Below are 55590 nucleotides of genomic sequence, written 5' to 3'. Positions count from 1 at the left end.
CCCGGAAGCTGCGCGAGAAGTCCGGTGTGACCGTCTCGGTGATCGTCAAGAAGGCGAAGGACGAAGCTCCCGTAACACCTACCAAAACCGACATCGTCCTCAAGAAGCTGAAGTCGGCCAAGGGTGTCACCATCCAAGTCTTGAGGGATGCGACGGGATGGCAGGCGCACTCGGTGCGGGGCTTCCTTTCCGGTACCATCAAACGTGGGCTGCTTGAGCGGTCGGCAGCCTGGCATCTCCAAGCCAAGCGCTTGGGCGGTTTGCCTTCAACCGTCAAGAAAATACTCGGGACAGGCAACGCGCGTCGGATCAACGTGAATGCTATCCAACCGGGCAATACTGGGTCGGATTGGGACGGAGTTCCATCAGTCCGGCCAGGGTCATCGGACAAGGTAGAGGCGTCGCCGCCGCGATCTATTCCACCCAAAGCCGGCTCCCGCCTGATGCGGGAGTGGAATGGCCGGATGCATATCGTCGAAGTCGTTGACGACGGCTTTGTGCTTGACGGAAAGACGTACGGATCGCTTTCGGCTGTCGCCCGCCGGATTACCGGCGCCCATTGGTCCGGCCCAAGGTTCTTTAGCCTATGACGATGACCCGCCTCAACTGTGCCATCTACACTCGCAAGTCGACTGAAGAGGGATTGGAACAGGAGTTCAATTCGCTCGATGCTCAGCGCGAAGCTTGTGCGGCCTTCATTGCATCACAGGCCGGTCTAGGCTGGAAGCTCGTGCCAAACCACTATGACGACGGCGGTATCTCGGGCGGCACCATGGAGCGCCCTGCCCTGAAGCGTCTCCTGCAGGACATCCGGGACAAGAAAGTCGATGTGGTGGTCGTCTACAAGATCGATCGCCTCACCCGGTCGCTGATGGATTTTTCCAAGATCGTTGAAATCTTCGACGCCAGTTCCGTCTCCTTCGTGTCAGTCACGCAGCAGTTCAACACCACGACCTCAATGGGCAGGCTCACGCTCAACGTACTTTTGTCCTTCGCTCAGTTCGAGCGAGAGGTTACAGCCGAACGTATACGCGACAAGATTGCCGCGTCGAAGAAGAAAGGTATGTGGATGGGCGGCGTCGTGCCGCTTGGCTATCGCGTCGATAACCGCAAACTGGTGATTGACGAAACCGAGGCGCAAACAGTCAGACACCTATTCGCTCGCTATCTCATCCTGAAGTCGGTCCGGGATCTCGTTGATGAGGCTGCGAGCGAGGGACCCTCGACACGATCGCGACAGCGCAAAGACGGATCAGTTGCCGTCACCATGCCGTTTGGTCGCGGCAATCTCTATCACCTTCTTTCGAACCCGATCTACGTCGGCAAGATCAGGCACAAGGATCAGGTCTACGATGGAGAGCACGAGCCGATTGTCACGTCAGCCACGTTCGAGGAGGCCCAGGCACTTCTCGCCTCGCAGGCGCCGCGGCGGCGAAGCGATTCCAATGTCACGCAACCGCATCTACTCTCCGGTCTGCTCTTTGATGAAGCCGGCGAGAAACTGCGATCGGTTCATGCCAACAAGCAAGGTGTTCGCTACCGCTACTATGTCTCAAAGCAGTTCGTCGATGAACGCAGGAAAGGTTCCGAGGGCTGGCGTCTTCCGGCACCCGCACTTGAATCAGTTGTTGAGCATCGCCTGAATCGGTTTCTCAGCGATCAAGCCCAAATGTCTGATTGGATTCGGCAATGTGCAGACGCTGGCGAAATCCAGTCTGCGATGCGGCGAGCTGACAAGATGCGGTCGTGTTGGGCTTCAGGCACTACGGATGCGCAGCGATCTCTGCTCCAAAAGATCGTTCGCAGGATCACCCTCAAGCTTGGGTTATTGACCATCGAGCTGGATCGCCGCTCGCTATCAGAATTGCTTCTCGACCGGACGCTGCCACCAAACGAGGGCGCCCAGATAACTTCCATCGAATGCCCAATCGGAATGAGGCGTCGCGGCGTCGAAACACGTATCGTGCTTACCGACGGCCCTAACATCAGCCGGGCACCCGATGCCGCCTTAATCGATCTTCTGCGCCGCGCCCACCTGTATCTCGGCCAACTTACAGATGGAGCCGGCCGCAGCCTCACCGACGTTGCCATGCTCAACGGCACCGATACATCCGAGGTCAGCCGCCTCCTGCCCTTCGCTTTCCTCTCTCCGAAAATTGCGGCCAACATCGTTGCAGGTGATCAACCTGTTGAACTAACGGCGCACCGGCTGTCCCGATTGTCGGACCTCCCCCTTGCCTGGGCTGACCAGGCCTCACTCCTCGGCCTCTAACCATCCGGCATGCATCTGGCCGTTCAGCCAACCATCGCTTCGCGAAACACTTGGCTACGGAATTCACCCGACAGAGACGGATGGCCAAAAGTCAGGTGTTTTGGGCGCTCACTGCGTCGTCTCAGCCAAGTGTTGCCCGCTACCGGGCGCTAACCCAAGGAAATGTCGGAGCTATTCTGAGACGGATGGAAACCCCGGAAATGGGGTGGACTGGATGGTGGGCCCGGAGGGACTCGAACCCCCAACCAAGCGGTTATGAGCCGCCGGCTCTAACCATTGAGCTACAGGCCCCACGCGCGCTGGATTAGTGTTTTTCCTTGCGCGGCACAAGGCTTTCCGGACGGGCTGGCCGAGATCGCCCAAATCAGCCCATATTCGCGCCCTAGTCGACAGGCGCGACTGGATCGCACACCGAGGAGATTTTCATGACCAGACATATTTTGCCGCTCGCACTTGCCGCCGCGATCGCTTTTCCGGCGATGGCAAGCGCTGCCGATTCGCTGCCCCCGCCCCGCATCATCGTGTCGGGTGAAGGCCAGTCGACCGTGGCGCCTGACCTGGCGCTGCTGACGCTCAGCGTCATGCGCGAGGCCAAGACCGCACGCGCGGCACTCGACGCCAACAACGACGCCATGGCCGCCGTGATCGCGGCAATGAAGTCGGCAGGGATCAAGGACCGCGACCTGCAGACCGCCGGCATCCAGATCAACCCGCGTTACAACTACACCAACAAACCGGACGGCAGCCAGGAAGCCGAGCTTGTCGCCTACCAGGTGACCAACACACTCTCGGTGCGCATCCGCGACATCGACAAAACAGGTGAGATTCTCGACAAGGCTGTGTCGCTCGGCGTCAATCAGGGCGGAGGCATTTCGTTCTCCAACGAGGATCCGAAAGCTGCCGTCACCGAAGCCCGCAAGAAGGCGGTCGCCGATGCCATGGCCAAGGCCAAGACGCTGGCCGAAGCCGCCGGCGTCAGCATAGGCCGGGTGCTGGAAATCACCGACCAGAACGTTGCGCCGGCGCCGATGCCGATCAATGCAAAGGCCTTCGATGCGGCAGGCGCCGCGGTTCCCGTGCAGGCCGGCGAGAATGCCTACGCCGTGCAGGTAACAGTGACATTCGAGCTTAAGTAGCAGGCCGCCGGGCTGGGCGCGGTTCTGCTGAACCCGTCGGCCGGAACCGCAGATTTCCGACATGAAAAACCCCGGAGGACTGGCCTCCGGGGTTTTTTCGAGCCGCACCTTTCCGCGGAGGGAAAGGGGCTCCTGGCTGACCCTAGAAGGGTCATGCCGCTACTCCAGGTACTCCAGGCTGATCCTGGCAGAGGAACATGCCTCCGGATCGACCTTCGCAGAAGGTCGTATCCCAGACTGATCTTCGCAGAAGATCAGTCTGGTTCTCTTAGCGATAGATAACCGGGCAGCCGCGCTCATTGGCGAACACGACCACTACGCGATCGCCATACTGGCGGCCGGCGACCTTCACCACGCGGCGATTGACATCGACGATGCGGACGCGGTGCAGGCCCATGCGCTCGGCCTTGTCGAGGGCGCGGTCCGGCGAGCAGCGGCGCCAATTGCGGTCACGGCGAAAGCCGTCCTCATCGTCGCCGGTGTAGACGCCGACGCGGCGGTCATGGTTGTTGCCGAAGCCGAGATAGATCGAGTCCGCCTGGGCGGGCACTGCGGCAAGGGTGCCGAGAGCTACGAGACCCGAAAGGGCTGCCGTCTTGAATGAGTTGAACATTGTCTTCTCTCCTTGTTGAGGGCTTGCGCCCGTCTTGGTCGAACCGATGGGGGGAGAATGCTCCTTGCAATCTGAACTCTTCGCGAACCGGCCGTTCATTTTCGGTTAATCTGCCCGACAGGTCAAAAGCAACCGCCCCTTCCACCGCTGCAAACGATCCTGACCGTCAAAAACGTCCAATGGCGCGGAACGCCCTATGGCAACGTCCGTTCCAGAATGCTCAGGGCTCGTCGTCGAGCATATAGTCGAAATAATCGTCCGGCTCGGCCAGATCGGTCTCACTGGCGCGGACGCGGCCGCGCATGGAGATGCCGGCATCATGAACGGTCTCGGCACTTCCCGACACCAGCCTGTGCCACCAATAGAGGTCGTGCCCCTCGGCAACCAGCCGGTAGGCACAGGTTTTCGGCAGCCACGTGATGGTGCGCACATTCTGCGGCGTCAGCCCGACACAGTCCGGCACGCGCGCCAGCCGGTTGGCATAGTCCGAACAGCGGCAGCTTTGCCCATCGAACAGCCGGCAGCCGACTGATGTCCAGTAGATCTCGCCGGTATCCTCGTCCTCGAGTTTAGACAGGCAGCATTTTCCGCAGCCGTCGCACAGCGATTCCCACTCGGTGGGCGTCATCGCTTCCAGCGTCTTGGTCTTCCAGAACGGCGTTTCCATTATGGGTCGAGATGTGGCCTCCGCATGCGGCAAGGTCAAGCTGTTGTGTGACTTCAAGTTCCGGCCGCACCATAGGAAAAACATGAAGTTGCCTTCAAAACGCCGGTCAATCGTCCTTGGGTGCGGGTAATGCCTGCAAACCGGAACCAATCCGGTCAAGGACAGTTTGGGCAGGGATGGGACCCCACAAGGAGAATTTAAGATGAAACGCCAACCACGGGTACTGGCAGGTACGGCACTTGGCCTGCTTATGGCATCCGCGCCGTTGGGCGCATCCCCGTTGCAGGGCAACGCCGTTTTCGGCCCCTTGCAGCACACGGCCGCGCCACTGATCCTGGTCCAGGACGACCCTGCTGCAGATGGTCAGCAGACCGACCAGGAACTGCCGCGCAAAAAGAAACGCCAGCAGGCCGAACAGGCAGCGCCGGCCGCCGAGCAGCCTGCACCGGCTGCAGAGCAACCCGCCCCTGCCGCCGAGGAACAACAGCCGCGCAGGAAGAAGCGGGATCAGCAGCAGACCGAGCAGGCCCCGGCCGAACAGGCCGCACCTGCCGCCGAGGAACAGCAGCCGCGCAAAAAGAAGCGCAATCAACAGCAGCAGATCGAGGCGGCGCCTGCGGATGAGGGCGGCGCCCAGGCAGCGCCGGCGACCGATGAGCAGCCGCTCAAGCCACGCAAGAAGAAGCGTGACCAGCAGCAGATCGAGGCAGCACCGGCTGAACAACCGGCCGAACAGGTAGCTCCGGCAAATGAAGAACAGCCGCTAAAGCCACGCAAGAAGAAGCGCGACCAACAGCAGATCGAAGCGGCGCCCGCTGAACAGCCGGCCCAGCAGCCTGCCGAGCAGGCAGCGCCCACCGAACAGGTGGCGCCGGCAAACGACAACAAGTCGGGCAAGAAAAAGCGCAAGCAGGATCAGCAGATCGAGGCCGCGCCTGCCGACAAAGCGCCAGACGTCAAAGTTGCGCCTGCCGAAGAGCCCGCGCCGCAGGCCGAGCCGATTCAGCCCCCGGCCGATCAGCAAGCGGCTCCCGCCGAAGGTGAACAGCCGAAGGATCAGGCGAAAAAGCACGGCAAAAAAACTGTCGGCGAACAGCCGGTGACGGGCGAACAGCAGCCTGCGACCGGTGAACCACAGCCTGCGGAGCAACCGGCCAATGCCGAGCAGCCCGCGCAACGTGAGACGCCGGCGCAAGGCGAAGCCACGGCCAACCCCGACGAAGCACCCATCCTGGACAGCCAGAAGGATGCCAGGCGCAAGCACCGCAAGGACCAGGGCGGCAACAGCCAGAATGGCGACGGCCAAAATGGGAACGGCCAGAATGCTGGCGGCCAGACGGGCGAGCAGCCCGCGCAGGGCGGCACCGAGGCGCAAGCCCCGAAGCCGGCTCCGGTCGACCAGGGACCGCCGCCCACCGACGACAAGTCAGCTCAGCAGGCAATTCAGCCAGAAAAGATCGCCCCGGTGACGGAGGAAAAAGGCAAACGCGTCGAGCGTGCACCCGATGAGAACGTCCGCGACCGCCGGCGTCCGAAAGGCGTCGACGTCGTCAAGGAACTCGGCGACCGCGTCATCCTGCAGTTCAACAACCAGACGGTCGTGGAAAGCAATGACGCTCCGCGCATGCACCGCGGCGCCAGGAATGTTTACTATGAGGAACTGTCGGGCGATCGCTCTCGGGAAATCGTCGAGCGCGACAATGGCATCCAGATCGTCACCATCCGCAACCGCAATGGCGACGTCATCAGGCGATCGCGCATCACGCCGGATGGGCACGAATATGTGCTGAGCTATGTCGACGAGCGCAGCTATGACGACGACAATGACTGGCGCGATCCCGGTGACGACCTGCCGCCGATGCGGCTCACCATCCCGCGCCGCGAGTACATCCTCGATTCGGAAGATGTCGAAAGCCCGGACGATTATTACGAGTTCCTCGAACAACCGCCGGTGGAGAAGGTCCAGCGCCTCTATTCCATCGACGAAGTGAAGCGTTCGGCGCGCGTGCGCGACATTGCCCGTCGCGTCGACCTCGATACATTGAACTTCGAGTTCGGCTCGGCCTCGATATCCGACACCGAAGTGCAGAAACTGGAAGGCGTCGCCACGGCCATGGAGAAACTGTTGAAGAAGAACCCGGCCGAAACCTTCCTGATCGAAGGCCACACCGATGCGGTTGGCACGCCGGAAGCAAACCTTGCTCTGTCCGACCGGCGCGCTGAGTCTGTCGCCGAAGCGCTGACCAATGCCTTCGGGATCCCGCCGGAAAACCTGACCACTCAGGGCTATGGCGAGGAATACCTGAAGGTCAACACCACGGCGCCCAACCGCGAGAACCGCCGTGTCGGCATCCGTCGCATCACCTCGCTGGTGGCACCGGTGGCGAGTAACAATTGATCTGCTTTCCAATGGCTTGAGCAGCTTTCTGGAATCAGATCGACAACAAGGACCCATCCCGGCAGATCGGGATGGGTCGAGCTGCGGACAGCAATCCCGGTTCAGCAAGAATTGTACTGGTATTAGAACCGGCTCATTGAATAGAGCGGCCGCCCTCCCCAGATTCAAGCCTGGGCGTTCCCTGCCCCGTCCCGACTCCAGCGGGATGCATTGAACCCCGCCGGCCCTCCCGGCGGGGTTTTTTTGCGTCGCAATTTGCCTTGCAAACTGCGGCAAGCTGATCGAAATACCCCAGTCGACCTCAGAAAGCTGACCGGAACCGCTGCATGAAACGTCTCGAACTCGCCATCGAATCGATCATCCTCGCCTCACGCTGGCTGCTGGTGGTTTTCTACATCGGGCTGGCCCTAGCGCTCGCCGTCTATGCGCTGTCCTTCGGCAAAAAACTCTACGAGTTCGTCATGGTCGCCTTCACACTCGACGACACCGACACCATCCTGAAGATGCTCGGCCTCATCGACGCCGCACTTGTCGCCTCGCTGGTGGTGATGGTGATCATCTCCGGCTACGAGAATTTCGTCAGCCGCTTCGACGACCAGGATGGCGGTGTGCACTGGCTGGGTACGATCGATGTCGGTTCGCTGAAGGTCAAGGTCGCCTCGACCATCGTCGCTATTTCCTCGATCCACCTGTTGCAGGTGTTCCTGAATTCGTCTTCCTATACGATCGACCAGCTGATGTGGCTGACCATCATCCACCTCGCTTTCGTCGTCTCGGCGCTGATGCTGGCCTATATCGACCGGCTGATGGGACTGAGCAAAGGCAAGAAGGGCGAGGAGTGATGAGCCCCTTTCTCCCCGTTCATGGGGAGGTGAGGCTGGTCCGCACAGCGGGCGAAAAGCCAATTGCTTGGTTTTTCGAAAAACGCCGGCAGGTGGATGAGGAAGCAGCGCCGTCGGCCCGTGATTTCCGTCAGTAGATGCTTTTGACGTTCGTCGGCGAATTGGCAAATACCGCGTCCGGCACGAAAAAGTCGCCGGCCAGCGGCCCGGTCGCGCCCGGCGCATAGACCGCGAAATCGGTCACGCCCTCGGCCCGCAGCACCTCTTCATCGATGTAGAAATTGCCTGATGTCTCGCGCGATGGCCGCAGGAAGATGGCGTGTGCGGCATCGGCCATGATGTCGGGTAAGCGGCTCATCGCCGCCACCGTCGCGCCGCCGAGCAGATTGCGCACCGCAGCCGTGTCGATGGTCGAGATCGGCCACAGCGAATTGACCGCGATGCCGTCCTTGGCAAACTCGGCGCTCATCCCCAGCGTGCACATCGACATGCCGAACTTGGCCATGGTGTAGGCGACATGGTTCTTGAACCATTTGGCCTTCATGTCGAGCGGCGGCGCCAGATTCAAGATGTGAGGATTGCTTGCCAACTTCAGGTGCGGAATGCACATTTTCGACACCAGGAAGGTGCCGCGCGTGTTGATCTGGTGCATCAGATCGTAGCGCTTCATGTCCGTCTCCAGCGTGCCGGTGAGCTGGATGGCGCTGGCATTGTTGACGCAGATATCGATGCCGCCGAACTTTTCGACGGTCTTGGCAACCGCCTCAGCCACCTGCGCCTCCTCGCGGATGTCGCACAAAACAGGCAGCGCCTTGCCGCCGGCCTGCTCGATCTCCTCAGCTGCCGAGTAGATCGTGCCCGGCAGCTTCGGATGCGGCTCGGCGGTCTTGGCCGCGACCGTCACATTGGCGCCGTCGCGCGCAGCTCGCAGCGCGATCGAAAGACCGATGCCGCGCGACCCGCCGGAGATGAACAGCGTCTTTCCCTTGAGCGACATGTCTTGGCACCTCCCTTGCTACATCACTGACGCGAACCATTGCGCGGCGGCAATGCACTGCGCAAGGCCTCGGCAGCCTGCAACGGGTTACGCAACGTAGGCTCAAACGGAAAAGGGGGTTAGACCAGCACCAGGCCCTGCCGCATCGCGATCGCGATGGCATCCGTGCGGTTCGCAGCACCCAGCTTGATCAGGATCGCGGCGACGTGGAACTTTGCCGTGTGCACGGAGATGTTCAGCCGCCGCGCGATCACCTTGTTGGGTGCGCCTTCGGCCAGCAGCGCCAGCACTTCGGCCTCGCGCGGCGACAGCGCCGGACGGGCGGTAGCGCCATCGTCCAACGGCTCCTCGCCGAACAGCCCGCTATGGCTTCCGCCGTTGGCGGCGGCATCGAAATCGTCGTGGCGAGCGGGCGTCGAACGCCCATCCCTGGACACCCGGTAGCCGGCCGCCGCCAGTCTGACGGCAGCCGCGATCAGATTCGCATCCGACGCCAAAGGCAGCACGGCAAGCACCCGGTTTTCCGGCCGGCCAGCGCTCGCGGATAGCAGCACCCGTGGGATTGCGCTGTTGCCACCATCGGCCCGATCGAGCCAGGCCGCACTGTTCGCAACAGCGTCATCGACGACAGCGACGTCGGCAATCCCGCTGCCGGCTACGACCGGAAGCAGATCGTCCGCCATGGCAAGCGAAGCTGACAGGCGCTCGGCACGCGCGGCATCGTGCAGCGCGATCAGCACCACGAGCTGGCGTCCGCCGCCCGCCACCTCCGGCCCACCCACCTCCGGCCCACCCGCCTCCGGCCTTGTCAGCGTGTCGCTTTCCATCGGCCCTCTCAGCTCAGCGGTTTTTCACCGACGGTCAGCGCGACGTCGCGCTGCTCGCCGCCGCGCACCACGCCGAGCGTCACCGCAGCGCCCGCGCTATCCGGCCCAAGCTTTCGGATCAGTTCGCGCGGGCCGTGCACGGCCTCGCCATTCCACGCCACGATGATGTCGCCCAGCGCAAGGCCGGCGGCTTTGGCCGGACCATTGTCGTCGAGGCTCATGACCATGGCGCCGCGCGCCGCGCCGTCACGGATCGGGTGCAGGCCGGCGCCGAGATAGCCGCGCGCGACATGGCCCTTTTCACGCAGCGTCGCCACGGCCCGCTCGATCGTCTCATAAGGCATGACCAGCGCACGACCACGTGGCCCAAACAGCAGCATGCCGATCAGCGCGCCCTTGGCGTCAAGCACCGGCCCGCCCTCGAAACGGCCGCCGGCATTGACGGCGAGATTGATGCGCCGATCGATGCTGCCGCCGCGCATCGAGCGCCAGGCGGGGCCGACCTCGCCGACCGAGCCCGAGACAGCCAGCGCCGAGCCCTGACTGCTGCCGACAGCGATGGCGACGTTGCCCGGCCGCACCCCATCCGCCTTGGCGAGCGCAGGCGCCGCGGCCGCGCCGGCCGGCTTCAGAAGCGCTACGCCGGTCGACGGATCGCGACCGACCAGTTCGGCCTTCACCGCTTCGCCCGAAGCCAATGTCAATTCGATCTCCTCACCGGCCTCGACAGCTTCCTCGGCGGTGACGAAACAGCCGTCACGCCAGTGGAAGGCGCTGGCGGTGCGATGGTGATGGGTGGTGAAACTTGCCGTTGCCGGCGCAGCCTTGGCGGCGAGATCGGCGATGGCCTCGGAAAATGCATTAAGGTTGAAGTCACTCATGATGATCTCCTGGGTTTTCTCATGCCCCAGATATCGCTCGGCAGTGCGCCCGGAGGTACTCGTCTGACGGCTAGTTACTGGTTTGACTGGCCATCTGGTCAGGTCGCGGCAGTTCGAGCCGCTCCGCACATATAGTCATCATCGCGCCTGAAAACACGGAGCCCCGCCAATGGCCCTCGCCGCCCACAAGTTCGAAACCGACGACACACTGCTCGACGCCTATTCGACGACAGTCGCCGACGCCGTCGACCGCATCGGCCCAGCCGTCTGCCGCATCGAGCGCGTCGGTGGCCAAGGTGGCCATGGCTCCGGCTTCGTCATCACCCCGGACGGGCTGGTCGTCACCAATTTCCATGTCGTTGGCGATGCCAAAACGGTGCGCGTCTCTATGCCCGACGGCGCCTCCAGCGAAGGCCGTGTGCTAGGCCGCGACCCCGACACCGACATCGCGCTGGTGCGCGCCGATGGCAGCTTCACCGAAGTCGCGCCGCTCGGCGATTCCAAGCGGCTGCGGCGCGGCCAGATCGCCATTGCCATCGGCAATCCGCTCGGCTTCGAATGGACCGTAACGTCAGGCGTGGTCTCCGCACTTGGCCGTTCGATGCGCGCCTCGACCGGGCGGCTGATCGACGATGTCATCCAGACCGATGCCGCGCTCAATCCCGGCAATTCCGGCGGACCGCTGGTGTCGTCGGCAGGCGAGGTCATCGGCGTCAACACCGCCATGATCCACGGCGCGCAAGGCATCGCCTTCGCGGTCGCTTCCAACACCGCCAATTTCGTCATTTCGGAGATCATCCGCTTCGGCCGCGTGCGCCGTGCCTTCATCGGCATCTCGGCCGACACCACCAGTTTGCCGCGCCGCGCCGCCCTTCTGTCGCAGGTGACCACCAGTACGGCGGTACGGCTGCGCAGCGTCGAGAAAGACGGACCCGCGGCGAAGGCCGGCCTCAGGGAAGGCGACATCATCGCGTCAATAGACGGTCGCCCGGTCACCGGCGTCGACGACCTCGTGCGCATGCTCGACGCCGAACGCATCGGCCGCGAGACGCTGTGCACCGTGGTGCGCCGCACCGGCGTCAGCCAGGTGACGGTGACGCCGGTAGCAAGGGCGAGTTGAGCCCTTATCGAGGGTTGAGCACCCGCCCGAGCAGCGACACCAGCAGTCGCGCAAGGTCACCGGTCGGGTCGAGGTCGGGATCGTAGATCGTCATGTCCAAGCCGGTGCAGCGCTGGTCCGCTGTCAGCGCCGACAGAATGGCAACGAGTTCATCGGGGTCGATGCCGGGGCTGCCGGGCGAATCCACCGCCGGCATCACCGTCTGGTCGAGCACATCGACATCGAGATGCAGCCAGTAGGGACAGCCGGCGCGCGCCAGCGTCGCTCTTGTCTTTTGCAACACTCCAGCCGCGCCGAGTTCCTGCGCGGCAAAGACGTCGATGCGCGTCACGGCGGTCGCATTGATGTCGGGCCAGGCAAAATCGGCATCGCGGCTCTCGCGTTCGCCGATCTGAACCACCGCCTCGTCGGCGACGAGCGGACCGACAACACCTGGCCATTGCGCCAGCAAAGCCTCGCCGCGTCCGGTGGCAAGTGCCAGATCCATGCCGGCAACCGAGCCGAGTGAGGCATTGACATCGTAGTTGCCGGGATGGCGGAAATCGCTGTGGCCATCGACATGGACCAGGGCGACCGCGCCCGAGCGCCGCGCGGCGACCAGTGCGCCAAGCAGGATCGAGCAGTCGCCGCCGATGATCAGCGGGAACTCGCCTTGCCCAAGCGCACCGGTGACGATCTCGGCAAGATCGAGGTTGAAGCAGCGGATCGCCGGACCATTACGCAGCCTAGTGCCCGGTTGCGGTTCGGTACTGTAGGCGGGTCTGTCGAGATCGACCACCCGCCCCGGCGCCAGCGACTCGATCAAACCAGCTTCGCTCAGCGCCTGCGGCGCACGCCAGGTGCCGGGCACATGGCCCGGCTCCAAGGGCCGAAGGCCGAGATTGGATGGCGCACGAACAAGGCAGATGTCACGCATGCGGCAGGCCCAGCTTCAACATCACCAACATAGACCGCATGGTGCGGGTCCGGCCACAGCGGCCGGAGCCGCTGCCGACATTTGCTGCCATTGTTCAGGCGCCCGCCGCGCCCGCCGCGAATTGCGCCTGAAATTCCGGGCTGAGCGGGATCGGCTTGATGACGTCGATCAGCACGCCATTGGGATCCCTGGTGATGAAATGGCGCTGGCCGAAGAGTTCGTCGCGCAGCGGGCACAGGATCGGTAGGCCGGCCGCAACGATCCGTTCATAGACAGCATCAGGATCCCTCACCTCGAAATTGATCAGCAGCCCCGATGTGCGGCCGCGCCCCCCCTCGGGGATCGTCTCGTGGTCGCCCTGGACGATACCGAGATTGACCCGGCGATCCTCGGCAGACTGCAGATGCACATACCAGTCGCTCGCAAACAGCGGCTTGAAGCGGAAGTGATTGATATAGAAGGCTTTTGTGCCGGCTACGTCGCCCGTCATCAGCACCGGATAATAGCTCGTCGTCTTCATCTTTCTTTCTCCCGTCAGCCAACATACAGTTTGCATGTAATTCAAAATAACATACAGGCTGCATGTATGCAACGAGAAACCCCGCGCCGCTCCAACCGCGACCGCACCGAAGCGACGCGCGCCGACCTGATCGCTGCGGCGCGCAAACTGTTCATCGAAAAGTCCTATGCCGAGACCGGCACGCCGGAGATCGTTGCGGCCGCCGGCGTCACCCGCGGCGCGCTCTATCACCACTTTGCCGACAAGCAGGCGCTGTTTGCCGCTGTGGTCGAGCAGGAGGCGGCGGCGGTGGCGCAAGAGATCGAGCGCGCCTCGCCGCCTTCTTTGTTTGCCCGCAATGCGCTGATTGCCGGCTCGGACGCCTATCTCGCCGCCATGCGCGCGCCCGGCCGCACGCGGCTTTTGCTGCTCGACGGGCCGGCCGTGCTTGGCCGCGCCGCCATGGATGCGATCGACAATCGCCACGGCAACCGGTCGCTGCGCGAAGGCCTGGTTGCGGCAATGCGCGAACAGTCGATGACCAGACTGCCGGCCGATGCGCTGACCGCTTTGCTCGCCGCTGCCTTCGACCGCGCAGCACTTGCCGTCGAGGCCGGCGCCTCGGCCGAAGACTATCGCGCCGTGCTCATGGCTCTGATCGATGGGCTGTCTCCGGCTCATCCTCAGGCAGGTCGTCCGGGTCGAACTCGTTGAAGCAGCCGAGCTGGCGTTTGAACTGGTCGATCAGCCAGGCCGCCGCCGGTTTCGGGCTGCGGTCGGCGCGGTGCATGGCATAGAGCGATGAGCGCACCTCGCTAAAGGGTTCAAGGTCGAGTTCGACCAGCCTGCCGCTGGCCAAATCGTCCGCGATCAGCCAGCGCGGCAACCCGCCCCAGCCCAGCCCCTCGCGCATCAACGTATGCTTGATACGCACATCTGTCAGCCGCCATGTACGATAGGCAAAGACGCCGAAGTCGCGTCCCTTGGTGCGTTCCGACTGGTCGCTGACAACCAGCTGGGTGTGCTCTCGCGCATCCTCGAGCGCCACCGGTTTCGGCAGCAGTGCCAGAGGGTGGGTGGGGGCGGCAGCCAGCACGATCGACATGAAGCCGATGCGCACGAGATGCACGTCGACCTCGCCCAGCAAGCCACCGATGCCAAGATCCGACTGTCCGCTGACGACATGGTCGGGGATCAGACCGAGCGTGCCGATATGCAGTCGCATCATCACGGTCGGGAACTGCGCCTCGAACGCCTTCAGCACCCGCACCAGCACCGGCGAGGGCAGCGCCGCGTCAACCGATAGCGCAACTTCAGCCTCCAGCCCCTGATGGTGACCGTCGGCACGCGAACGGATGCGCTGCAGCACGCCGACCATGCGCCGGGCGTCCTCCAGCATCGCCCGGCCGATTTCGGTCAGCTGCGGCTCGCGCGTGCCCTCGCGCTCGAACAGTTTCAGGCCAAGCTGCGCTTCAAGATTGGCGATGCCGTAGCTGATGACGGACTGCGCGCGGTTAAGCTTGCGGCCGGCGGCTGAGAAGCTGCCGGTGTCGGCGACCGCAACCAGGATCTGCAATTGGTCGAGCGTCGGATTGGGTTGCACGGCATACCTACTTTATGGATGGATCGTATAGAAAATATACCAGTTTTTTGAATGGGTCGGTAGGCCCATATCAGGCGGGAGAAATCAATTCCCACTGGAGAGAACCGCTATGTCTATCCTGCTTGTAACCTCGAGCCCGCGCGGCGCTGCCTCGCACTCGACCCGTATCGCTACCGAATTCGCTGAAAAGCTCGTCGCCGCCGACCCGTCGAATACGCTCGTCGTACGCGACCTCGTGGCCAACCCGCTGCCGCACATCGACACCGATTATGCGACCGGCATCTACACCCCCGTTGAAGCCCGCACGCCGCGCCAGGCCGAAGTCGTCGGCGTCTCCGACATCGTGCTTGACGAACTGTTCGCAGCCGACACCGTGATCCTGGCCACCGGCTTCATCAACTTCAACATCTCCTCAACCCTGAAGTCCTGGGTCGATCACATCTCCCGCTCCGGCAAGAGCTTCTCTTATGGCGAGGGTGGTCCCAAGGGCCTCGTCACCGGCAAGAAGGTCTATATCGTACTCGCCTCGGGCGGCATCTATTCCGAAGGTGCGGCCGTGCAGTTCGATCACGCCATCCCCTATCTGCGCGGCGTGCTCGGCTTTCTCGGCATGACCGATGTCGACGTCATCCGCATCGAAGGCGTCGGCATGGGCCCTGATGCCGTCACCGCCGCACTTGCCAAGGCGACCGCCAAGGTCGATGCCGTGGTGGCCAAGACCGCGAGCGCGCAAATCGCCGCGTAAGCACACCCCGTCATTCGCATTGAAAAGGCGGGCGCTTCGGCGCCTGCCTTCTTGCTGTCCGGGGCCGAGAGCAGGGTCCACCGGCAGATGGCGTGGTGTTCGTGGCGGGGTTTTCGATGGCTGCCAACTATTCTTGCCCGTTCATCAGCTGGCCCTCATAGGCTTGGAGCCCCCGGCATCGCCATCGGATTTGCCGTTGGTCCACGGCCAATCTGTTTTTGCACCGACGGATCGGGCTAAACTCGTGCAACCCTGTCAAAACAGAGAGGCAACTTATGGCCGAATGTCCGAGTGGAGGAGAGAACAACGGAATTGTCGCAAGCGCTGTTGCCGACGATGATCCGCGTCTCGCGTTCATCTATCAGGAGGCGGTGAGAGGTCTCACTCAACAGCAGACGCTTGTGGAGAACATGAGCACCCGCGCCGGCAGCCTTGTCTTTGCCATCGCATTTGCCAACTCGCTACTCGGCGGTGCGGCGCTTTCCAACGGGCTTGGGCTTTGGGATTGGACCGCAGTGGCCCTGTTGTTCGGCATCGGCGGGCTGATCGTCTTCATGCTTTGGCCCTATCACCAATATACATTCCGCTTCGATCCGGAAGATCTGCTTGATCAATATGTCGACGGCGACAGGCCGACGACAATGTCGGCCATGCGCCGCGCGCTTGCCCTTCGGATCAAGGCGGACATGGCCGGCAACTGGCGAATTATCCAGCGGCTCCGGCTGGCGTTGCAGATTGCGCTGGTTTTTCTGCTGCTCGACATCCTGGCTTGGCTTTTGGCAATTGCGGGCATCTGATCACGTCTCAAGGTGCACCGGCCTCGGTCGCGCATCATACCTGCGTCCTAGGAAATGGACAGGATCTCAAGTTCGCGCGGCCCTAGCTGGACAAAGTCGCCAACGGTTTTTCCGGTCAGCGCGATGGCAACCGGCGAACCATGCGATATGGAAGCTTCAGACGGGTTGGCCTCATCCTCTCCGACGATGCGGAAGGTCTGAGTGCGGCCATCATCACGTTTGAAGGTAACGGTGTGCCCGAAGGCGATCACCTCATTAGAGGTGGGCACCGGCATAAGCTGTGCCGTACGGACGCGCTCGGCATAGTAACGCATATCTCGAACCGGAACCGCTGACTGGCGTCGCCGCTCATTGACATCTTCCAGCACGCTAGCGGCCTCGAGAGCTTGCTGGGCGCGAGTCAATTCAACCTGCAGCGTCTTGAGGCCCGCTTCCGTGACAAGGTTGACCCGATCGGAGACAGGGCGAGCCGGCAGGATGGTTTCCGATGCTGCCTCGGCGCTTTCCTCCTTGGCAAACGCTACGCTCAATTGTCGATACTTTCTGCTTGCCGCCCACTGCCGTTATTCGAGATTCTGGCGACGGATGACCGGCGCAAAACCTATGTTCGGCGCCTCGACCAGTTCGGCCCTTACCCGAACATCCTCTCGCCTTGCTCGTCGACCAACTGCATGCCCTTCTTGATCGAGATGTCGACGGCGTCGTCCAGTCCGGCAAAGCGATCGGCGCGGATGAATTTGTGTTCCTTCATCACGCCGTCGACTTCCTTCGAAACCACGCCGCAGGTCTGGTATTGGCCCCCCTCCGCCTTGTAGGGCGTGGCGCTGATCAAAAATCCCTTGTGCTCAACCTGCTTTGCCGGTGCTGCGCTCTTGGGCTCGCCCCCCTCACCGCCACCACCGAAAAGACGCTTCAGAAAAGACATGGGGCTTCCTCCAACGGCAATCATCCTGCACCACGTCTCGCGGTGCAGGATGATTTTCAGTACCGTTCCTCAGTCGAACGGGCAAGCGTTCTCGCCAGGGGTCAACCGCGCGATAGCGCTTCCAGGGCTTCAGCGGCGGCTTCCAGGACTGCAATCGCCTCGGCCTGCTTTTCAGCCGGCGCGTCGACGAGATCGCCGAGCGCGGCACGCAGCCGGTGGCGCACGGCGCGGAACTCCTCGCGGGCATCCGAGCGACCCCGTCCACCACGCCGTCCGCCTTCCTCGCCGTCGTCGTTCCAGCCGAACCAGTCCCGCGCTTTCGCCATCTTGCGGCCGAAGCGCTCGAGATGCTCCAGCACGCCGTCGATCATCTCGCGGTTCTCGGCGAGATGCGCCTGGCCCGCCTCGGTGATCGAAAACACCTTCTTGTTGCCGTCGGCGGCTGAAGCCGCATAGCCGGCCTCTTCCAGGAAGGTCAGCGTCGGATAGACGACGCCCGGGCTCGGGCTGTAGATGCCGCTGGTGCGCTCTTCCAGCGCCTTGATGATGTCGTAGCCGTGGCGCGGCGCCTCGGCCAGCAGCGACAGCGTGATCAGCTTGAGATCGCCGTCGGCCAGCATGCGCCCGGCGCGAAACATGTCGCCCGGGCCGCCGCGTCCACCGCCACGTCCGCCCTGGCCGAACGGACCAAAGCCGCTGCCCCCTCTGCCACCAAATTTGCCTGCCATGTGCAGGAATGCGCGCTCGGCGCGCTCGCCAAAGGGATGATGTCTGTGCATGAATTGCTCCTTGAGTTATATCTTACGATACATCTTAATTAGGCTTGCCCCGCCGACGAGTCAAGATATATCTTACGATGTATCTAAAGGCGACGCCAGAAGGTTGATTTCGCCGCCGCCGGCAGCTAGAAAGCGCGTGAGGGCCAAAACCTCTCCGTAAGCGTCTGACGTCAAGCAACGCATCCACCCCGGTCTTTCCGGGCAGTTCCGCCGGAAACCCGGCGCAATGGATGCCAAATGCGACGGACCGGATGTTTCAGGAAAATCCAAAAATGACCACGAACCGTAAGCGCGGCAAGCTGCCGGCGCGCTATGCCGCGATCGTCAGCCCGCTGGTGCTGTCGCTGCTGATGACCTTCATCGTCTCGTTCATATCGACGCTGAAAAGCCTTGGACTGCAACCTGATTTGCCGGCTGTCTGGCTCGCTGCCTGGGGCCTGTCCTGGCTGGTAGCGTTCCCAACGTTGCTCATGGTGCTGCCGGCGGTGCGCCGCATTGTCGGCTGGCTTTGCGAGCCGGCGTCCCGGTAACGCCCATGACGGTAAGGCCCGCAGATATCTTCGGGCCTTGCCTCGCTACCAGCGGCCCTTGCGCCGGTTCCAGGCATAGAGAAGATCGGCGAAGCGATTGTACGCGAACCGCGTCAGCGGCAGCGCGACCGGATTGCCGAAGAGCGTCGCCAGCCAGCCCTCGCCCGGCGTCGCCCGCCAGACGGCAACCGCGACATCGGCGCCGACCAGCAGCCTGCCTTCGGCATCGGTGGCATGCAGCCGGCGGCGTATGTCCTCCAGCGAGGCGCTGTAGCCAGAGAGCGCCGCCGGTTCGAGGTTGATGTCGCGGAATTCGATCCGCCCGGCCTTGATCGCCTCGATCAGCCGCCGTTTCTGCCGGGTGATCCCGCCATCGCAAACCGGGCAGCGTGTGTTGTACCAGACGGTCAGCGCAGGCTTGGACATGGCGCGACTATCGCCTTGACGGCACGGCCCCGCAATATGACGCCGAGCCGCACGGACCCGCGCCCAGCGCTATCCAAGCGAAGTGACGATCTCGCGATAGGCAAATTCCGGGAAAGCCTTGAGCGTTCGCGTCTTGACGCTGCCACCCGTTGCCAGCATCAGGGCGAAACGAGCAAGCACAGCATCGTCGGGCGCCTCGATAATCGCCACCATGTCATATTCGCCCATAGTCAGGTAAAACGCCTTGAACGAGCCGCCCATGTCGGCCAGTTGCTTCTTGGCGGCATCGAGCCGCTTCGGCGACTCTCGGATATTTCTGGCGCCCTGTTCCGTCCAGTTCATCAGCAGGATGTAGGTTGTCATCACACACCTCCCTCCGGCGCCACGGAGCACGGCTGAGGACATCAGCCGGGGCGGACATCCGGTTTTTCGCCCAGAACATGCATCCGACCAGGCAAGTATCCTCCCGACGGAGATGGGCGACAAGAGCCTTCACCCGGCAACAAAAAGGGCGCCATCGGCGCCCTTTTCGAATGCTGGTCTGTTGCCGGTATCAGCTGTCGAGGAAGCTCCTCAGCTTGCGGCTCCGGCTCGGGTGCTTGAGCTTGCGCAGCGCCTTGGCTTCGATCTGGCGGATACGCTCGCGCGTCACCGAGAACTGCTGGCCGACTTCTTCCAGCGTGTGGTCGGTGTTCATGCCGATGCCGAAGCGCATGCGCAGCACCCGCTCCTCGCGCGGCGTCAGCGAGGCGAGCACCCGCGTGGTGGTCTCGCGCAGATTGGCTTGGATCGCCGCATCGATCGGCAGGATCGCCATCTTGTCCTCGATGAAATCGCCCAGATGCGAATCCTCTTCGTCACCCACAGGGGTTTCGAGCGAGATCGGCTCCTTGGCGATCTTCAACACCTTGCGCACTTTTTCGAGCGGCATTGCGAGCTTTTCTGCCAGTTCCTCCGGCGTCGGCTCGCGGCCGATTTCATGCAGCATCTGGCGCGACGTGCGCACGATCTTGTTGATCGTTTCGATCATGTGCACCGGGATGCGGATGGTGCGCGCCTGGTCGGCAATCGAACGCGTGATCGCCTGCCGGATCCACCATGTCGCATAGGTCGAGAACTTGTAGCCGCGGCGGTATTCGAATTTGTCGACCGCCTTCATCAAGCCGATATTGCCTTCCTGGATCAGGTCGAGGAACTGCAGGCCGCGATTGGTGTATTTCTTGGCGATGGAAATGACGAGGCGCAGGTTGGCCTCGACCATTTCCTTCTTGGCGATAGCGGCTTCGCGCTCGCCCTTCTGCACCTGGTTGACGATCTTGCGGAATTCCAGGATCGAGATCGCCGTCTCGGTGGCGAGGTTCTGGATTTCCGAACGCAGATCCTTGATCGCGTCCTTCTCGTTCTTGGTGAATTCCTTCCAGCCGCGCGAGGTCAGGTTGCCGATCGAGCGCGTCCAGTTCGGGTCGAGCTCGGAGCCCTGATATTCCTTGAGGAATTCCTCGCGGCGCACGCCATAGCTTTCGGCTAGGCGCAGCAGCTTGCCTTCGTTCTGCACTAGCCGCTTGTTGATGTCGTAGAGCTGCTCGACCAGCGCCTCGATGCGCGCCGTGTTGAGCGACAGCGACTTCACCGCCTTGATCAGCTGGTCCTTCAGCTCCTTCAGGCGGCGGTCCTGGCTTGGCGACAGCGTGCCGGTCGCGGCCAGACGGTTCTCGACCTGCTGGTCCTGCAGCTTGCGCAGCTTCTTGTAGGTGTCGGCGATGACGTCGAGCGTCTCCATCACCTGCGGGCGCAGTTCCGCTTCCATCGCCGCCAGCGACAGGCTCGCCTCGTCCTCGTCTTCCTCGTCGTCATCGACCAGGCCGCGCGTGTCGGCGCCGACATTGGTGATGTCGTCTTCCTCGTCGCGTCCACGCCTCGGCTTGTCCTCGGCCTTGGGCGCCTCCTCGATGCGCTCGACCACCGGCGCCTGCTTGGCTTCGGGGCCGGCATAGGTGGCTTCGAGGTCGATGATCTCGCGCAGCAGGATCTTGGATTCGTTGAGCTCGTCACGCCAGATGATGATGGCCTGGAAGGTCAGCGGGCTTTCGCAGAGGCCCGCAATCATCGTCTCGCGGCCGGCCTCGATGCGCTTGGCGATCGCGATTTCGCCCTCGCGCGACAGGAGCTCGACCGAGCCCATCTCGCGCAGATACATGCGCACCGGGTCATCGGTGCGGTCGGTCGGCTCTTTCTTGGTGGTCGTGGCGGCGACGGCGGTGCCGGTCTGCTCGGCCAGTTCGTTGGCGTCTTCCTCGGCGTCGGCATTGCTGTCGGCGGCCTCGGGCTCCTCGCTCTGATCGTCGTCCTCGACCACGTTGATGCCCATGTCGGACAGCATCGCATTGATGTCTTCGATGCGATCCGGATCGGTCTCTTCCGACGGCAGCACCGCGTTCAGTTCGTCGAGAGTCACATAGCCGCGCTTCTTGGCGGCCTTGATCATCTTCTTGACAGCATCATCGGAAAGGTCGAGCAGAGGCCCATCGGTGGCGCCTTCACGTTCGGTCTCGACCTCTTCCTTTTCCTTTGTCGCCATAGTCTTTATCTTCTCCTAGCGGCCGAGCATCGAAGCCGCGTAGCTGCCGCACCGGTCAAACTACATGCGCTGGTGGCGCTTAACCGGGCCGGTAACCGAATCAACTCTTTTGTTTGTTCATATCGTGCCCCCAAAACCGGTTTTCACTTTTGGGCGATATGCATTAAGTCCAGATTAACCCTGATATCTGTGGCAGGCTGACAGCCTGTCCAGTGATCAGCACCTCGCGTCAGTGCATTTCCATCGACGCCGGCGCGGGTTAAGGTTTCGAATCGTCCTGATTCCGTCATTCTGCCAGAAGGTCAAGCGCCTCTCGCATGATTCGCATCAAAAAAGCGAATCAATTACCCGACTTAGAGGCGTCGATTCGACGCGCAGCACGTACAACATTCATTCTTGCGCAGGTTTCGACCTAGACGCGCCCACCCCTGCCCGAGGATACCCCGAACCCTTCGATCAGCGCTTCCGTTGCTTGTACATCACGGAATTGCGCCTGAATCTCGATGAGGTGCCGGTAGTTTTCGTCAGTGGGATCGCTGGCGAGCGCTGCTTCCGCCTGTTTCAGCTCCTTATGTAAGGTGCGCGCGCTGCGCTGCAAGTGCAGCGCCTGGTTGAAGGCGTCGCGGGCATCGTCAAGCGCTGCGGTTTCCAGCGCGGGCCATTGCCTGGCCCGTTGGATGAGCGCCACGGCGCGCGCCCAGATATCGCTGCAGCCGGCACGTTCGATGGTGGCGATCACCGCGCTACGGTCATTGGCCATGTCGTGCGCCATCGCATCGAGGATGGCGGCGTGCAGCCGCTGCAGATCGGTGTTGGCGAGATCGAGGAACTCGACATGGGCGAAGTTCTCGTCGATCAGCGCCGGATGGTTGACGAGGGCTACGATGATCGTCGCCTCGCGCACCGACATCATCTCGCCACCGCGTTTGACCATGGCGGAGCGGCCGAGGCTTTCGGTGATCGCGGCGCGCGCGCCTGCCCCGCTGCCTTTGGCGAACTGTCCGCCGGATGCGGGCGTTTTGCCCTGCCCCGGTTTCCAGTCCTGGCGACCTTGCCGCACTTCGCGCTGGGCGCTGAAGAAGGTCAGCTCCCGCTCGCGCATCCACTGCTGGTAGTGGTAGCGCTGGCTCTCGTCGCGGATGCGGCTGGTCAGTTCGCGCAGCGTCTTTGTCAGCCCCGCCCGCCGCTCCGGCGTGTCGAAGACGCCACCGGATGTCTCACGCATCCACAACAAATCAGCGAGAGGCCGCGCTTCCGCCAGCACGGCACGAAACGCGTCCGGCCCTTCTGCCTTGACCAGATCGTCGGGATCCTTGCCCTCCGGCAACAGCGCAAAGCGCACCGACCGCCCGGCCTGCACCGACGGCAGCGCGAGATCCGCGGCGCGCCACGCCGCCTTCAGCCCGGCCTGGTCGCCGTCGAAGCACAGCATCGGCTCAGGCGCCATGCGCCACAGAAGTTCGAGCTGGTTTTCGGTGAGCGCGGTGCCGAGCGGCGCCACGGCATTCTCGAAGCCGGCCTGCGCCAGCGCAATCACGTCCATATAGCCTTCGACGGCAATCACCGTGCCGCCTTTCGCCAGCGCTTTGCGGGCGCGGGCGAAATTGTAGAGCACGTTGCCCTTGTGGAAGAGCTCCGTGTCGGGCGAATTCATGTATTTGGCCAGCGCATCGGGCGCCAGTGCGCGGCCGCCAAAGGCGATGATCTTGCCGCGCGAATCGGGGATCGGGAACATGATGCGATCGCGGAACCAGTCATAGGAGACCGGGATGTCGTCGCCATGACGCACAAGCCCGCAGGCTTCGATATCGGCCTTGGGCACGCCCTTGGCGGCAAGATGCTCCTTCAGCGCATTGCGGCTGTCGGGCGCAAAGCCCAGCCGGAACGATTGCTGCGTCGCCGGCGTCAGCCCGCGATCCCTGAGATAGGCGCGGGCTTTTGCACCCTCCGGTCCTTGCAGCCGCTCCTGGAAGAAGGCAGTCGCCATCTCCATGACATCGGTCAGACTGGCGCGTTCCTTCTCACGCTGTTCTTCCCGCTCGTCGCGCACCGGCATCGGCACGCCGGCCATGTCGGCGATCTTCTCGACCGCTTCGGGAAAGCTTAATCCGTCGAGCTCGGTCAGGAACTTGAAATGATCGCCCGACACCGAACAGCCGAAACAGTGATAGCGGCCCTTCTTGTCCTCGCAGTGGAAGGAGGGGCTCTTTTCGCCATGGAACGGACAACAGGCCCAATAGTCGCCGCGCGAGGCGTTGGTCTTCTTCCTGTCCCATGCGACGCGCTGGCCGATGACCGATGAAATCGGCACACGGTCGCGTATCTCATTGAGAAAGGCGGGCGGAAAGCGCATTGGGGAACTCGTTTGTCCCTCATATAATCATGCGCGCGGAATCCGACGACCCTTATTACGGACCATACCCGGTTTCCACAGCCAAAAAGCCCGGTTTCTACAGCCAAAAGAAAGGCGGCCGTTTCGGGCCGCCTCCTTTCAAGTCTCGGCATTGCGCCGGCGAGGCCGGGCTTAATGCGCGGCAATGGCGCCGAAGATGATGCCGGACAGGACACTGACCAGCACATAGTCGTTGCCGACGCGGATCCATTCCTGGCCGCGGCCGGGGCGACGCAGGCCATAGCGGCCATAATCGCGGATCGGCTGGTGCCGCTTCCAGCTGGAATATTTCTGGCCATTGCGCCAATAGCTGCGCTTGACGACCACCGTCTTCTTCACGACGCGCTTCCTGACATCGACATGCTTGCCGGGCCTCTGCCAGTCGACCTGCGTGTAATTCGACTGCGGTGCGACCGGTGCGTTCACCGGTGCGGCCTGGCTGGTAAGCGAAGTGGCGGCCAGCATCGAGAAAGCGAGGGCGGAAAGAACAATATGTTTCATAGCGGGGCTCCTTGGTTGTCGATGCCTAGGGAATAGCCCCCGAAGGATGAACCGAAACTGAACACTAGCATTACATTTACGTAATGAAATCCGGCGCTTATCCTGGATATTTGAACATCATCGCAAAGGCGATTGCCGGGAGTCCGGCAAACCGGGACGATCCGCTGCCATCACCAGGGATCCGCCATGCAACCATTTGCGCATCCGTCCATTTTCCGACACGCCCTGTCGCGCCGCGACGGCTCTTGAAATCGACAAGATTTTATTACCCGGCTAAAATATTCCGGATATTGTTCAAGACTGTCATGACCATGATTCGCAGCCCCGTTTTCCTCCCTGCACTGCGCGCCCTCCGCGTCGCGGTAGCTGTCTGCGTGCGGGTTTCGAAATGAGCGGCTCCGTCGTCCTGCTGCATCTGGCGGGCTCGGTGGCGCTGATGCTGTTTGCCACCCGCATGGTCAAGACAGGCGTCGAGCGCGCCTATGGCGACGTGCTGCGTCACCGGCTGCGCTCCACCATGCGCAATCCGATCATGGCGGTGCTGGCTGGCTGCGGCCTGTCGATCGCACTGCAGAGCTCGACCGCCGTCACGCTTCTCGTCGGCTCCTTCGCCGGCGCCGGCATCGTCTCGGGCATGTCGGGCCAATTGGCGGTGCGCGGCGCCGAGATCGGCTCGGCGCTGGTGGTCAAGCTCTTGACCTTCGATCTGACGCTGCTGGTGCCGATCTGCCTCGTCGCCGGCACGGTCATGTTCATGGCCACCGAGCGGCGCGACTGGCGCCAGTTCGGCCGCATCCTGGTCGGCATCGGCCTTCTGGTACTGTCGCTGGAGATGATCGGCCAAGCCTCGGAGCCGCTGCGCCAGAGCACGCTGATGCCGCTCATCATCGAATATTTCTCCAGCGACTACGTCACCGCCTATCTGCTCGCCGCGCTCGTCACCTGGCTGTTCCACTCCTCGATCGCCGCCGTGCTTTTGATGGTCACGCTGGCCGGCCGCGGCTTCATCCCGCCCGAACTCGGCATCGTGCTGGTGCTCGGCGTCAATCTCGGCTCGTCGATCATCGCGCCGCTGCTCACCCGAAGTGCCGAACCTGGCGTGCGCGTCGTGCCGATCGGCAATCTGTTGATGCGCGGCATGGGCTCGCTGGTGATGCTGATCCTGTTCATGACGCTGAAGCCGCCGGTCGCCTTCCTCGGCGCCACCGTGCCCGACCAGATCGTCAACGCCCACATCCTGTTCAATGTGCTGATCCTGCTGGCCGGCCTGCCGCTTGCCAGCTTGATCTATCGTGCCTCTGAGAAGATCGTCGCAATGGGCACCAAGCCAGCGCCGGCTACAGAGCTCGATGTGGTCGAACTCTCCGCCCTCAACGACGGCGCGCTCGACGTTCCGAGCCAGGCGCTGGCCAACGCCACCCGCGAGGTGGTGCGCGTCTGCGAGACGGTCGAGATCATGCTCAAGCGCATCATCGAGCTGTATGAAAGCGCCGACGGCGACAAGATCAAGGCGCTGGCCGCCCTTGACGACCGCGTCGACAGGAAGCACGCGGCGATCAAGCTCTATCTGGCCAAATTGACCAGGAACTCGCTCACAGAGGACGAGGCGCTGCGCTGCCAGGAGCTGATAGGCGCCTGCGTCAAGCTCGAGCAGGTCGGCGACATCATCGTGCGCAACATGCTGGTGCATGTGAAGAAGAAGTTCGGGCGCGGGCTGGAGTTCACGACCGAGGGCTGGAGCGAGCTGCTCGCCTTCCACACCTCGGTGCTGGCCAATGCCAGGCTTGCCTTCAACGTGCTGGTGTCGCGCGACCCTGAGACTGCCCGCCAGTTGGTGCTGGAAAAGGACCGGCTGCGCGACCGCGAAAAGGAAACCAGCGCCAGCCATTTCGTGCGCCTGCGCGACGGCACCGCCAAGAGCGTCGAGACCAGCTCCATTCATCTCGATACCATCCGCGACCTGAAGCAGATCAACTCGCTGCTCGCGTCGATGGCTTACCCGGTGCTGGAAGAGCGCGGGTTGCTCGGCGGCTCCAGGTTGAAGGCGAGCTGATCAAGAAAACCTAAACCGGCCGCAAAAATTTCTGCATTGCCGGCAAGCGCCATCCATGATTTGAGGCCAACTCGTTCAAGGATCGCTTCCGCGCCATGCTTCCGCTCATTGCCCTGTTCATCGCCGCCTTCGCTTTCGGCACCACCGAATTCGTCATTGCCGGCGTGCTGCCGCAAGTGGCCGACGGCCTTGGCGTTTCGATCCCGACCTCCGGCTACCTCGTCTCCGGCTATGCCGGCGGCATCGCGGTTGGCGGCCCATTGCTGGCGCTCGCCACCAAGGGCATTTCCCGCAAGACGCTGCTGCTTTGCCTGACCGTCGCCTTCACCATCGGCCAGGCCGCTTGCGCGCTGGCGCCCGATTTTACCTCGATGCTGCTCTTGCGCATTGCGGTCGCCGTCGCACACGGCGCCTATTTCGGCGTCGCCATGGTGGTGGCGGTCGGCCTCGTGCCCGAGGACAAGCGCGGCATGGCCGTGGCTGTGATCCTCTCCGGCCTCACAGTATCCAATGTCATCGGCGTGCCGGCCGGCACCGCAATCGGCAATCTCTGGGGCTGGCGCGCCACCTTCTGGGTGATGTGCGCGCTGGGCGTGGTGGCGTTTGCCGCCATGGCCGCCCTCCTGCCGCGCAAAACGGGCGCATCGAGCCCATCCACCAGCCTTGGCAGCGAGGTTCGCGTGCTGGCGCGCCAGCAAGTCTGGACCTCGCTGATCCTGATGCTGACGTTGATGATCGGCCAGTTCGGCCTGTTCACCTACATCACCCCGACACTGCTTGAGGTGACCCATCTCGACGAGAGCCTGATCCCCTGGGTGCTGCTGCTCAACGGCGTCGGCGCCACCGTCGGCGTCTTTCTCGGCGGCAAGCTTTCCGACTGGAAGCTGATGCCGTCGCTGATCACCATGCTTGCGCTGCACGCGGTGATGTTGGGCGTGATCTATGCCGTCAGCCCCTACCCCGTGCCGATGGTCATCGCCATCGTCGTCTGGGGTGGCCTCAACTTCGCCATCGGCACGCCGATCCAGACCCGCATCCTGGCCTGGACGGCGGACGCCTCCAACCTCGCCTCCTCGCTCATCCCCTCCGGCTTCAATGTCGGCATCGCGCTCGCCGCGTCGCTGGGCGCTGCCATGCTCAATGCCGGCTACGGCTATCGCAGCCTGCCGGTTGTGGGCGCTGCCGCCATGCTGGTGGCGGTGGTGGTGGCACTTGCCTCCTACATCTGGGAGGGGCGCAGCCGGGCAGCGCCGCCGCTGCCGGCACCGGCCGAATAGCGTCGGACTACAAATCGATCCGGAACAACAAACTCTCGGCGCCGCCATACGCGGCGTCCTTGATGAACGGACCGACCACACGGCCACCATTGGCCAGCACCACCTTCTGCGAGGCCGGATTGTCGAGGTCAGTGGTGAGCTCGACATATGGCAAACCAACAGCCCTCGCCTCGTCCAGCATCAGCCGCAGCGCCTCGGTCGCATAGCCTCGTCCGCGCTTCCACGGCGCCACGGCATAGCCGATATGGCCGAGCACATGCGACGGCAGTGCGGCCGTACCGGGCTGCCAGCGAAAGCCGATCGAGCCGGCGGCCTCGCCGTCCCAGATCCAGCGCCGGAAGCCCGGCAGCCGCGGCACGGTCGTGCCGTCCGGCAAGGTAATCGGGCCTCCTTTGGCCTCGGGATCGTCGAGGCTGGCAAGGAACGCCGCGGGATCCTCGTCGATCGCCGCAAGTTGCTCGCGCGTCGCTTCCATCAGCCGGACATTGTCCGGCGACCAGCCACGCTCGAGCGCCGCCTTGTAGGAGGGCAGATGTTCGAGCGTGGGTTTGACGATTTCGATCATGGTGGGTCTCTCCGGCAGGTCAAGGCTTGGCTCCCTTAAGCCGGTGCGGACCGTTTCTTGCGCAGAGGTAATGCCCCCCTGCTCTCCTTCGCCATTGAAGCGGTGTCGGCTCCTACTGCAGCAGGCCTTTGACGATGCCGCTGGCCTTGCCGAAATCCATCTGGCCGGCATATTTCTGCTTCAGCGCGGCAATCACCTTGCCCATGTCCTTCTGGCTCGCCGCACCAGTCGCTGCGATCGCTTCGCGCGCGGCCGCGGTGACGGCGGCGTCGTCCAGCTGCGTCGGCAGGAAGCCGCGGATGATCTCCATCTCGCCACGCTCCTGCGCCGCCAATTCCGGCCGCTTGCCGTCCTCGAACGCCTTGGCCGATTCCTCGCGCTGCTTCACCATCTTGGCCAGGATCTGCAGGATCTCCTCGTCGCTGGCGGGGTCCCTGGTCGAGCCGCGATTGGCGATGTCGCGGTCGTGGATGGCGGCCTGGATCAGCCTGAGCGTCGGCAGCCGGTGCTTGTCCTGCGCCTTCATCGCGCTTTTCAGGGATTCGGCGATTTTTGCGCGCATGATGCTTTCTCCTTCGAACGGCGCGGACAATAACCGCGGCCCATCCGCAAAGCAAACGCGCCAAAGCCCTGATATCGTTCGGCGAAACAAATGCTCGCCGTTTTTGGCACGGGCATCATTGACCGCTCTGGCGCCTTCCCCTATGTACTCGGCCTTGCACAAGACAAAGAATTGATGCGCGCAGGCTCGAGAGATCGGCCGCGCCGTTTGCTGCGCAGATGGCCCGCCATCGAAGCGCGCAGCGTGACAGGAGCGTCGCCATGGCCGAGATGACCCCCGAACTGACCCCGCCTTGGGCAACCGAAAAGCCGACCGCCGTCCTGGTGCTGGCCGACGGCACCGTCATCGAGGGTCGCGGCCTCGGCGCCACCGGTTCCGCCGTTGCCGAAGTCTGCTTCAACACCGCGCTCACCGGCTACCAGGAAATTCTCACCGACCCATCCTATGCCGGCCAGATCGTCACCTTCACCTTCCCGCATATCGGCAACATCGGCACCAATGACGAGGACATCGAGGACTTGAACCCGGTCGCCCGTGCCGGCGCCGTTGGCGCGGTGTTCAAGGCCGATGTCACCAACCCGTCCAACTACCGCGCCGGCACCGGGCTGGACCAGTGGCTGAAGAAGCGCGGCATCGTCGCGCTGTCGGGCATCGACACCCGGGCGCTGACCGCGCTGATCCGCGAAAAGGGCATGCCCAATGCCGTCATTGCGCACGCGCCCGACGGCATCTTCGACCTCGACGATTTGAAGCGGCGGGCCGCCGCCTGGTCGGGCCTGATCGGGCTTGACCTCGCCAAGGAAGTCACCTCCGGCCAGTCCTCGGTCTGGCGTGGAACGCCCTGGGTGTGGAACGAAGGCTTTGGCGAACAGGCCGAGCCGTCGATGCACGTCGTCGCCATCGACTACGGCGTCAAGCGTAACATCCTTCGCCTGCTTTCCGGCCTCGGCGCCAAGGTCACCGTGGTTCCGGCCGGTACCGGTTCGGAAGAAATCCTGGCCATGCAGCCCGACGGCATCTTCCTCTCCAACGGCCCCGGCGACCCGGAAGCCACCGGCGAATACGCGGTGCCGGTCATCCAGGACCTGCTCAAGACCGATATTCCGGTGTTCGGCATCTGCCTCGGCCACCAGATGCTGGCCCTGGCGCTGGGCGGCAAGACCGCCAAGATGCACCAGGGCCATCACGGCGCCAACCACCCCGTCAAGGATCATACCACCGGCAAGGTCGAGATCGTCTCGATGAACCACGGCTTTGCCGTCGATGCCGACTCCTTGCCCGAGGGCGTCGAGGAAACCCATGTCTCGCTGTTCGATGGCTCGAACTGCGGCATCGCGCTGACCGGACGTCCGGTGTTCTCGGTCCAGCACCACCCCGAGGCCTCGCCCGGCCCGCAGGACTCGCACTATCTGTTCCGCCGCTTCGTCAACCTGATCCGCGAAAAGCGCGGCGAGGAACTGCTGGCCGAACGGGCCTGAGCCCTCTGTGTAGCAGCGATAATATCGCTTAGCCTCGAGCGATAAATCTGCGATATTGCGCGAGTGAAGACGATCATCCTCTCGGTGTCGGCAGCTCGCGATCTCGACAACCTGCCGGCCGATGTCCGCGAGCAGGTCTCTGAGGGTTTGAACACTTATGCCATCAGCGGGCGTGGGGATGTAGAACGTCTTGCCGGCCGAGACGGTTACAGACTTCGGATCGGTTGCTACCGCGTTATATTGATGAAGATCGCACGACAATCCTCGCGATCTACATCGGCAAGCGCGAAACGACGACCTACAGCCGGCCATAGGACAGCACATCATGAACGCTCCGCAAATCATAAGGACTTCAACCGGGGAAGAACTGGTCGTCATCCCGAAGGCTGACTACGAGGCATTGCTGCATGCCGCCGAAGAAGCCAGAGAAGACGCTGCGGATGTGGCGATCTACGATGAGCGGAAGGCCGAGTTCAAAACGGAAAAGCCTCTGCCCGCCGAGGTGACCATGGATATTTTGCGAGGTTCCAGCCGGGCTCAAGGCGCTGCGCAACTGGCGCAAGCTGACGCAGGGCGAGTTCGCTGATGCCATCGGTGTCAGCCAGGGCTTCCTGTCGGACCTTGAATCCAATCGCCGCAAGCCATCGGCGCAAACCAGCACCATGCTGTCGAAGGCATTGGACGTGCCCAGCGAATGGATCGAAGCCTAGTATCTAACCTTACGCCACGGGCCGGCCTTCGCTGGCCTCCAGTATGGCAAACCATTGCTGGCGGTCGAGGTCGATCTCCAGCGCCTTGACCATGGCTGCCAGCCGCTCGGGCTTCATCGTGCCCAGCACCGGCGCCAGCCGCGCCGGATGACGCAGCAGCCAGGCGATGGCGACGGCGGCGAGATCGCCGGCGCCGATCTCGGCAGCCACCGCCGCGATTGCCGCCCTGACCCGCGCCTCGCGCCCTTCCTTGCCGGTGAACAGCAAGCCGCCGCCGAGCGGCGACCAGATCATCGGCGCATAGCCGAGGCGTTGCGCGTGATCGAGGCTGCCATCCACCAGCGCATTGGTTTTCAGCACCGACATCTCGATCTGATTGGTGGCCAAGGCAAATGGCAGCCGCGAAGCCAGAAGGTCGAACTGCGAGGGCGTGAAATTCGAAACGCCGACTGCCCGCACCTTTCCTGATTTGACCAGGCCGGCAAGGGCGGCCGCCGTCTCGTCGGCATCCATCAGCGGATCCGGCCGGTGCAGCAACAACAGGTCGAGATAGTCGGTGCCGAGATTGGCGAGCGAACGGTCGACCGAGGCGACGATATGGGCGGCACTGGTGTCGTAGTGCTTCAGCCGGTTCAGCGGCCGGGTTGCCGATGCCAGCATGATGTCGCATTTCGAGATCAATTCGATGCTCTCGCGCTTGCCCTTCCAGCGCGACAAGCCAGCGCCGAACGCCGCTTCGACCTCGTAATTGCCATAGATATCGGCATGGTCGAAACTGGTCAGGCCAAGGTCGACCGCGCTGCCGATCAACCGCGCGACCTGATCGGCATCCGGGCGCGCGGCGCTGTCGAGCAGGCGCCAGGCGCCGAACACCAGCCGCGAAAGCGACAAGCCGTCCTTGGTCAGCTTTATGCGGCTGTCATGGCTCATAGCTGTGCTCCATCTTCAGCGACGCCGGTGGCGGCGCTTCTCACCGCCGCCGGCCGCGCCACTTTCGTCACGAAGACGATGACTGCAAGTGTCAGGAAGCATGCCCCAACCAGATAGGGCGCGCCGCCGAACACCACGGGCGCATTCGGTCCGGTGAACCAGGAAAAGATCGCGGTGTAGAGCAGCGGCGTGATGATCGAGGTGATCGAGAAGATCGACGTCATCGCGCCCTGCAATTCGCCTTGCGCCGACGGCGGCACCTTGGCGGCGGCAAGGCTTCTCAGCGGCGGATCGGCCAGTGCTTCCAGGCAGCCGACGACGATCACCGCATAAATCATCCAGCCTTGCGAGGCGAAGGCGTAGCCGAAGGCGCTGGCCGCCGTGAATGTCAGGCCGATGACCGCCGTCCTCCATTCGCCAAGTTTGGGGATCACGCGCGGCAGCACCGTCGCCATGACGATCGCCCCACACAGGCCGAAGGCGCCGAGCGAGAAGCCGATCTGCTGCTCGCTCCAGCCATAACGATAATTGGACACGAACGACCACACCGCCGGATACATCATGTGGCCGAGCGTCATTAGGAAGAAGGCGAGCCCGATCCAGCCGATGCCCTGATATTGGCGCATCTGCAGCAGCGTGCCGACCGGGTTGGCGCGTTTCCACTCGAAGCGGCGGCGGTGCTTTTCATCGAGCGTTTCAGGCAGGAAGAACATGGCGATGAGGAAGTTCACGAAGGCAAGCCCGGCGGCAAAGTAAAACGGCACTCGCGGCCCGAACGTGCCGAGCAGCCCGCCCAGCACCGGCCCAATGACGAAGCCGACGCCGAAGGCGATGCCGAGCAGACCGAAATTCTTCGCCCGGTTGTCATCGTTCGAGATGTCGGCAATGAAGGCCGACGTCGTCGAATAGCTGGCGCCCGAAATGCCGGCCAGCACGCGGCCGATGAACAGCATCGGATAGGACCAGGCGATGGCGCAGATCAGATTGTCGATCGAGAATGTAAGCACCGAGGCAAGCAGGATCGGCCGCCGCCCGAAGCGGTCGCTCAATCCACCCATGATTGGCGCGAAGAAGAACTGCATCGCCGCATAGACGAAGAACAGCCAGCCGCCTTCGATCGCCGCTTCGCTGATGCCGACGCCGGAAAGCTCCCTGAGAAAGGCCGGCAACACCGGCATGATCATGCCGAAGCCGATAATGTCGAGCAGCAGCGTGGTGAAGACGAGCGCAAGGCCCCGCCTGGCGGTTTTGGGGTCGATCATGATGGCGTCTGCTCCCTGAGACCGCCCTTGGGCGGGCGCCCGTTATAGGCGAGGCGCCACTTTGGAACAATAGGAGAACGCCTCAGGCGTTCTCCTCCTGACATCTGTTGCCGGTGGTGAATCGGCCCGCCGACGGATGCGCTTTGGACCGCGGTCGGCTGGAACTTGCGAGCGCCTCAAACCGGACCGGTCAGCGTGTTGCAATCCGACAGCTTGCCGCTCTTGTAGCCGCGCGCCAGCCAGGTCTGCCGCTGCTGCGACGTCCCGTGGTTGAAGCTTTCCGGCACGACATAGCCCTGCATCTTCTTCTGCAGCGTATCGTCGCCGATCTGCTTGGCGGCGTTGAGCGCCTCTTCGATGTCGCCCTGTTCCAGAATGCCCTTCTGCGCGGTGAAATGCGCCCAAACGCCGGCGAAGCAGTCGGCCTGCAGCTCGATGCGCACCGACATCTGGTTGGCTTCCGCCTCACCCATCGACTGCCGCATCTGGTTGAACTTGGGCAGGATGCCGGTGAGGTTCTGCACATGGTGACCGACTTCATGAGCGATCACATAGGCTTGGGCGAAATCCCCCGAGGCGCCGAACTGCTGGTCGAGCTGCTGGAAGAAGGTGGTGTCGAGGTAGACCTTGTGGTCGCCGGGACAATAGAACGGTCCGGCTGCCGTCGAGGCGGAGCCGCAGGCCGAGCGGATCTGGCCGCTGAACAGCACAAGCTTCGGGTCCTCGTATTTCAGGCCCTGCGACTGGAAGATGCCGGTCCAGGTCTCTTCGGTCTCGGCCAGCACGGTCGCCACGAACTGCTTCATCTCGTCGGAAGCAGGCGTGCCGGCGCCGTCGTCCTGGCCGCCGCTGTTGTCGGTAATCTGGCCACCGCCACCCGGCAGCACGCCGCCGCCGTCGCCGCTGCCCAGGATCTGCGACGGGTCGAAGCCGAAATACCATCCGGCCAGCACCACGAGGACGACCAGCAATATGCTGCCGCCGCCGCCGGTGCGGCCGCCGATCGGGATGCGGAACTGGCCAGGGCTGCCGCCGCCGAAACCACCACCGCCGCCGCTGTCGCTGCGCTCGTCCTCGACATTGTCACTCTGACGGCGGCCCTTCCAGAGCATGGCAACTCCCCGTATGCAAATTTCGGCTGGCTTGGCCGATGTCGTGGCCCACTCCGACCCAACAGACAATTATCGCAATGGTTGCGCCAAGTCACAGTATTTTTCGTGGCAGCGGCATCGCGTTCGCACTCTGGTCGAGGCGGCATGCGCGCTGTAGCATCCGGTTCGAACGGGGGTGTCGGGGACTTGCGGACAATCGGTCGATTTCTGCTGCTGGCGGTGGTGCTATGCCTCGGCCCGTCGCCGGCGCGCGCCGTGACGCTCGATTCCAGCGTCGCCGTAACCGATCCCGAGACATTGCAGGCGCTTGAGCGTGGCGGCCTCTCGATCAGCCGCCTGCTCGGCCCGGCGCTGGGTCTCACGCGCGAGGTCGACAATCGGGGCCTGTTTTCGGTGCGCGCGCTGACCCCTGTCCGCAACGCCGTAAAGCAGGAGATCGCCGACGAGCCTGCCAATAGCCCCGATCCTTACGTCGCGGCCATGGCCAAGTCGAAGGACACCAGCCAGAAATTCAACCCGAAATACATCGACGATGACGGCTCGACGCTCGACCTGACCGGCGTCGTCAACCGCATGGACCGCGGCTATCTCGGCCACACCGAATGCGGCGAGATCAGGCTGATCTACCGCTTCCATTATTCGGTGGCGGAGAAGCCCACGAAGGGAAAGACAGCGCAACGAATCTCGTCGCGGCTGCCGCTGACCATGAGCCTGGTCTTCAACGCCAGGCCCGGTGAGGCTCACGCCCGCGCTTCGAGAGACCGTCCAAGCGCCACCGCCGTTTCCTGTGCCGAAATCGCCAAGCGCTGGCTCGCCGCCGGCCAGAAGAACCTTGCGCCCGAGCAACTGGCAGCCTGGCTGCGCTCCGACGAAGGGCCGCTCTCCAACGCCATGCTGAATTCGTCGCAGATCATGCGACTTGAGCTGAACATGCAGGTTCTCCGGCTGTCGGCCTCGAGCCGCCGCGACTTCGGTGGCCACGCCGAATATCTCCTCAAGATTTTCAAATGGGACCCAACGACGTCCACCTTCCAGGAATCGAAGATGGAGAACCAGATCGACCGGAAAGTGGTTCTGGCCGACCGGCCGGCCTTCGCCAAATGGCTGCTGACCGACCGCAACCTCTACGACCTCGATCGCGGCCGGCTGGTCATCGACGACAAGTTCCTGGCGACCAGCGCCGTCTCGGTCGCACCCGGCGGCATGGCCAGGTCGCAAAACAATATCGCCTATGGGCTGCTCGACGATGCTGACATCGACAGGGCGTTGCAGGACTATGTCGCCAAGGGCAACGAGCTGCGCAGCGTGAAATCGGTGGCCGGCTTCAATCTGCGTCTCAACGAAATGACCTGCACCGGCTGCCACCAGACGCACGGCATTGCCGGCTTCCATTACACCGGCGCCGATCCGGCCAGCGAGCCGCGCCGCAACGCCGTCTTCGTCCCCGGCTCGGCGGTGTTCTTCGCCGACCTGCCGCGCCGCCGCGCCATCGTCGAGGACTTCGCCGCCGGCGGCCATCCGGATTTCTCACGCGGCTTCGCCGCCCGTCCGGACGCCAAACTCGCCGAAGCGCTGAAAGGCACCGATCTCTACAATGGCTGGGGGTCGATCTGCTACAGTGGCGAGGATACGAGCTTCAAGGACTGGAACTGCGGCGAAAGCCTGCGCTGCGCCGGCGTCCATGAAAGCGACATCCATCCGGGCTTCGGCACCTGCGTCAGCGAGGCGGCCACCGCAGTCGGCGACCCCGTCGAGTTCGGCGAGATCAAGATGTCGAGCTGGGGCAGCGACAAATATTGCCGCCTGTCGCCGGCCACCGCAAAAGCCTGCGCCATCGATCCGGCGCGCGACAAGAAACCGGTAATCAAGCTCGCCGGCTATGGCGCGGCGCGCCAACGCTACGACAACCCCGAGCAGAAGACCGGTGGCTTTCCCGGGGGCATGCTGCGCAAGGCAAGCTGCGACAAGCTTCCCGACGAGGCGACTTGCGGCCGCCTCGCCAAGACCGGTTTCAACGACTGCATCGCGTCGGGCAAGGACCACAAATTCTGCACCAAGGAATTCACCAAGACCGCCGGCCTGCGCGCCTGCGACAAGGCGCATCCCTGCCGCGAGGACTATATCTGCACCGCCGGCTACGACGATCTGGCCGCAGCCAAGCCTGGCAAGGGCTCCTGCATTCCGCCCTATTTCATATTCCAGTTCCGCGTCGACGGCCATCCGCGCAGTTGGGTGCAGGACACCGAGGAATGAGCGGCAGGTTGCCGCTTGCGAACAGAACTCAGATCTTCTGCTTGGTGCCGGCGCTTTTGCCGTCCGAGCTTTTGGAGCGTTCCTCGAAACGCGCGGCGCCCTTTTTCAGCGCATGGCCGGTTTCGACCTCGGTCTTGCGTTCGTCCTTTGCCGCTGCCTGCCTCAAACCCTCGGCCGCCTGCTTGCCCTTCGCGGTCGGTGCCTGTTCGACGCCCATGTTTTCCTCCTTGGCGCGCGACAATCACGCGCAACGTCAGGAGCAACGAGCCTGACGTGCGGAGGTTCCAGTGGTGCGGCCCCGGCACCCCTCAGCGCGGCGCGATCATCGCCTTGCGAAAGGCTTCCAGCGTCTCGGCGCTGACATGATGCTCGATGCCCTCGGCATCGATGCGCGCCGTCTCGGCGCTGACGCCGAGCGAACGCAAAAACGCTTCTACCGTCTGGTGGCGGATGCGGCTCTCTTCCGCCACCTTGCGCCCGGCGTCGGTCAGGAACACACCGCGATAGGGTTTTCTGGAAACGAGCCCGTCGGCGCACAGCCTGGTCAGCATCTTGGCCACCGTCGGCTGGGCGACGCCGAGCCGCGCAGCAATATCGACCTGACGCGCCTCATTGCCGTCCTCGATCAGGTCGGCGATCAGCTCGACATAATCCTCGACCAGCGCGCCGCGGCGCGCTTCGCGCTGCTGCCGGAACCCTTTCGAATGAATCTCGGCGTCAGGCAGCGGCTCCTCGCGTCCAACCGGTCTGTGCTTCAGCGCCAACACGCGCTCCTTCCTATCTTTTGACAAGAATCGGCTTTGGGCAAAGCAAGCCCTTTGCCATTCATAGCACGGGCTTAACTGTTCCAGCCGTTTATTTCCATTCCATGGTAGGCGCAACCGGCGTTTGCGATCCCCGGCCGGCCTGCCGGTCGGCGCAACAGGAAGCTCATACAATGAAATATAGCCTATTGCATAATGTTGAGCCCTGGCATAGATAGGATGACGTCAACCGATCCACCCAGTGGAAAGCCCTCCATGTCCGAAGCTGACGCTACCTTGGGATCATCCTGGCGATTTGACAGGCCGGAGGACAATCCTCCCAGCCTGCGCGAGGTGAACTCCACGATCGCGGTGCCGCAGTCCGGCGTCTGGTTCCGTCGCCTGTTCGCCTTCATGGGACCGGGCTACATGGTCTCGGTCGGCTATATGGATCCGGGCAACTGGGCCACCGACCTCGCCGGCGGCGCCCAGTTCGGCTACACGCTATTGTTCATCATCATGCTGTCCAACCTGATGGCGATCCTGCTGCAGGCGCTTGCCGCCCGGCTTGGCATCGCCACCGGCCGCGACCTCGCCCAGGCCTGCCGCGCCTATTATCCGCGTCCCGTCAGTTTCGTGCTGTGGATCGCCTGCGAACTCGCCATCATCGCCTGCGACCTCGCCGAGGTGATCGGCACGGCGATCGCGCTGCAGCTTCTGTTCGGCATTCCGCTGATCGGCGGCGCGTTGCTGACGGCGCTCGACGCCTTCATCGTGCTGCTCTTGATGAACAAGGGTTTCCGCTATCTCGAAGCCTTCGTCATCGCGCTTTTGATCATCATCTTCGGCTGTTTCGCCATCCAGATCTTTGCCGCTGCCCCTCCGGTCGGCTCGATCCTGCATTCGATGTTCGTGCCGTCGACGGAGATCGTCACCAATCCGGCGATGCTCTACATCGCCATCGGCATCATCGGCGCCACGGTGATGCCGCACAATCTCTACCTGCACTCCTCGATCGTACAGACACGCGCCTATGAACGGACCGAAAAAGGCAAGCGCGACGCCATTAAATGGGCGACGACGGACTCGACCATCGCGCTCGTCCTGGCGCTGTTCGTCAACGCCTCGATCCTGATCGTCTCGGCGGTGGCCTTCCATGGCACCGGCCATCAGGATGTCGCCGAGATCGGCCAAGCCTTCGAGCTCTTGTCGCCACTGCTCGGCCTCGGCATCGCCTCCATCCTGTTTGCGGTGGCGCTGCTGGCCTCCGGCCTCAACTCGACGGTTACGGCTACGCTTGCCGGCCAGATCGTCATGGAAGGCTTTTTGCGCCTGCGCATTCCGCAATGGGCGCGCCGGCTGCTGACGCGCGGCATCGCCATCGTCCCGGTGGTGGTCGTCACCGCGCTCTATGGTGAAAAGGGCACCGGCCAGTTGCTGGTCTTCAGCCAGGTGGTGCTGTCGATGCAGCTGCCCTTCGCAGTCATCCCGCTGGTGCAGTTCGTCTCCGACAAGAAGAAGATGGGCAACCTTGCCATTCCCCGCGGCGTGGCGGCCCTCGCCTGGGTGGTCGCGGCGGTCATCCTGGTGCTCAACTTCAAGCTGCTCTACGACACCGTCTTCGGCGTCGGCTGAGTTTCATTCCCGACCGCGACAAACCGGCGGCTTGCGCTATCTTACCGGCCATCATGACAAGTGTCGAAGACGCCAGGAAATTTTACGCGCAGCTGATGGCGGCCAATGCCGGCTCGGCCGATCCGCGCCTCGAAGAGGCGTTCGCCACCGTTCCGCGCGAGGCCTTTCTCGGGGCCGGACCCTGGGCGGTAGTCGCCGGCAGGGCGCTCACCACCGGCAACGGCAAGATCATGACGCCGAGCGCCGATCCTGTTCACATCTATCAGGACGTGCTGGTGGCGCTCGATGCCGACAAGGGCATCAACAATGGCGAACCCTCCCTGCACGCGATGTGGATCGGCAGGATCGCCCCCAGACCGGACGAGGCCGTCACCCATATCGGCGCCGGCACAGGCTACTACACCGCCTTGCTGGCGCGGCTGGTTGCGCCCGGCCCGGTGACCGCCTTCGAAATAGAGGCAGATCTTGCTGCCAGAGCAACAAAGAATCTCGAAACCTACGGCAATGTAAGCGTCGTCCACGGCGATGCCGTCACCGGCGATGTGCCGCCGTCCGACATCATCTATGTCAATGCCGGTGTCGTCGCACCGCCGGCTCCTTGGCTTCGGGCGCTGAAAGCGGGCGGCCGCATGATCTTTCCCTGGCGTCCGTCCCAGGGCGTCGGCCTGGCCGTGATGGTAACCCGCAACGACAAGGGCTTTGCCTGCGACCCCTTCATGCGCTCGTGGTTCATCCCCTGCGTCGGCGCCTCGGCGGCCGGTTCGGCGGCCAAAATCCCCGACCTCCAGAAGGCGGCGCGCAGCCGTTCGATCTGGCTGACGTCAGACAGGGCGCCGGACCGGACCGCCACCGCCATCATCGGCGACGTCTGGTTTTCGTCGCAGGCGCTTGGCGGCGGGCGACGGCGGTAGGTACCCTTGTCGGCCGGCAGCGTTTTTTTGCCAACGCCTGTCGGGCGGCCGCCGGCCTGTCCGTCCTTAGATCGAAATCCGGCCCTGACGGCGCGGATCCTGGAAAAGGAAAATCCAATGCGAAAGATCATCGCTTCCACCTTCGTCAGCCTCGACGGCGTCATGCAGGCGCCAGGCGGCCCGGAAGAAGACCCGGTTGGCGGCTTCGAATTCGGCGGCTGGACGTTCCACTACTTCGACGAGGTGGCGGGGGTGGCCATGGAGGAATTGTTCTCCAAACCCTTCGCCCTGCTGCTCGGCCGCAGAACCTACGACATCTTCGCCGCTTACTGGCCGTATCAGAAAGATGCCATCGGAGATGCCTTCAACCCTGCGACTAAATATGTGGCGACGCATCGGCCGGATTCGCTCACCTGGGAAAATACGCAATGGCTTGGAGAAGATATCGTCGCGGCGTTGCGCCGCCTCAAGAAGGAAGATGGGCCTGACCTGCTCATCCAGGGTTCGAGCGAGCTGATCCAGACTTTGCTCGCCAACGGGCTGATCGACGAGATCCGGTTGATGATCTTCCCGCTGCTGCTGGGCAAGGGCAAGCGGCTGTTCGATGGTGGTGCGATGCCCGCCGCTTTCAAGCTGGTCAAGTCGCAGGCCACCACCACAGGCGTCATCATGGCGACCTACGAACGCGGGGGTGAGGTCAAGGTCGGGTCGTTCGCTACGCAGAAGCCGTCAGAGGCCGAGCTCGAGCGGCGTAAGAACTGGAAGTAACAGGGACAGGCTTGGCACCTTTCCTCTCCCCCGATCGACGGGGGAGAGGAAATGCAAGTTCTGTCAAGCCGCCACAGCCCGCCGTGCCAACCCACCCCGGATATACCGCGCGAACTCCTGCGCTGCCGGCGCCGTGCCGTACTTCGGCAAATGCAGATTGATGGAAAAATTCGGCAGCGGCGGCAGCCCGGCATCAAAAGCCAGGATGTCAAGATCGGCAGGCACGGTGGAGGCCAGCCAGGCGGTGACGGCAAGGTCGGAGCGCACTGTCGCGGTCGTGGCGTCGATGTTGCCGTTCTCGAACACGGTGCGCCATTCCAGCCCGTGCTCGTTCAGCGCCGACAGCACCACCGGGCGGAAGGCGCAGGTGTCGGCGACGATCGACACCGGCAGCGGCCGCTTGGCGCGGGCGACGCCGCCCTTGGCCCCCACCCAGACCAGCCGGTCAATGGCCAGGCACTCACCGGCGGACGGGCCGACCGGTTCCTCGATGACGGCAAGGTCGATGGTGCCGGCTGCAAGAGCCGCGGCAAGATCCGGCGAGGCGGCGCAGAGTAGGGATATCTCGATCTTCGGATAGGTCTCGGCATAGGCTTTCAGCACCGGCGCCAGCAAGGTGCCGACAAGGTCATAGGGAACACCGAGCCGCACCTGGCCGGCGACCTCGGTGCCCGCCATCTCGGCCCAGATCTCGTCATTGAGGCCAAGCAACCGTTTGCCCTTGCCGAACAGCCGCTCGCCGGGCCGCGTCAGCCGCAAGCCACGCCGGTCGCGCTCGAACAGGCTGCAGCCCAGCGCCTCCTCCAGCCTTTTGATCTGCTGGCTGACGGCGCCTTGCGTCAGATGCAGCGCGTTCGCCGCCGCCGTCATGCTGGCCTTGTCGGCGACAGTGACGAAGGTGCGGATCAGCGCTGTGTCGAGGTTACGGATCATGGTTGGCATTATACCTACTAATGCCAACCATCGCAAACATTGCATTTACTGAAGTATGCAGAAGTCTACCGTAGGGCCTTCGATGGAGGACGCCTCATGTTGCAGCCCATCTTTCCGCTCATCCTGTTTGCCTTCGTGGCCACCGTCACGCCGGGAATCGCCACCACCCTGTCGACTGCTTCAGGTGCGCAGTTCGGCTTTCGCCGTTCCGTTCCCCTATTGATCGGCAGCGCTGCCGGCCTCGCCACCGTGACCGCTGCTGCCGCCGCCGGGCTCGCCGGTCTGCTGCTGGCCATGCCGTCGCTGCAACTGGCGATGAAAATCATCGGCTCGCTCTATCTCATCTGGCTGGCAATCAAGATCGGCCGCGCCGGGCCGCCTGATCTCGATGTGGCGATGGCAAAACCCAACAGCTTCTTCGGCGGCGCCGGCATTCAATGGATGAACCCGAAGGGCTGGGCGATGGGACTGGGTGCGGCGGCCTCGTTCGCAGCCCTTGCCGACGGTCCGGGACAACTCGCGCTGCTGCTCGGCTCGACCTTCGGCTTCACCGCAGCCATCTCGCTGTCGATCTGGTGCGTGGCGGGCATGGTGCTGGCACGGCTGCTCAAGACCGAATGGCAATGGCGCGCGCTCAACATCGTGCTGGCGCTGGTGCTGGCTGCGTCGATCATACCGATGTGGCGGGGAGCGTAAACGCAGAGGTCGGCGCCAGTACCGCACCCGGACCTGCGGTCCGACCTCCCCACAAAGGGGAGGTAGGGGAGCGCGCACTTTATCCTCCCCCTTGTGGGGAGGGCCGCGAACGAAGTGAGCGGGGTGGGGGTCCTGGTTCGCGAAGCGAACCAGCTACTCTCAAGCCGCGTAACGCGCCGCCGGCTTGTCGGCGTGCAGGCTGCCGTAGAAGACTTGCCTTGCGCCGAGGAAGGTGTCGAGCTTGGCTGTGTCGGCAAGTGCCGGCACGGTGACGGCTTCGCCCCTGGATAGGCCCACAAGCGCGGCATCGACCATATCGTCGGCGGACATGATGATCTCCTTCGGCAGATTGTGGATATCGCCACCGGCGAGCTCCCAGAAATCGGTGCGGGTCGCGCCCGGCAGCACCGCCTGCACCTTCACATTGGTGCCGGCGACTTCGCGGTGCAGGGCCTCGGTGAAGTTGACGACATAGGCCTTGGTACCGCTGTAGATGCCGCCGAACGAGGTATCATAGGCGAGCACAGAGGCGATGTTGACGATGGCGCCGCGGTTGCGCGCAAGAAGCCCCGGCAGAACGGCGCGGGTCAGGCGGGTCAAGGCGATGACGTTGACCTTGATCATGCGCTCGGCCTCGTCGGCGTCGGCCGTTGCCACCACGGCCTGGCCGCCAATGCCGGCATTGTTGACCAGCAGCGTGACGCTATCGTCGGCTGCGATCGCCTGCTCGACGCGGCGCACATCATTGTCGTCGGCGAGGTCGGCTGATATCACGCTGACCTTGCGCTTGTAGGCATAACGCAGCTTTTCAGCCAGTTCCTGCAGCCGGTCGGCGCGCCGCGCCACCAGCACCAGATCGTAGCCTTGCCCGGCCAGCCGGTCGGCATAGACAGCACCTATGCCGGCCGATGCACCAGTGACGACTGCGGTACCCTTGTTGTCCTGTCCACTCATTGTCCTGTTCCTTTTTCTGCCCGGCGAGACAGGTCGATGACCCTCGTCCCGCCCTGACTTCCAATTAGTGGTATATGCCACCATCCTGGAAGTAGGTATATGCCACTATCTTGTCAACGGAGGCGGCAGAAACTATTTCTGCGACAGGCCGGCAGCGGTTTTGCCGGCAAGGAGTCGTGATGAGCAAGACCGTGCTGCCGGGATTCAGCCTTTGCAACAACGCCACGCTGCGGCGCGCCGCGCGCAAGCTCGGCCGCTTCTATGACGATGTAATCTCGCCTTCGGGTCTGAAGGGCACGCAGTACGGCCTGCTCTACCAGATCCATGTCAGCAATGAGCCGGCGATGGGCACGATAGCCGAAGCGATGGTCATGGATCTCTCGGCGCTCGGCCACACGCTGAAGCCGCTGATCCGCGACGGCTATGTCGACACCTTCGCTGACAAGGACGATCGCCGCGTCAAGCGGGTGCGGCTGACCGACCAAGGCCTGGCCAAGCTCGAGGAGACGACGAAATTGTGGACCATTGCCCAGCAGCGCTTCGAGGCCCTGGTCGGCCCGCAACGAGCGGCAGATCTGCGCGCTATGCTGGATGAAGTCGCGGCGCTGGACTACGACGTGCCCGCGGCCGCCCCTTCAAGCTGAAAGAGCGGCCGCCGGTCCTTTGCAAAGATCTATTCGGCCGGCATGGCGACCGGCCGGGCCGCCCAGCGGCCGGCCAGCACCGCGCCAAGCCCGATCAGCGGGAAGATGGCGGCGACCAAGCCGAGATCGGCCGGCACGCCGTAGCGCAGCACGGCGCCGCCGACCACAGCACCCAGCGCCACGCCGAGATAGAGCGCCGAAGCGTTGAGCGACAGCACGATCGGGGCGGCGTCGGGCGCCAGCTTGATGATGCGGCTGGCCTGCGCCGGCGGAAATGCCCAGCCGACCATGCCCCACGGCACCATCATGGCCATCAATGCCGGCCCGGCGAGATGCTGCGGCAGGAAGGTCGGGATGACCGAGAGCATCACCAGCATGACGGCGCTCAGCGCCAGCGACCAGCCGACGGTGCGCGTCGCACCAAAACGGTCGGCCGCCTGGCCTCCGGCTATGTTGCCGATGACGGCGCCGACACCGAAGGCGAGCAGCATGCCGGGCAGCGCAATCGGGCTGAGGCCGCCGCTCTGGATGGCCAGCGGCGCGATATAGGAAAACGCCGAGAAGGCGCCGATCAGGGCAAGAGCGGTGGTCAGCAGGATCGGCATGACGCCGGGGCGCAGCGCCGCAGCCAGGCGCCGCCTGAGCGGCAGCTTGGTGCCGACAATTCCGCGCGGCAGCCGGTACCACAGGATGGCGCCGACCAGCGCGCCGAGCCCGGCAATGGCAAAGAAGGTCCCGCGCCAGCCGGCTATCGTGGCAACCAGCGCGCCGAGCGGTGCACCCAGCGCAACCGCCACCGTGGTTCCGCCGACGACGACTGCAATGGCCCGCGCCCGGTGGTGGTCATCGACCAGCGCCACCGCCGTGCCTTGAGCGGTAGCGGCAAACAGGCCTGACGACAGCGCCATGATGATGCGGGCAATGAGCAGCAGCTCGAAGGACGAGCTCAGCGCCGCCACCACATTGCCGATGACGAAGAACGCCAGCGTCCACAAGATGACGCGGCGCCGGTCCCATTCGCCGGTCAGCGTTGCCAGGATCGGCGTGCCGATGGCGTTAGCCAGCGCGAAGGCGGTGATCAGCGTGCCGGCGAGCGGAATGGAAATGCGGGCGTCGGTGGCGATGTCAGGCAGCAGGCTGGAGATGACGAAGCCTTCGGTCGAGATCGTGAACGATCCGAGCGCAAGCCAAAAGAGGCGCTTGTCCATAGGGCGTGTCCTTAGTTCAAAAGTTATTGAACAATTGGACATAACAGGGCGTGATGTCAATGAAGCCAGGTGAAAATAGCTGAAGCCTGCTGACAGCCCTGTGTCAGGACAGCCATTGGGCCAATCGCGAAGCGGACTGTGCATGCCCGCGAAACATGGACGCGTTGAAATCGCCACCGACTGTGCTTAGTTTCGGGCCATGACTTTGCCGCACCCCAATACAGACCAGATCAGCCTGCCGGTTGTGCTCGGCGTGCTTGGCGACCCGACCCGGCTCGCCATCGTGCGCTATCTCGCCAGCAAGGAAGGCGTGCCGCTGAACTGCAGCCGGTTCCTCGACCTCGGCTCCAAGACCAATCTCAGCTATCACCTGGCCAAACTGCGCGAGGCCGGCGTCACCCGCGCCGAAGTGGCTGGCACCAACCGGATGATCACGCTGCGCCGCGCCGACCTCGACGCCCGCTTCCCCGGCCTGCTCGACAGCGTGATTGCGGCGGCCGGAGATGATCCGGCTCTGCCCATCGTCGGTGGCCACGACATCGAAATGCCGGCCTAACCGGTTTAGAAGTCAAGGTCCTAGCGCTGCCAAAAACCGATATGCGGGGCGAGGAGCTCTTCGTCCATCTCGGGGAAGGGTCCGTGGACCTCGACCGGCTTCTGCCCGGAGCCGAGGACTGTGCGCGACGAGAGGTTCATCGTCGGGTTCTCTGCGTGATTGCCGGTCAGCGCGAGAAGCTTGGTCTCCTCGAAGCCGTAGACCAGCCGGCCGATATTGGCCCAGTACAGCGTTCCCGTGCACATCGCACAGGGCTCGCCGGTTGTGACCAGCGTGCAGGACCAGAGGAATTCCGGCGGATAGGCGTCCGCGGCACGCCGGGAGAGCTCGGTTTCGGCGTGGCGCACGGTGTTGATGTTGCCTTGCCGCATCAGGATGCGATCGTCGGGGCCGACGAGCACGCAGCCGAAAGGATGGTGCCCGTGCGCGGCAGTCTCGCGCGCGACGTCATTGGCGGCGCGAAGGTGGGCAACCATCTGGTCGCGGGTCATCGCCTGTCCTCCCCCGGATGAACTCTGGAGCGGCGTGGACGCTAGCAGATGGAGTGCTTCCGCGATAGGCGGGGCTCCCGGCTGTCTCGAACGATCTCAAGGGCTTGATAATGAAGGCAGGGGCTTGATAACGAAGACGGGCCGCAAGCCTCAACGGGCTGCACCAAGGAGCCCGCCGCATGCGCATTGCCGTTCTCGCCGACATCCATGGCAATGTGCTGGCGCTGGATGCCGTGCTCGCCGATCTAGCGCGGCGCGGCGGCGCCGATCTCACCGTCAACCTTGGCGACTGTGTCTCCGGCCCGCTCTGGCCGCGCGAGACGTTCGAGCGGCTCGAAGCGCTCGACCTGCCGACGGTGCGCGGCAACCATGACCGCCGGGTCGCGGTCGATCCGGCCGACGATATGATGTGGGCTTCAGACCGCTATGCGCAGGAACGGCTGACATCAGCGCAGCGCGAAGCCCTGCTCGCCCTGCCCTTCACGCTGGAGATTGTTCCCGGCGTGGTCGCTTTCCATGCGCGGCCCGACCATGACGAGAAATACCTGCTCGACGCGATCGTCGATGGCCAACTGGTGCGCGCGCCGCTTGCCGCTATTCAGCGGCGGTTGCAGGCGCTGGACCCGGCCTGCCGCGTCGTGCTTTGCGGCCACAGCCACCGCGCGGAGCTGCTCCGTATCCCCGGCGGCCCCATCCTCTTCAACCCCGGCAGCGTCGGCGCTCCCGCCTATGAAGATGACACGCCGCCGGCGCATGTTTCGGAGCAAGGCAGCCCGCATGCGCGCTACGGCATCCTCACCTTGGATGGCGAAGGACCCGACCGTTTCGAGACCATCGCCGTCGACTACGACCATGAAGCGGCGGCGAGACAGGCCGAACAGGCGGGCCGTCCGGAATGGGCGCATCCGCTGAGGACCGGCTTCATGCCCAAACCCTCTTGGCAAGGCTCTGCTTGACCGCATGGCTGCGTCCTGCCTCGGCCTCGCGGCACCAAACATCGGACGCATTTTCAGACTTACATGGCCGCATATCGTCCATTATAAAACCGCCTTGGCATACGGCAGGATTGCTGCCGCAAGGGTAATCGGCGCACGGCCAAATGATGAGGCGCACAATCCGAACCATTTTGCATCGACTGACTGGCGCTCCGCTCCTGCGGGCCCCGTTGCTCATGGGGCTGTTGCTCATGGGCCCGTTGCTGGTGAGCATGCCGGCGAATGCCGAGGACGCGCCTGCCGACATCGTTTCCATAGTGACCGAGCTCGGCCCAGGCGATCTCCTCAACATCCGCGCCACGCCGTCGCCGGTCGGCAGAACCCAGGCGCGCCTGCCGATCGGCTCGAGCGTCAGGAATTTCGGCTGCAGCGAAGTGGACGGCCACCGCTGGTGCAAGGTCGAGGAGATCGACAATCCACTGGTCAAAGGCTGGGCGCCCGCGCGCTATCTTATCCCCGACAATCCGACCGTGGTCGAAGTAGACGCCGCGCCGCCCCAGGTGACCGCCAGCGCTGAAGCCGGCGGCCCGGCGCTCGCGCCCGACATGCCGACGCAGCCGGCCGACGTGGCCGCAACACCCCCAGCAACTGCACCTGCCGCCTCTGCCGCTCCGGCTGCACCCACTCAGGCTCCACCCACCCCGGCTGCACCCGCGCCGGCCCCACTCGACCTGACGGAGCGCCTTGGCGGCACGGATCCGGGCGCGCCGAAGTCCGCCGCCGAGATCGGCAGGACCGCCATGCAGGATGCTTACGGCCTCGCCTTCGCAGCCAATGAAAGCCCGAGGACGGGCGAGATCCCCGCCACGGAGGCTCCGGCGACGGAGGCCACAGGGACGCCGGTACAGGATTCCACCGCGTCTGCGGGAGCAGCGCCGGATGCGGCGTCCGCGCCCGGGGTACCATCCCCGACGCCTCGGCCAGATCAGGCCAAAGCTGCGACCGCTACGCAAACCGTTGCACGGCTGGAACCCCCGCCCGCCCCCGGCGCCACGTCCGACATTCCCTGCGCGCGCTATGTCGGTCAGCCGATGACCCGCTGCACCGTCAACATCGTCCACAATGGCGCCGACAAGGCAGACATCACCGTGACCTGGCCCGATGGCGGCACGCGCGTCATCTCCTTCTCTGCCGGCATGCCGGCCAACTCGGATTCGCCCAGCGAGTTCCGCTTCACAAGGGAAGGCAGCCTCAACATGATCCGGATCGGCGCTGCCGAGCGGTTTGAGATTACGGATCAGCTCGCGCTGGGGGATTAGGTGTTAAGCAGTAGGGATAGGCAATAGACGGCTTAACCTCGCTCCTGCCTAATCCCTGCTGCCTGATCCCTGCTGCCTAATCCCTACTGCATAGCCTCATTTTCGGGGTTACATCTCCCAAAACTCTTCCCTATAAGGCCCTCCTAGCCTGATACCAGAATCGCAAGCACAACCGGCCGGGTCTTCCCGTCCCGGTTTTTCGTGCAAGCCGCTCGCCGAACGGAACTCACAACGATGCCAAGACGCACCGACATCAAGTCGATCCTGATCATCGGGGCCGGCCCCATCGTCATCGGCCAGGCCTGCGAGTTCGACTATTCCGGCACCCAGGCCTGCAAGGCGCTGAAGGAGGAGGGCTTCCGGGTCATCCTGGTCAATTCCAACCCGGCCACCATCATGACCGACCCGGAACTGGCCGACGCCACCTATATCGAGCCGATCACGCCTGAAGTCGTCGCCAAGATCATCGCCAAGGAACGGCCCGACGCGCTGCTGCCGACCATGGGCGGCCAGACCGCGCTCAACACCGCTCTGTCGCTGCGCCGCATGGGCGTGCTCGAGCGCTACAATGTCGAGATGATCGGCGCCGACGCCACGGCGATCGACAAGGCTGAGGACCGGGCGCTGTTTCGCGAGGCGATGAAGAAGATCGGCCTGGAAACGCCGAAGTCGATGCTGGCCAATGCCACCGACGTCAAGAACGCCGACCGCAAGACCCACGAGGCCGAGCGCGCCGCCGTCAAGGCCGAGGCGCCTGCCGACCTCGACGCCGCGCTCGACGCGCTGGAAACCCGCTGGAACCTCGGCGAAGGCGACCGCAAGCAGCGCTACATCAGCCATGGCATGGCGATTGCCGCCCAGGCGCTCGACCATGTCGGCCTGCCCGCCATCATCCGCCCGTCCTTCACCATGGGCGGCACCGGCGGCGGCATTGCCTACAACCGCGCCGAATTCTACGATATCGTCCAGTCCGGCCTCGACGCCTCGCCGACCACCGAAGTGCTGATCGAGGAGAGCGTGCTCGGCTGGAAGGAGTATGAGATGGAGGTCGTCCGCGACAAGGCGGACAATTGCATCATCGTCTGCTCGATCGAGAACATCGACCCGATGGGCGTGCATACGGGTGACTCGATCACCGTCGCCCCCGCGCTGACCTTGACCGACAAGGAATACCAGATGATGCGCAACGCCTCGATCGCGGTGCTGCGCGAGATCGGCGTCGAGACCGGCGGCTCCAACGTGCAGTTCGCCGTCAACCCGGCCGATGGCCGCCTCGTCGTCATCGAGATGAACCCGCGCGTCTCGCGCAGCTCCGCTTTGGCTTCGAAGGCGACCGGCTTCCCCATCGCCAAGATCGCGGCCAAGCTCGCTGTCGGCTACACGCTGGACGAGCTGGAGAACGACATCACCGGCGGCGCCACGCCCGCCTCCTTCGAGCCAAGCATCGATTACGTCGTCACAAAAATCCCGCGCTTTGCCTTCGAGAAATTCCCCGGCGCCGAGCCGGTGCTGACCACCGCCATGAAGTCTGTCGGCGAAGTCATGGCCATCGGCCGCACGTTCCAGGAGTCCTTGCAAAAGGCGCTGCGTGGCCTGGAGACCGGCCTGACCGGCCTCGACGAGATCGAGATCCCCGGCCTCGGCCACGGCGCCGTAGCTGCCAACCACGCCGACGACCGCAACGCCATTCGCGCCGCGCTCGGCACGCCGACGCCCGACCGGCTGCGCATGGTGGCGCAGGCGATCCGCATGGGCACCTCGCTCGAAGACGTGCACGCCATGTGCAAGATCGACCCGTGGTTCCTCGAACAGATCGCCGGCATCGTTTCCATGGAAGCCCGCATCCGCGAGCACGGCATTCCGCAAGACGCCGTCAATCTGCGCATGCTGAAGGCGATGGGCTTCTCCGATGCCCGCCTCGCGTCGCTGACGAAGACCGACGCCGAATTGATTGCGAAGATTCGCGAAAAGCTCGACGTTCATCCGGTTTATAAGCGCATCGACACGTGCGCGGCCGAGTTCGCCTCGCCCACCGCCTACATGTACTCGACCTATGAAGTGCCCTTCGCCGGCGCGCTGGCCAATGAAGCGCAAGTGTCAGCGCGGAAAAAAGTCGTCATCCTCGGCGGCGGTCCGAACCGCATCGGCCAGGGCATCGAGTTCGACTATTGCTGCTGCCATGCCGCCTTTGCGCTGTCGGACGCCGGCTATGAAGCGATCATGATCAACTGCAACCCCGAGACGGTCTCGACCGACTACGACACCTCGGACCGGCTGTACTTCGAGCCGCTGACGGCGGAAGACGTGCTGGAGATCCTGCGCGCCGAACAGGCGTCGGGCGAACTGGTCGGCGTCATCGTCCAGTTCGGCGGCCAGACGCCGCTGAAGCTTGCCGACGCGCTGGAGAAGGCCGGCATCCCGATCCTGGGCACGTCACCCGACATGATCGATCTGGCCGAAGACCGCGACCGTTTCCAGAAGCTGTTGCACAAGCTCAACCTCAGCCAGCCGAAGAACGGCATCGCCTATTCGGTCGAGCAGGCGCGCCTGGTCGCCGGCGAACTCGGTTTCCCCTTGGTGGTGCGCCCGTCCTATGTGCTCGGCGGCCGCGCCATGCAGATCATCCATGACGAGGGCATGCTGCAGAGCTATCTGCTCGACACCGTGCCCGGCCTGGTTCCGGAGGACATCAAGCAGAAATACCCCAACGACAAGACCGGCCAGATCAACACGCTGCTGGGCAAGAACCCGCTGCTGTTCGACACCTATCTCTCGGGCGCCATCGAGGTCGATGTCGACTGCCTCTGCGACGGCACGTCGACCTTTGTGTCGGGCATTCTGGAACACATCGAAGAGGCCGGCATCCACTCCGGCGACAGCGCCTGCTCGCTCCCCGTTCACTCGCTGCCTTCCGAACTGGTCGACGAACTGGAGCGCCAGACGGCGGCACTTGCCCGCGCGCTCAATGTCGGCGGGTTGATGAACGTGCAGTATGCGATCAAGGACGGCATCGTCTATGTGCTGGAGGTCAATCCGCGCGCATCGCGCACCGTGCCCTTCGTCGCCAAGACCATTGGCCGTCCGATCGCCAAGATTGCCGCCCGCATCATGGCCGGCGAAAAGCTGGAAGACGCCTTCGCCCATTACGGCGCCATGCCCGACCCGAGAAACCCCGGCCATATCGCCGTCAAGGAAGCCGTCTTTCCCTTCGCACGCTTCCCCGGCGTCGACATTTTGCTCGGCCCGGAAATGCGCTCGACCGGCGAGGTCATGGGCCTCGACCGCGACTTTGCGCTGGCCTTCGCCAAGAGCCAGTTAGGGGCCGGCGTCGACCTGCCACGTTCCGGCACGCTGTTCGTCTCGGTGCGCGACGAGGACAAGGCCGGCATCCTGCCGGCGGTCAAGCGCCTCGCCGGTCAGGGCTTCAAGGTGCTCGCGACATCCGGCACCGCCCGCTTCCTCGCCGAAAACGGCGTCGACGCGCAGAAGATCAACAAGGTCCTGGAAGGCCGCCCCCACATCGAAGACGCCATCCGCAATCGCCAGGTCCAGATCGTCTTCAACACGACCGATGGCCAGAAGGCGGTGTCGGACTCCAAGTCGCTCCGCCGCGCGACGCTGATGCAGAAGGTGCCGTACTATACGACGCTGTCGGGGGCGGCGGCTGTGGCTGAGGCGATTGCGGCGCTGAAGGCGGGGAGCCTGGAGGTGAGGCCACTGCAGGAGTATTTTGCGTAGGCGATTAGCTCTTTTCTCTCCGCCTCTTGCCTATCCCCAATGAAAGGCATTCCGCGAAAGGCGGGGCATCAACGAAGTTTGACCACCTTCAGACCGCTTCAACCACATATAGCGCCAGCAAGCGACGTCTCACCTAGGGCGAACCATCGTCACCCCTACTGCCAACGGCTGCGCCATTGGTAGTAGCAAAGGTCGTGGGTGCAACTCACACCATTCGAGCGTGGCCTTGTTGACGCCTTATATAAAGGCAGTCACCATAGCCCTGATTTTACTCTTCAGAGGAAAAAACTATGAAACCTGTTTCGGAGATCACTTTCGGCTTCTCTGACGCAGAAAATTATCGCCGGAGAGAAAACCGGGAGCTTTTTAATAAGATATTTTTGCGTACAGACGCTCTTCGAGACTTAGACGATCCGAGCATATTTTTTCTCGTTGGCGAGAAGGGCACCGGGAAGACAGCGTACGCGGTATACAGGTCAAATTTCCCGAATGAAAAACAATTTTCGAGCCATAAATTTATTAGAGAGACGGACTACAATAAGTTTATATCTTTAAAGAAAGAAAAAACATCAGCCTGTCGGAATACACCGATATATGGAAGGTAATTATTCTTTTGATATTTGCCAAAGAGATAATAACATCATCTGGTACAGCGGAATATTTTTTAAAGTATCCGAAATTTAAAGCTTTAAACGATGCTATTGATGAGTACTACAGCAATGCGTTTGCGCCAGAGATAATAACCGCACTTCAACTTGTTGAGAATTCAACCTCAGCTGTTGAAGTATTTGCAAAGTACTCTCAATTTGGAGCAACCTTCAAAGATGGAGACGGCAAAGAGGTTAGGTCCGAGACGCGAAAATTCCAGACGAACCTCCTGTACATACAGGGGAAGCTTCAGGACGCCCTGTCTTCCATTAAATTAAGCAAAAGCGTTTCGCTTTTTATTGACGGGATAGACATAAGGCCGGCTTCGATCCCGTTCAACGAGTATCTTGACTGCGTCAAAGGGCTAGCCAATGCGGCCTGGAGTTTAAATAATGACTTCTTCCCAAGGATAAGAGATTCAAAAGGGCGAATGAAGTGCGTATTGCTTCTTAGACCTGATATATTTAATTCTCTTGGCTTACAGAATAGAAACACAAAACTGAAAGATAATTCGATCGTTCTTAGCTGGATAACCGACTACGGAAAGTATCGCAGTAGCGAGTTATTTTTGATGGCTGACAGAATGTTCAACGTGCAGCAGGACAAAATTGAGCCGCCCGGAGATGCATGGGATCACTACTTCCCATTTGAAGCTACAAATTTGACGGAGGAGCACAGTAGGCCGACTTCATTCGTGATATTTTTAAGATATTCCTATCATAGACCACGCGACATCTTAACGATGCTAGACATATTAAATGATCACTACAAGTCCCCCCCAGACAAGGATAGGGTTTTTCTATATAGTGACCTATTTACGAAACGATTCAAGGAGGACTACGGCCAATACCTCCTTGGTGAAATAAAGGACAGCCTATCTTTTTACTATGACGAATCTGAGTTCGAGCTGTTTCTAAAGTTTTTCGAGTACTTAAACGGAAAGAGTAGGTTTGACTACGAATATTATGAAGCTGCGTTTTCTGAATTCTACAAATATATTTTGGCTGAAGTGCATAATGCACCAGGATTTATGAGGTCTGCGGAAGAATTTCTACAATTTCTTTACGATCAGAATATACTTAGCTTCATCGAAGAGGCGGAGGATGAGAAATTTATTAGGTGGTGTTTTCGAGAACGTACTCCTTCGAATATATCGCCGAAAGTCAAGACAGGCATGGAGTACGAAATCCACTACGGCCTCGCAAATACCCTAAATACAGGGAAGGCTATATCAAAGCCAAAGAAAAAATCGAACCCCAAGCAAGAGGTTGAAGGTTTTCTTGGTGTAGTTAATATGATTGATAAAGGTAAAAAGTTTGGATTTATTCGCCAAGAGGGCATGCCAATCGATATTCATTTCAAATTTTCTGACTGCTTGGACCCTTCATCACTAGGCAAGGGTGCGTTAGTTAGATATTATTTGAAGAAAAATGAAAAAGGCGGGTTGTCAGCCTCCAAAGTAGTCATTTCGAGATAGGAGAGGCATACTGCCTGCCCAACGGCATTTCCGAACTCGAATCTCTCTTGCCCTCACCCTACAGCCACGCACTCGATCTCGATATCGAACTCCATCGGCCATGATGCCACCGGCACGAAGCTCCGCGCCGGCGGGTTGACGCTGAAGTACCGGGCATAGACCCGGTTGATGGCGTTGTAGAAGCCGGAATTGACGGCGTAGATACGCACCATCACCACGTTGTCCAGCGAGGTGCCGGCGGCTTCCAGGCAGTGTTTCAGCGCCTTCAGCGACGCCTCGGTTTGCGTTTCGATGTCGCCGCGCACCATCTCGCCGGTCACCATGTCCACCGGCGGCGTCGCCGAAATGAACACGAAGCCGTTGGCTCTGACCGCTGTCGAGCACGGCAGCCCGAGCGCCCGGACCTTGGCCGACATGACGGGCACTTCGATGATTTCTTTTTTCATGGTGATGCTCCCTTTGTTTGCCAAGCTGGCGCCAAGGCCCCCTCACCCAGCCTCCGCTTCGCTCGGCTGACCGTTCCGGGGCGAGCCACGTGTCTCGCCCGTCCTTCAGACCCCCGAGGGGAGAGGAGACTGCGAGCGCCAGCACGTCCCTCTTCTCCCCAGCGGGGAGAAGGTGGCCGCGAAGCGGTCGGATGAGGGGGCCTGCGCCACCTTTGATTGTGAGGAGCTTATCCCCCCGCCCAGCGAACGCCAGCGCCGGACCATAGTCCAGCCGTCACCCCTGCCCCGGATAGGGCATGCCGTCCTTGTGCAGAAACCTGCCATCGGAACTCGGGCTCATCATGTCGATGTCCGAGCAAGTGATGAGATCATCCGGATTGCGCGAGCCGACCTCGAGATAGCGCGCCGTTGTGGACGAGCGGTTGATCATGTGGTGGCCGTTGCCGCTGTTCTTGGCAAAGGTCGCGCAGTCGCCGGCCTTGAGCAGCGTCTCGCCGCCATCCTCGACCAGCACCAGTTCGCCTTCCAGCACATAGACGAGCTCGTCCTCATGGCTGTGCCAGTGGCGCTGGCTGGACCAGCCGCCTGATGGCAATGTCATCAGGTTGACTCCGAAATCGGTCAGGCCACCGGCATCGCCGAGGCGGCGGCGCCTACGCTCGGCGCAAGGGGCGTCGAAGGGTGCGGGGTAGCCGGAGCCCTTGCGGACAGGCACGGTGGACAGGTCGATCTTGGGCATGGGAGCTCCATTGAATTGGGTTGTGTGCGTCAAGTTCTGCAAAATGGGGCGGCCATGATGCTGGTCATGCGGCTTGGCGCAGAGCGAGCTTCTTGTGCTCGCG

The 55590-nt window shown here is 62.8% G+C and carries 55 protein-coding genes and 1 tRNA gene (1 of these 56 only partly in view); 26 read left to right on the top strand and 30 right to left on the bottom strand.

The features are described from left to right. Together NKJ88_RS28475 and NKJ88_RS28470 are read left to right on the top strand one after the other, a co-directional pair. On the top strand, nt 1–590 hold the 3' portion of the coding sequence (locus tag NKJ88_RS28475; protein ID WP_352446404.1) for a DUF2924 domain-containing protein. It extends 85 nt beyond the left edge of the window; only the last 590 of its 675 coding nucleotides appear in the window; the start codon falls outside the window, past its left edge; its stop codon occupies nt 588–590. Continuing rightward, complete coding sequence (locus NKJ88_RS28470) at nt 587–2272, top strand: recombinase family protein (RefSeq protein ID WP_352446403.1); 1686 nt, start codon at nt 587–589, stop codon at nt 2270–2272. Before NKJ88_RS28475 ends, NKJ88_RS28470 begins: the two co-directional genes overlap by 4 nt. Nucleotides 2273–2487: 215 nt before the next feature. On the opposite strand, the gene NKJ88_RS28465 is transcribed toward NKJ88_RS28470, so the two are convergent. Then, nucleotides 2488–2563: transfer RNA gene (locus NKJ88_RS28465), tRNA-Ile, on the bottom strand. A gap of 134 nt (nt 2564–2697) precedes the next feature. On the opposite strand from NKJ88_RS28465, the gene NKJ88_RS28460 reads away from it, so the two are divergent. Further along, nucleotides 2698–3408, top strand: coding sequence for an SIMPL domain-containing protein (locus tag NKJ88_RS28460; RefSeq protein WP_023672467.1), 711 nt, complete (start codon nt 2698–2700; stop codon nt 3406–3408). Between the two features lie 268 nt (nt 3409–3676). Here NKJ88_RS28460 and NKJ88_RS28455 read toward each other — a convergent pair whose 3' ends face one another. Together NKJ88_RS28455 and NKJ88_RS28450 are read right to left on the bottom strand one after the other, a co-directional pair. Further along, nucleotides 3677–4021: a hypothetical protein gene (locus NKJ88_RS28455; RefSeq protein WP_023672466.1), complete on the bottom strand. Its 345-nt coding sequence runs from the start codon at nt 4019–4021 to the stop codon at nt 3677–3679. A 220-nt stretch (nt 4022–4241) separates the two neighbouring features. Next, complete coding sequence (locus NKJ88_RS28450; protein WP_023672465.1) at nt 4242–4688, bottom strand: YcgN family cysteine cluster protein; 447 nt, start codon at nt 4686–4688, stop codon at nt 4242–4244. Between the two features lie 202 nt (nt 4689–4890). Here NKJ88_RS28450 and NKJ88_RS28445 point away from each other — a divergent pair, with 202 nt between their 5' ends. Together NKJ88_RS28445 and NKJ88_RS28440 are read left to right on the top strand one after the other, a co-directional pair. Beyond that, on the top strand, nt 4891–7086 hold the full coding sequence (locus NKJ88_RS28445) for an OmpA family protein (protein WP_352446401.1): 2196 nt from the start codon (nt 4891–4893) through the stop codon (nt 7084–7086). A gap of 326 nt (nt 7087–7412) precedes the next feature. Then, on the top strand, nt 7413–7928 hold the full coding sequence (locus NKJ88_RS28440; RefSeq protein WP_023672463.1) for a TIGR00645 family protein: 516 nt from the start codon (nt 7413–7415) through the stop codon (nt 7926–7928). 130 nt (nt 7929–8058) lie between these two features. Here NKJ88_RS28440 and NKJ88_RS28435 read toward each other — a convergent pair whose 3' ends face one another. The 3 genes from NKJ88_RS28435 to NKJ88_RS28425 all read right to left on the bottom strand — a co-directional run bounded on the left by NKJ88_RS28435 (nt 8059) and on the right by NKJ88_RS28425 (nt 10633). Further along, nucleotides 8059–8925: an SDR family oxidoreductase gene (locus NKJ88_RS28435; RefSeq protein ID WP_023697090.1), complete on the bottom strand. Its 867-nt coding sequence runs from the start codon at nt 8923–8925 to the stop codon at nt 8059–8061. A gap of 119 nt (nt 8926–9044) precedes the next feature. Beyond that, nucleotides 9045–9752 (bottom strand): helix-turn-helix transcriptional regulator, encoded by a 708-nt coding sequence (locus tag NKJ88_RS28430; protein ID WP_352446398.1) that lies wholly within the window; start codon nt 9750–9752, stop codon nt 9045–9047. 8 nt (nt 9753–9760) lie between these two features. Further along, on the bottom strand, nt 9761–10633 hold the full coding sequence (locus tag NKJ88_RS28425) for a S1C family serine protease (protein ID WP_352446396.1): 873 nt from the start codon (nt 10631–10633) through the stop codon (nt 9761–9763). A 169-nt stretch (nt 10634–10802) separates the two neighbouring features. On the opposite strand from NKJ88_RS28425, the gene NKJ88_RS28420 reads away from it, so the two are divergent. Further along, the gene (locus tag NKJ88_RS28420) at nt 10803–11753 is read left to right on the top strand and encodes a S1C family serine protease (protein WP_352446394.1); all 951 of its coding nucleotides are present in this window, start codon (nt 10803–10805) and stop codon (nt 11751–11753) included. Nucleotides 11754–11757: 4 nt separating this feature from the next. On the opposite strand, the gene NKJ88_RS28415 is transcribed toward NKJ88_RS28420, so the two are convergent. Together NKJ88_RS28415 and NKJ88_RS28410 are read right to left on the bottom strand one after the other, a co-directional pair. After that, complete coding sequence (locus NKJ88_RS28415) at nt 11758–12669, bottom strand: arginase family protein (protein ID WP_023672458.1); 912 nt, start codon at nt 12667–12669, stop codon at nt 11758–11760. Nucleotides 12670–12763: 94 nt separating this feature from the next. After that, entirely contained in the window at nt 12764–13189 is a 426-nt protein-coding gene (locus NKJ88_RS28410) for a VOC family protein (RefSeq protein WP_023691511.1), read from the bottom strand. A gap of 66 nt (nt 13190–13255) precedes the next feature. Between NKJ88_RS28410 and NKJ88_RS28405 the strand changes: the two genes are divergently transcribed. After that, on the top strand, nt 13256–13882 hold the full coding sequence (locus NKJ88_RS28405) for a TetR/AcrR family transcriptional regulator (RefSeq protein ID WP_023672456.1): 627 nt from the start codon (nt 13256–13258) through the stop codon (nt 13880–13882). On the opposite strand, the gene NKJ88_RS28400 is transcribed toward NKJ88_RS28405, so the two are convergent. After that, nucleotides 13815–14771, bottom strand: coding sequence for a LysR family transcriptional regulator (locus NKJ88_RS28400; RefSeq protein WP_023683802.1), 957 nt, complete (start codon nt 14769–14771; stop codon nt 13815–13817). The genes NKJ88_RS28405 and NKJ88_RS28400 overlap by 68 nt on opposite strands. Before the next feature lie 109 nt (nt 14772–14880). On the opposite strand from NKJ88_RS28400, the gene NKJ88_RS28395 reads away from it, so the two are divergent. Further along, on the top strand, nt 14881–15516 hold the full coding sequence (locus NKJ88_RS28395) for an FMN-dependent NADH-azoreductase (protein WP_023689756.1): 636 nt from the start codon (nt 14881–14883) through the stop codon (nt 15514–15516). Nucleotides 15517–15734: 218 nt separating this feature from the next. Further along, nucleotides 15735–16313, top strand: a complete 579-nt coding sequence (locus NKJ88_RS28390) for a hypothetical protein (protein ID WP_245260622.1) — start codon at nt 15735–15737, stop codon at nt 16311–16313. A 47-nt stretch (nt 16314–16360) separates the two neighbouring features. Here the strand turns inward: NKJ88_RS28390 and greA are convergent, their stop codons facing one another. The 3 genes from greA to NKJ88_RS28375 form a co-directional block, all read right to left on the bottom strand. Beyond that, nucleotides 16361–16843: a transcription elongation factor GreA gene (gene greA, locus NKJ88_RS28385; protein ID WP_023683799.1), complete on the bottom strand. Its 483-nt coding sequence runs from the start codon at nt 16841–16843 to the stop codon at nt 16361–16363. A 101-nt stretch (nt 16844–16944) separates the two neighbouring features. Next, nucleotides 16945–17238: an HlyU family transcriptional regulator gene (locus NKJ88_RS28380; RefSeq protein WP_023672451.1), complete on the bottom strand. Its 294-nt coding sequence runs from the start codon at nt 17236–17238 to the stop codon at nt 16945–16947. 101 nt (nt 17239–17339) lie between these two features. Further along, nucleotides 17340–18017, bottom strand: coding sequence for a PadR family transcriptional regulator (locus NKJ88_RS28375; RefSeq protein WP_352446390.1), 678 nt, complete (start codon nt 18015–18017; stop codon nt 17340–17342). Between the two features lie 272 nt (nt 18018–18289). On the opposite strand from NKJ88_RS28375, the gene NKJ88_RS28370 reads away from it, so the two are divergent. Beyond that, on the top strand, nt 18290–18547 hold the full coding sequence (locus NKJ88_RS28370; protein WP_352446389.1) for a DUF2798 domain-containing protein: 258 nt from the start codon (nt 18290–18292) through the stop codon (nt 18545–18547). Between the two features lie 45 nt (nt 18548–18592). Here NKJ88_RS28370 and NKJ88_RS28365 read toward each other — a convergent pair whose 3' ends face one another. From NKJ88_RS28365 to NKJ88_RS28345, 5 genes are all read right to left on the bottom strand, one after another. Continuing rightward, nucleotides 18593–18973 (bottom strand): thiol-disulfide oxidoreductase DCC family protein, encoded by a 381-nt coding sequence (locus NKJ88_RS28365; protein ID WP_023683796.1) that lies wholly within the window; start codon nt 18971–18973, stop codon nt 18593–18595. Nucleotides 18974–19042: 69 nt separating this feature from the next. Beyond that, on the bottom strand, nt 19043–19336 hold the full coding sequence (locus tag NKJ88_RS28360) for a GYD domain-containing protein (protein WP_023672447.1): 294 nt from the start codon (nt 19334–19336) through the stop codon (nt 19043–19045). A gap of 190 nt (nt 19337–19526) precedes the next feature. Further along, nucleotides 19527–21551: an RNA polymerase sigma factor RpoD gene (gene rpoD / locus NKJ88_RS28355; RefSeq protein WP_023672446.1), complete on the bottom strand. Its 2025-nt coding sequence runs from the start codon at nt 21549–21551 to the stop codon at nt 19527–19529. A gap of 412 nt (nt 21552–21963) precedes the next feature. Further along, nucleotides 21964–23904, bottom strand: coding sequence for a DNA primase (gene dnaG, locus NKJ88_RS28350; protein ID WP_352446388.1), 1941 nt, complete (start codon nt 23902–23904; stop codon nt 21964–21966). Between the two features lie 171 nt (nt 23905–24075). Beyond that, complete coding sequence (locus NKJ88_RS28345) at nt 24076–24444, bottom strand: RcnB family protein (protein ID WP_352446386.1); 369 nt, start codon at nt 24442–24444, stop codon at nt 24076–24078. A 388-nt stretch (nt 24445–24832) separates the two neighbouring features. Between NKJ88_RS28345 and NKJ88_RS28340 the strand changes: the two genes are divergently transcribed. Together NKJ88_RS28340 and NKJ88_RS28335 are read left to right on the top strand one after the other, a co-directional pair. Then, nucleotides 24833–26497: a Na/Pi cotransporter family protein gene (locus tag NKJ88_RS28340; protein ID WP_352446385.1), complete on the top strand. Its 1665-nt coding sequence runs from the start codon at nt 24833–24835 to the stop codon at nt 26495–26497. Between the two features lie 95 nt (nt 26498–26592). Further along, a complete protein-coding gene (locus tag NKJ88_RS28335) occupies nt 26593–27774 on the top strand; it encodes an MFS transporter (protein ID WP_023754529.1) in 1182 nt (393 codons plus the stop codon). Between the two features lie 7 nt (nt 27775–27781). Here the strand turns inward: NKJ88_RS28335 and NKJ88_RS28330 are convergent, their stop codons facing one another. Together NKJ88_RS28330 and NKJ88_RS28325 are read right to left on the bottom strand one after the other, a co-directional pair. Continuing rightward, on the bottom strand, nt 27782–28339 hold the full coding sequence (locus NKJ88_RS28330) for a GNAT family N-acetyltransferase (RefSeq protein ID WP_352446384.1): 558 nt from the start codon (nt 28337–28339) through the stop codon (nt 27782–27784). A 112-nt stretch (nt 28340–28451) separates the two neighbouring features. Then, the gene (locus NKJ88_RS28325; RefSeq protein WP_352446383.1) at nt 28452–28901 is read right to left on the bottom strand and encodes a GatB/YqeY domain-containing protein; all 450 of its coding nucleotides are present in this window, start codon (nt 28899–28901) and stop codon (nt 28452–28454) included. Between the two features lie 260 nt (nt 28902–29161). On the opposite strand from NKJ88_RS28325, the gene carA reads away from it, so the two are divergent. The 3 genes from carA (at nt 29162) to NKJ88_RS28310 (ending at nt 31089) form a co-directional block, all read left to right on the top strand. Continuing rightward, entirely contained in the window at nt 29162–30379 is a 1218-nt protein-coding gene (gene carA / locus NKJ88_RS28320) for a glutamine-hydrolyzing carbamoyl-phosphate synthase small subunit (protein WP_352446382.1), read from the top strand. Nucleotides 30380–30704: 325 nt separating this feature from the next. Next, on the top strand, nt 30705–30965 hold the full coding sequence (locus NKJ88_RS28315) for a hypothetical protein (RefSeq protein ID WP_245260143.1): 261 nt from the start codon (nt 30705–30707) through the stop codon (nt 30963–30965). Then, the gene (locus NKJ88_RS28310) at nt 30892–31089 is read left to right on the top strand and encodes a helix-turn-helix domain-containing protein (RefSeq protein ID WP_348524580.1); all 198 of its coding nucleotides are present in this window, start codon (nt 30892–30894) and stop codon (nt 31087–31089) included. The genes NKJ88_RS28315 and NKJ88_RS28310 overlap by 74 nt, the downstream gene beginning before the upstream one ends. Before the next feature lie 9 nt (nt 31090–31098). On the opposite strand, the gene NKJ88_RS28305 is transcribed toward NKJ88_RS28310, so the two are convergent. The 3 genes from NKJ88_RS28305 to ypfJ form a co-directional block, all read right to left on the bottom strand. Beyond that, on the bottom strand, nt 31099–32019 hold the full coding sequence (locus tag NKJ88_RS28305) for an aldo/keto reductase (protein WP_352446380.1): 921 nt from the start codon (nt 32017–32019) through the stop codon (nt 31099–31101). Then, nucleotides 32016–33281, bottom strand: coding sequence for a TCR/Tet family MFS transporter (locus NKJ88_RS28300; RefSeq protein WP_352446378.1), 1266 nt, complete (start codon nt 33279–33281; stop codon nt 32016–32018). The genes NKJ88_RS28305 and NKJ88_RS28300 overlap by 4 nt, the downstream gene beginning before the upstream one ends. Before the next feature lie 176 nt (nt 33282–33457). After that, nucleotides 33458–34393 (bottom strand): KPN_02809 family neutral zinc metallopeptidase, encoded by a 936-nt coding sequence (gene ypfJ / locus NKJ88_RS28295; RefSeq protein WP_023672436.1) that lies wholly within the window; start codon nt 34391–34393, stop codon nt 33458–33460. Nucleotides 34394–34579: 186 nt separating this feature from the next. On the opposite strand from ypfJ, the gene NKJ88_RS28290 reads away from it, so the two are divergent. Further along, entirely contained in the window at nt 34580–36646 is a 2067-nt protein-coding gene (locus tag NKJ88_RS28290) for a hypothetical protein (protein WP_352446376.1), read from the top strand. A gap of 28 nt (nt 36647–36674) precedes the next feature. Here NKJ88_RS28290 and NKJ88_RS28285 read toward each other — a convergent pair whose 3' ends face one another. Further along, nucleotides 36675–36863, bottom strand: a complete 189-nt coding sequence (locus tag NKJ88_RS28285; protein WP_023672434.1) for a hypothetical protein — start codon at nt 36861–36863, stop codon at nt 36675–36677. Between the two features lie 91 nt (nt 36864–36954). Next, a complete protein-coding gene (mntR, locus tag NKJ88_RS28280) occupies nt 36955–37410 on the bottom strand; it encodes a manganese-binding transcriptional regulator MntR (RefSeq protein ID WP_023672433.1) in 456 nt (151 codons plus the stop codon). Nucleotides 37411–37665: 255 nt separating this feature from the next. On the opposite strand from mntR, the gene NKJ88_RS28275 reads away from it, so the two are divergent. The 3 genes from NKJ88_RS28275 (at nt 37666) to NKJ88_RS28265 (ending at nt 40703) form a co-directional block, all read left to right on the top strand. Continuing rightward, nucleotides 37666–39024, top strand: a complete 1359-nt coding sequence (locus tag NKJ88_RS28275; protein WP_023697071.1) for an Nramp family divalent metal transporter — start codon at nt 37666–37668, stop codon at nt 39022–39024. Between the two features lie 53 nt (nt 39025–39077). Next, entirely contained in the window at nt 39078–39935 is an 858-nt protein-coding gene (locus tag NKJ88_RS28270; protein ID WP_352446373.1) for a protein-L-isoaspartate O-methyltransferase family protein, read from the top strand. Nucleotides 39936–40052: 117 nt separating this feature from the next. Continuing rightward, a complete protein-coding gene (locus NKJ88_RS28265; protein WP_023727458.1) occupies nt 40053–40703 on the top strand; it encodes a dihydrofolate reductase family protein in 651 nt (216 codons plus the stop codon). A 63-nt stretch (nt 40704–40766) separates the two neighbouring features. On the opposite strand, the gene NKJ88_RS28260 is transcribed toward NKJ88_RS28265, so the two are convergent. Beyond that, complete coding sequence (locus NKJ88_RS28260) at nt 40767–41636, bottom strand: LysR family transcriptional regulator (RefSeq protein ID WP_023683786.1); 870 nt, start codon at nt 41634–41636, stop codon at nt 40767–40769. A 96-nt stretch (nt 41637–41732) separates the two neighbouring features. Between NKJ88_RS28260 and NKJ88_RS28255 the strand changes: the two genes are divergently transcribed. After that, the gene (locus NKJ88_RS28255) at nt 41733–42332 is read left to right on the top strand and encodes a LysE family translocator (RefSeq protein WP_023683785.1); all 600 of its coding nucleotides are present in this window, start codon (nt 41733–41735) and stop codon (nt 42330–42332) included. Between the two features lie 159 nt (nt 42333–42491). Here the strand turns inward: NKJ88_RS28255 and NKJ88_RS28250 are convergent, their stop codons facing one another. Continuing rightward, a complete protein-coding gene (locus tag NKJ88_RS28250; RefSeq protein ID WP_023683784.1) occupies nt 42492–43286 on the bottom strand; it encodes an SDR family NAD(P)-dependent oxidoreductase in 795 nt (264 codons plus the stop codon). Nucleotides 43287–43465: 179 nt separating this feature from the next. Between NKJ88_RS28250 and NKJ88_RS28245 the strand changes: the two genes are divergently transcribed. Further along, nucleotides 43466–43930, top strand: coding sequence for a MarR family winged helix-turn-helix transcriptional regulator (locus NKJ88_RS28245; RefSeq protein WP_023691525.1), 465 nt, complete (start codon nt 43466–43468; stop codon nt 43928–43930). 29 nt (nt 43931–43959) lie between these two features. Here the strand turns inward: NKJ88_RS28245 and NKJ88_RS28240 are convergent, their stop codons facing one another. Beyond that, nucleotides 43960–45138 (bottom strand): MFS transporter, encoded by a 1179-nt coding sequence (locus NKJ88_RS28240; RefSeq protein ID WP_352446369.1) that lies wholly within the window; start codon nt 45136–45138, stop codon nt 43960–43962. Nucleotides 45139–45337: 199 nt separating this feature from the next. Between NKJ88_RS28240 and NKJ88_RS28235 the strand changes: the two genes are divergently transcribed. Continuing rightward, on the top strand, nt 45338–45694 hold the full coding sequence (locus NKJ88_RS28235) for an ArsR/SmtB family transcription factor (RefSeq protein ID WP_023683780.1): 357 nt from the start codon (nt 45338–45340) through the stop codon (nt 45692–45694). Between the two features lie 20 nt (nt 45695–45714). Here the strand turns inward: NKJ88_RS28235 and NKJ88_RS28230 are convergent, their stop codons facing one another. After that, entirely contained in the window at nt 45715–46185 is a 471-nt protein-coding gene (locus tag NKJ88_RS28230; protein ID WP_023691527.1) for a nucleoside deaminase, read from the bottom strand. Between the two features lie 179 nt (nt 46186–46364). On the opposite strand from NKJ88_RS28230, the gene NKJ88_RS28225 reads away from it, so the two are divergent. The 4 genes from NKJ88_RS28225 to NKJ88_RS28210 all read left to right on the top strand — a co-directional run bounded on the left by NKJ88_RS28225 (nt 46365) and on the right by NKJ88_RS28210 (nt 54302). Next, complete coding sequence (locus NKJ88_RS28225; RefSeq protein ID WP_352446366.1) at nt 46365–47141, top strand: metallophosphoesterase family protein; 777 nt, start codon at nt 46365–46367, stop codon at nt 47139–47141. A 230-nt stretch (nt 47142–47371) separates the two neighbouring features. Further along, nucleotides 47372–48439: an SH3 domain-containing protein gene (locus tag NKJ88_RS28220; protein WP_352446365.1), complete on the top strand. Its 1068-nt coding sequence runs from the start codon at nt 47372–47374 to the stop codon at nt 48437–48439. 234 nt (nt 48440–48673) lie between these two features. Continuing rightward, nucleotides 48674–52177 carry a carbamoyl-phosphate synthase large subunit gene (gene carB, locus NKJ88_RS28215; protein ID WP_352446364.1) on the top strand — a complete coding sequence of 1168 codons (3504 nt, stop codon included), beginning with the start codon at nt 48674–48676 and terminating at the stop codon, nt 52175–52177. 547 nt (nt 52178–52724) lie between these two features. Continuing rightward, nucleotides 52725–54302, top strand: a complete 1578-nt coding sequence (locus tag NKJ88_RS28210) for a P-loop ATPase, Sll1717 family (RefSeq protein WP_502904776.1) — start codon at nt 52725–52727, stop codon at nt 54300–54302. Nucleotides 54303–54355: 53 nt separating this feature from the next. On the opposite strand, the gene NKJ88_RS28205 is transcribed toward NKJ88_RS28210, so the two are convergent. Continuing rightward, nucleotides 54356–54748 (bottom strand): RidA family protein, encoded by a 393-nt coding sequence (locus NKJ88_RS28205; RefSeq protein WP_352446362.1) that lies wholly within the window; start codon nt 54746–54748, stop codon nt 54356–54358. Between the two features lie 274 nt (nt 54749–55022). Next, nucleotides 55023–55487 carry a cupin domain-containing protein gene (locus NKJ88_RS28200; protein WP_352446361.1) on the bottom strand — a complete coding sequence of 155 codons (465 nt, stop codon included), beginning with the start codon at nt 55485–55487 and terminating at the stop codon, nt 55023–55025. Nucleotides 55488–55590: the final 103 nt, after the last annotated feature.

It is taken from the genome of Mesorhizobium sp. M0016, from assembly GCF_040324035.1.
In the GTDB taxonomy this organism is placed as follows: domain Bacteria; phylum Pseudomonadota; class Alphaproteobacteria; order Rhizobiales; family Rhizobiaceae; genus Mesorhizobium.
The sequence above is the reverse complement of the archived record's forward strand: the minus strand, read 5'-3'. Positions and strand labels throughout refer to the sequence as shown.

What these genes read in the sequence shown, in the direction of transcription:
- NKJ88_RS28470 (WP_352446403.1), top strand. Translation starts at nt 587, where the DNA reads ATGACGATGACCCGCCTCAACTGTGCCATCTACACTCGCAAGTCGACT.
- NKJ88_RS28460 (WP_023672467.1), top strand. Translation starts at nt 2,698, where the DNA reads ATGACCAGACATATTTTGCCGCTCGCACTTGCCGCCGCGATCGCTTTT.
- NKJ88_RS28455 (WP_023672466.1), bottom strand. Translation starts at nt 4,021, where the DNA reads ATGTTCAACTCATTCAAGACGGCAGCCCTTTCGGGTCTCGTAGCTCTC.
- NKJ88_RS28450 (WP_023672465.1), bottom strand. Translation starts at nt 4,688, where the DNA reads ATGGAAACGCCGTTCTGGAAGACCAAGACGCTGGAAGCGATGACGCCC.
- NKJ88_RS28445 (WP_352446401.1), top strand. Translation starts at nt 4,891, where the DNA reads ATGAAACGCCAACCACGGGTACTGGCAGGTACGGCACTTGGCCTGCTT.
- NKJ88_RS28440 (WP_023672463.1), top strand. Translation starts at nt 7,413, where the DNA reads ATGAAACGTCTCGAACTCGCCATCGAATCGATCATCCTCGCCTCACGC.
- NKJ88_RS28435 (WP_023697090.1), bottom strand. Translation starts at nt 8,925, where the DNA reads ATGTCGCTCAAGGGAAAGACGCTGTTCATCTCCGGCGGGTCGCGCGGC.
- NKJ88_RS28430 (WP_352446398.1), bottom strand. Translation starts at nt 9,752, where the DNA reads ATGGAAAGCGACACGCTGACAAGGCCGGAGGCGGGTGGGCCGGAGGTG.
- NKJ88_RS28425 (WP_352446396.1), bottom strand. Translation starts at nt 10,633, where the DNA reads ATGAGTGACTTCAACCTTAATGCATTTTCCGAGGCCATCGCCGATCTC.
- NKJ88_RS28420 (WP_352446394.1), top strand. Translation starts at nt 10,803, where the DNA reads ATGGCCCTCGCCGCCCACAAGTTCGAAACCGACGACACACTGCTCGAC.
- NKJ88_RS28415 (WP_023672458.1), bottom strand. Translation starts at nt 12,669, where the DNA reads ATGCGTGACATCTGCCTTGTTCGTGCGCCATCCAATCTCGGCCTTCGG.
- NKJ88_RS28410 (WP_023691511.1), bottom strand. Translation starts at nt 13,189, where the DNA reads ATGAAGACGACGAGCTATTATCCGGTGCTGATGACGGGCGACGTAGCC.
- NKJ88_RS28405 (WP_023672456.1), top strand. Translation starts at nt 13,256, where the DNA reads ATGCAACGAGAAACCCCGCGCCGCTCCAACCGCGACCGCACCGAAGCG.
- NKJ88_RS28395 (WP_023689756.1), top strand. Translation starts at nt 14,881, where the DNA reads ATGTCTATCCTGCTTGTAACCTCGAGCCCGCGCGGCGCTGCCTCGCAC.
- NKJ88_RS28380 (WP_023672451.1), bottom strand. Translation starts at nt 17,238, where the DNA reads ATGTCTTTTCTGAAGCGTCTTTTCGGTGGTGGCGGTGAGGGGGGCGAG.
- NKJ88_RS28375 (WP_352446390.1), bottom strand. Translation starts at nt 18,017, where the DNA reads ATGCACAGACATCATCCCTTTGGCGAGCGCGCCGAGCGCGCATTCCTG.
- NKJ88_RS28370 (WP_352446389.1), top strand. Translation starts at nt 18,290, where the DNA reads ATGACCACGAACCGTAAGCGCGGCAAGCTGCCGGCGCGCTATGCCGCG.
- NKJ88_RS28365 (WP_023683796.1), bottom strand. Translation starts at nt 18,973, where the DNA reads ATGTCCAAGCCTGCGCTGACCGTCTGGTACAACACACGCTGCCCGGTT.
- NKJ88_RS28360 (WP_023672447.1), bottom strand. Translation starts at nt 19,336, where the DNA reads ATGACAACCTACATCCTGCTGATGAACTGGACGGAACAGGGCGCCAGA.
- rpoD (WP_023672446.1), bottom strand. Translation starts at nt 21,551, where the DNA reads ATGGCGACAAAGGAAAAGGAAGAGGTCGAGACCGAACGTGAAGGCGCC.
- dnaG (WP_352446388.1), bottom strand. Translation starts at nt 23,904, where the DNA reads ATGCGCTTTCCGCCCGCCTTTCTCAATGAGATACGCGACCGTGTGCCG.
- NKJ88_RS28345 (WP_352446386.1), bottom strand. Translation starts at nt 24,444, where the DNA reads ATGAAACATATTGTTCTTTCCGCCCTCGCTTTCTCGATGCTGGCCGCC.
- NKJ88_RS28340 (WP_352446385.1), top strand. Translation starts at nt 24,833, where the DNA reads ATGAGCGGCTCCGTCGTCCTGCTGCATCTGGCGGGCTCGGTGGCGCTG.
- NKJ88_RS28335 (WP_023754529.1), top strand. Translation starts at nt 26,593, where the DNA reads ATGCTTCCGCTCATTGCCCTGTTCATCGCCGCCTTCGCTTTCGGCACC.
- NKJ88_RS28330 (WP_352446384.1), bottom strand. Translation starts at nt 28,339, where the DNA reads ATGATCGAAATCGTCAAACCCACGCTCGAACATCTGCCCTCCTACAAG.
- NKJ88_RS28325 (WP_352446383.1), bottom strand. Translation starts at nt 28,901, where the DNA reads ATGCGCGCAAAAATCGCCGAATCCCTGAAAAGCGCGATGAAGGCGCAG.
- carA (WP_352446382.1), top strand. Translation starts at nt 29,162, where the DNA reads ATGGCCGAGATGACCCCCGAACTGACCCCGCCTTGGGCAACCGAAAAG.
- NKJ88_RS28315 (WP_245260143.1), top strand. Translation starts at nt 30,705, where the DNA reads ATGAACGCTCCGCAAATCATAAGGACTTCAACCGGGGAAGAACTGGTC.
- NKJ88_RS28305 (WP_352446380.1), bottom strand. Translation starts at nt 32,019, where the DNA reads ATGAGCCATGACAGCCGCATAAAGCTGACCAAGGACGGCTTGTCGCTT.
- NKJ88_RS28300 (WP_352446378.1), bottom strand. Translation starts at nt 33,281, where the DNA reads ATGATCGACCCCAAAACCGCCAGGCGGGGCCTTGCGCTCGTCTTCACC.
- ypfJ (WP_023672436.1), bottom strand. Translation starts at nt 34,393, where the DNA reads ATGCTCTGGAAGGGCCGCCGTCAGAGTGACAATGTCGAGGACGAGCGC.
- NKJ88_RS28285 (WP_023672434.1), bottom strand. Translation starts at nt 36,863, where the DNA reads ATGGGCGTCGAACAGGCACCGACCGCGAAGGGCAAGCAGGCGGCCGAG.
- NKJ88_RS28275 (WP_023697071.1), top strand. Translation starts at nt 37,666, where the DNA reads ATGTCCGAAGCTGACGCTACCTTGGGATCATCCTGGCGATTTGACAGG.
- NKJ88_RS28270 (WP_352446373.1), top strand. Translation starts at nt 39,078, where the DNA reads ATGACAAGTGTCGAAGACGCCAGGAAATTTTACGCGCAGCTGATGGCG.
- NKJ88_RS28265 (WP_023727458.1), top strand. Translation starts at nt 40,053, where the DNA reads ATGCGAAAGATCATCGCTTCCACCTTCGTCAGCCTCGACGGCGTCATG.
- NKJ88_RS28260 (WP_023683786.1), bottom strand. Translation starts at nt 41,636, where the DNA reads ATGATCCGTAACCTCGACACAGCGCTGATCCGCACCTTCGTCACTGTC.
- NKJ88_RS28255 (WP_023683785.1), top strand. Translation starts at nt 41,733, where the DNA reads ATGTTGCAGCCCATCTTTCCGCTCATCCTGTTTGCCTTCGTGGCCACC.
- NKJ88_RS28250 (WP_023683784.1), bottom strand. Translation starts at nt 43,286, where the DNA reads ATGAGTGGACAGGACAACAAGGGTACCGCAGTCGTCACTGGTGCATCG.
- NKJ88_RS28245 (WP_023691525.1), top strand. Translation starts at nt 43,466, where the DNA reads ATGAGCAAGACCGTGCTGCCGGGATTCAGCCTTTGCAACAACGCCACG.
- NKJ88_RS28240 (WP_352446369.1), bottom strand. Translation starts at nt 45,138, where the DNA reads ATGGACAAGCGCCTCTTTTGGCTTGCGCTCGGATCGTTCACGATCTCG.
- NKJ88_RS28235 (WP_023683780.1), top strand. Translation starts at nt 45,338, where the DNA reads ATGACTTTGCCGCACCCCAATACAGACCAGATCAGCCTGCCGGTTGTG.
- NKJ88_RS28230 (WP_023691527.1), bottom strand. Translation starts at nt 46,185, where the DNA reads ATGACCCGCGACCAGATGGTTGCCCACCTTCGCGCCGCCAATGACGTC.
- NKJ88_RS28225 (WP_352446366.1), top strand. Translation starts at nt 46,365, where the DNA reads ATGCGCATTGCCGTTCTCGCCGACATCCATGGCAATGTGCTGGCGCTG.
- NKJ88_RS28220 (WP_352446365.1), top strand. Translation starts at nt 47,372, where the DNA reads ATGGGCCCGTTGCTGGTGAGCATGCCGGCGAATGCCGAGGACGCGCCT.
- carB (WP_352446364.1), top strand. Translation starts at nt 48,674, where the DNA reads ATGCCAAGACGCACCGACATCAAGTCGATCCTGATCATCGGGGCCGGC.
- NKJ88_RS28205 (WP_352446362.1), bottom strand. Translation starts at nt 54,748, where the DNA reads ATGAAAAAAGAAATCATCGAAGTGCCCGTCATGTCGGCCAAGGTCCGG.
- NKJ88_RS28200 (WP_352446361.1), bottom strand. Translation starts at nt 55,487, where the DNA reads ATGCCCAAGATCGACCTGTCCACCGTGCCTGTCCGCAAGGGCTCCGGC.